This is a genomic window from Candidatus Mancarchaeum acidiphilum, assembly GCF_002214165.1.
Classification (GTDB): domain Archaea; phylum Micrarchaeota; class Micrarchaeia; order Micrarchaeales; family Micrarchaeaceae; genus Mancarchaeum; species Mancarchaeum acidiphilum.
In genome coordinates this window covers 112,570-170,240 of record NZ_CP019964.1, presented here as the reverse complement: position 1 = coordinate 170,240, position 57,671 = coordinate 112,570, and the positions used below count along the sequence as shown (strand labels likewise).

Below are 57,671 nucleotides of genomic sequence, written 5' to 3'. Positions count from 1 at the left end.
AAGGGGAAACCGTAGAAAGGATTTCTTCTTTGCTAAAAGGACTAATTGAAGAGCACCTTTATGCTTTGTTCCATATAGGCTTGTGCCCGTTCAAGAAGCTGGAGTCTATCTCAAAAATGAGGATTTTGGACATCGGTAAAAACATAGACCAGCTTAAGGGAAGCAATTACAAATTCATAGCAATATTCCACTATATATACGTACTTGACCTGCTCCATGCTTACGACTTGGTAACCACAGAAGGCATTCAGCCATTCATGTCTTATATAGATTCGATAAGAAATAAAGAGAAGAAGAATCGGAGCGTGCAAAGCATGCTCAAAAACCATGTATTTTTGAAAGCGGTTGGCATAGCAGAAACAGCACTCAAAAACGGGGAGGAGCACCCGAAGATGAAAGCTCTTGTGCAGCTTATAACTGAAAATCACATAGACAACAAGATAATTATCTTTGCGCAGTACCGCTATACAATATCAAAGATAGTTGAAGTTTTGAACAATGCAGGCTTAAAAGCGATGGCCTTTGTAGGGAAAAAGGAAGGAGTGACACAGGATCAGCAGATGCAAGTTATAAAGGACTTCAGGGATGGGAAGTTCAACATTCTTGTAGCTACTTCTATTGGAGAAGAAGGCCTTGATATACCTAGCGTGGATACGGTGATATTCTACGAGCCAATAACTAGCTCTATAAGGAGCATACAAAGGAAGGGCAGGACAGGAAGATTCAATGTTGGAAACATATACGTGCTGATAACAAAGGATACAAAAGATGAAACATATTTCATGGTTTCAAGTTTCAGGGAGAAAAAGATGTATGATATGATACTTAGGATAAAGAAAAGCCTGGAGAGAATGCCAAAGCCGGCTGCGGCAAAGGCGGGCCAAAAGAGGCTTTTCTAATCTTTAGATTATAATGCTCATTTTAATTGTCGTGTTATAAATCAGCAGGTTAGGAATAAATTTATAACTTTAGCTGCTCAATTATTTATTGGCTTTTAGAAGAGTGGTTGCTTGCACAGATATGTAAAAGGAGCTAGGAGTGAGAGGGAGTTGATAAATTTCTTCTACAAGCTTAATTATTCCGTGATACGGTCCGCAGGAAGCGGAGTTAACTCGCTTAGCCCTGACATAATTGTTATAAAGAATAAGAAAGGGTTTGCATTCGAGTGCAAAGCCTGGGATAGATCGAGCCTGTCTATAGACAAGGATAGGTACAAAAGCCTCATGGATTGGGAAAGCAACACGGGAATGAATACATTTATAGCTTGGAGGATGAACATTAAAGGATGGTACTTCATAAAGCCAGAAGAGATGAATGAAACAGATAAGCATTACACCATAACAATGACGAATGCACTAAAGATAGGAAGGAACTTGAACTCCATAATAATATGATTTTGTCTGCCTCAGTAGCTCAGTAGTAGAGCGTCTGCATGGTAAGCAGAAGGCCGCGGGTGCGATTCCCGTCTGAGGCTGTCTAATTTTTATACACTTTATAATGTTGGTTGTTAGAATTCGGCTCTCAGATCTATATTATGGAAATCATTTCTTCTTTTCTTTTATAAATATCTTGTATAGTATGCCGCTTGCGCCTTGAAATATGCCCCCTATTATCAAAGGTATTGGCAGTGATATATCCATAAGGTACCCGCTTAACCCAGAACTCAACTGGGACATCCTGCTTGATACCCCGTTGAAGCTGGTAGCTGAACCGTAATCCTCTTTGTCTATGCCACGCACATTTAGGGCAGACCTGTTAGGGCTTCCAAAGCCTGCAAATATCGACCTCAATATATACATAAACCCGGCTATTATTACAGTAGGTGACAGAGCCATCGCTATCAGAATGATGCCGCTTGCTGTCCTGGTAATTGAAGAGACATTGAGAACATTGAAGCGGCCAAAGGATTTTGATGCGAGATAAGAACCAAGTGCGGTTGTAATATATGAGATTCCGAATATTATACCTACAGTTGTGGCACCCGTGCTATACATCAGTTCTATCCATAAAGGAAGCAGGGGCACGGAAATCCCTGTTCCGACTCCAGAGACTATATTGATCACCATTATTTTTGATATGTATTTGAAGCTCTCCTTCTTCATTATCTTTGATGTCTTCTTAGGCCTCTTGATTTCCTTGACAAATATTATGCTTATGAAGGATATTAGAAGCAGCAAGTCTGCGAAAAGGAAAAGGTACCTGTAAGCCATCAATGTGCCGACGTATCTTGATATAAACGATTCCGAAGCAAGCATAAATGATCCAAGGATGGAAAAAAGTGATGTGAGCATTGTAAGGATTCCTAATTTCTTGACTCTTATAGATTCGTTTTCATAGTTGCTTGCTATCAATGCGGTTAGGCCTGGTGAAAATAATCCCCTCATTCCACCAGCACCGCCGCTTAATCCTGTTATCACCATGGCGATTATTATAATATCCAAGCTGCTTGAATAGAACAGAAGGAATGCTCCTATTACAGGTAGCAATTCGGCTATCAGCAAGCTGTATTTATAGCCATATCTGTCCCCAAACATTCCAAGTGCCAGCGTTTCAATAACCGTGACAAGCATTATAGCCGCAATTATTATCCCTATAGTTACAAGTTTTAAGTTGAGCAGTTTTAAGTATAAAGGAAAGGCAAGCACCATGAATATTATTCCAGCGCTTCTGCTGGCTCTTGAATACTCAAGAAACTTAAAAGAACTATCTAGATCCATGGAAACCCCTATTTCAAGCTTTAGATATTTTTTATATCATATCTATTAATACTCTTATATTATTGGAAAATTTATAGGACTTTGAATTTAATGCAACGGTCGAGGAATAATTTAAATATATTGAATGGGATAATAATATAGATTCCGATGAGAGAAAGGACTAAAACAGGAATAAAAAATTTTGATGATATTGTAGGGGGTGGTATACCACAGGGCAACCAGGTTGCATTGGCAGGAGGGCCAGGGGCAGGTAAAACTCTTTTTTCATTTGAGTACCTTTACCATAATGCAAAAGCCGGAGAAGTAAGTCTGATGTTCTCGCTGGAAGAAACCTCTGACATGATAGTAGAGAATGCAAAAGCCGCTTTTCCGGAGTTTAAAGACATAGACGACTTGATAAGCCAGAACAAGCTAATTATTTATGGATCTGAAAAAACGGGACAGTATGTACAGAGAGATACCGATGGCGGAAGTTATTCTTTCAATGAATTGGTATCGGGAATAAGCTCTATTGCCAGTTCGTACAAAGCAAGCAATTTGGTAGTTGATTCTATAACGGTAATCAAGCTCATGATAAAGGACAAGCTGACGTATAGGCAGCTGACTATGGACCTTATTAATGGATTGCGCTCACAGAATATAACATCCTTAATGACAATAGAATTGAACACCGCAACAAGAGAGGATATACAGTTCAAACCAGAATTCTTCATGTATGATGGTATAATCTCGCTTTATCTGGAGGGTGGGAGCAACAATAGAGTCCCAATATTGGAGGTTATCAAGATGAGGGGCACGGACCATAGTTTCAGAACGTATCCTTATGAGATAAAAGGTGATGGTATAGCAGTCTTGTCATTGCCTCAGATAAAGGATTGAAAATTGGTGTGAATATAGATAGTGGAGTAGTAAATAGAATAAAAACAGGGGTTAAGGGGTTGGACAATATGGTTGGAGGAGGAATTCCGGAGGGATCGCAGATTCTTTTCTTGGGGTCTCCGGGAGCGGGAAAAACGCTTCTTTCGCTCGAAATATTATACCATAATGCAAAGCTTGAAATTCCGTCCACCTTCATTACCAATGAAGAAAGGAAGGGAGCATTGGTTAATAATATAAAAAATGCCTTTTATTCTTTCGACGATTATGAAGATTATATAAGCAGCAACATGATACAAATAAGCCACAGACCATTAATAGATGCATTCAAGAGCAGGGAGAACTTTGAAAAATTCATAAGCGATTGTGTATCAGATATACAGACCAATAAATCAAAATTAGTGATTTTTGATTCTATAAGCAGCTTAAGGCCTATCATGGAAGACGATAGGACATTTACAAGAGCAATAACCTATATGACCGAAGCTTTGAGGGATATTGGAGTGACCTCAATACTGACATATGAGGTTAATCAGAATGTTAGCAACAGCGATCCTTTAAGCATAGGGCTTTACAGCACATCAATGTTTGATGGAATAATGGTGCTTAGCATGAATCGCAGTGAAGGTGCTACACAGTATTCGATAGAAGTAACTAAGCTTAGGAATTCGGCACATAAATTATCAAGCTTGCCATACCAGATAACAGATTCAGGCTTTGATGTATTGTCAAATTGATGGTTTTTATGGAAGAAGGAAAAAGCTTAATGCAAATACTGAATGATGACATAGGGTTCACCAGGGATCTCATTTCTTTTTTGCTAACTGCGCAGGTTAAAAGAGGGTTAGCAGAAATAAACAGTTATATACCGGCAAACCTTGCAGGCAATGTACTCCCTTACTTTGTAGCTGCAGGGGTACTTGATATAACAGGAAAGGACATAAACAGAAATAATATAGAGCGCCTTTTCAATGCAATTGGAGTCCCAGTAAACAGGGATATCCTAAATGGCATTGCAAGCATAAAGTTCAAGAACCATCTTGTATACGTCATATCAATATTATTTATATTGACAAGCGGTCAAGAGGCAACAATGGACAAGATAATAAACATGGCAATAGCGTTTGATGTCGATCCTGATATAGCGCTTGCGAGAGAATCGGTTGACATATTCAACCAGGTTGGAAAAGAGCATGGATTCCCTGCTATAAAACTTGGTACTGCTTGATTTTGATTTTTGCTTATTCCTTTTACATCAGTGCCAAGAATAGGTAGTAAGGTATCTCGAACAACCCATTTTCTTTCTTTAACCTGTTTGAATTGAATACTACCCGATTCCTTGGGAAATCCATATGGTAAGAGTTATACTTTGCGCTGCCGCTTTTGACCTCTATACCTAAATCCATGCTAGGCAGGAAGAAATCTACCTCTACCCCCTCCTTCAAAGTGTATACTTGACCAAACCTTCGCATCAGCTCAACCCCTACAATGTTTTCGATTAATGGGCCCTGCATCAGGATCTCGGTCCTGTTATAGTTATTGTAAAAATCAGAAAACGCAATATAGGTTATTGGATCGGACAGATATGTTTTTCTTACTAATTTTGTTGGACTGTTATTTTTGATGTCAAATTTTAATACAGGCTTTATTATGCCAAGATCTAATAGCAGTTTATAATAGTACATCACCAACCTCTTTGGCAGCTTAGTATCAGATTCCATTGAATCAAAAGTATATATGCTGCCGCAGGAATTTGTTATGGCAAAAAGTAGTTTCTCTAGATCATAAGCAGGGACTTTAAGGCTTTCGAATTCTTGCATCAATGATTTTCGGTAATTATAGACTGCATCATATAGATCCTCTTTGTTCTTGTAATCCACTATCGAGCTTATAAATCCGCCGGATCTTGAATATGACGAGAACAGGTCCTTAAAAAAGCTCTCGTTGCCTGAATCCCTTATTGCACAAGCCTGCAAGTATATTTTCTCCATATATTTAGGGTTGGATTTTGCTATAATTGGAAGAGATGCTAAATAACCTTTAATATCGTGCTTGCCGAATTTCAATATATAGTCTCTGAAAGTGATAGGGCTTATAGTATAGTGCTTTGCTCCTGTTGAAAGCTTTGTAATATGCCTGTTGCTTGTGCTTGACGGCAGGAACCTTGTTGATATAAATAGTTTCTTTATGCTTTTGGAGTTGTTTATTGTGCTGAATAGTAGTTTTCCTTTATCTAAGGAAAATTTCAGATATGGGTCTATCCCGCTTACAAATACATCCAGCTTGCTAGGGCTTTTCTTTATCTCCCTGAATATACTTATTACGTCAGAATCCCCCAAATTTTCAAAAGGCACATACACCATATTTCTCTTAGATCTTCTGCGGTTTACATACCCATATAGAATTTGCTTTATAATAGATTCGTTATAATCTGTATTTGTTATTATCAGCTTTTGGCCGTTTTTGAGCTCAGGGAGCTTGTACAATTTGCTGTAATAAGCGAGGTATTTGGTTTTTTTGGCATTCCGGTATTTACTGCTCCACCAAGGATTGTAAGCGGACAGTAGATTATCGTTTAATTGTTGCTTCATATGATTACTTGAACCATGATTTTTTATTGGAATCGAGATCCTTGAACTTCTCTATCAGCTCCTTCTGTTCAGAAGTGAGCTTCTTTGGGATATCCACTTTTATCTTTATTATCAAATCTCCGAAGCCGCCTTTATTGAAATGCGGCATCCCTTTGCCCTTTACCAATACCTGCTCACTGTCCTGCGTGCCAGGCTCTACTTCAAATTCAACCTCGCCATCTATACCTTTTGCTTTCTCGACACCACCAGTTATAGCTGTATAGAATGGTACATGAGCTTCCATGTAGATATCATCTCCCCTCCTTACAAATCGCTTGTCTGGAAGTATGTTTATCTCTATATATAAGTCCCCCTGACCGTCCTTTCCATAGTCTCCCATTCCGGAAACCCTAAGCCTGTTGCCCGTGGCGATTCCTCTTGGTACTTCGACATCTATTGTTTCACTTGCATTAAGCCTTCCCGTACCGTTGCACTTTGTGCACTTCTTCTCTGGTATATTTCCAGTTCCCCCGCATGTAGGGCAGATGCTTATAGTCTGCATCATCCCAAATGGTGTTCTTCGTACATTCCTTACCTGCCCAGTTCCTGCACATGTAGGGCATTTTTTAATCTTGTATCCTGGCTCAACCCCTGTTCCTTTGCATTTGTCGCATTCCTTTATATGCGTAATCTTTATTCTTTTTGAAGTTCCATGTACTGCCTCTTCCATTGATATGTTTACCTTTGTAAGCAAGTCTTTCCCTTGATCATCCCTTTGCCTACCGCCTCTGCCACCACCGAATATTGTATCGAAGAAATCATCGCTTTCAGAGAAATTTCCCCCTACATTGAATCCCATATCACGGAATATGTCCTCAAAATTAAAGTTCCTGAATATATCCTCTTGGTTGTATTGCCTGTTAAATCCTTCAGGGCCATATGCATCGTATTGCTTTCTCTTCTCTGGATTGCTCAGCACGGCATAAGCTTCATTTATCTCCTTGAATTTCTCCTCAGCAGATGGATCCTTATTCCTATCTGGATGGTACTTTAGGGCCAGCTGCCTATAAGCGCTCTTGATATCTTCCTGTGATGCATTTTTGCTGACACCTAAAATTGAGTAGTAGTCTTTAGTCATCTTTCTTACACCTGCTATATGGGTTACTTATGTATTACAAAAAAATAAAAATCAAATATTTAAATCAACTTCCTGCTTTAAAGTTTGCATCAGTCGTTCCTTCACTTGAGTTATCAGAAGGATTGCCGCCTTCTCCAGGGTTGCCACCTGAAGGTCCTTGGCTGTTTCCGGAGGCTGCCTGGTAAAGGTGGCTGCTTATGTCTGCCAAAGCGGTTTGGAGTTCATTGGTAGCTGCTTTTATTGCATCATAATCGTCCTTGCTCACCAAATCTTGAAGCTTGCTCTTTAAGTCCTCAAGCTTCTTCTTGTCATCCTCTGACAGCTTGTCCTTCAAATCCTCAACCGTATGCTCTGTTGTATAGATCATTGATTCCGCGTTGTTCTTTATTTCTATCTGCTCCCTTATTTTTTTGTCTTTCTCTTCGTTCTCCTGTGCTTCTTTTATCTTCTTTTCTATGTCATCCTTATTCATCTTGTTCGGAGCGACTATATCTATCGACTGGCTCTTTCCTGATGCTTTGTCCTTTGCAGTTACATGGAGTATACCGTTAGAGTCTATATCAAAAGTTACTTCTATTTGAGGGACACCGCGTTTTGCTGGAGGCAAGCCTGTTAAGGTGAACCTTCCCAAATCTATGTTGTCCTTGAACAGAGGGCGCTCTCCCTGGCACACGTGTATATCTACACTGGTCTGGAAATCATCCGCAGTTGTGAATACTTGTGAGTCCTTTATTGGTATTGTCGTATTCCTCTTTATTATTGGTGTTGCTACTCCTCCTAATGTCTCTATGCTAAGCGTTAGAGGTGTAACATCCAATAGCAGTATGTCTTTGACTTCTCCTGTAAGGACTCCTCCCTGTATTGCTGCACCTAGTGCAACAGCTTCCATGGGATCTACGCCTCTCTCTATCTTTTTGCCAATCAGCTGCTCTACATACCTCTGGGTTATTGGCATCCTTGTTGGCCCTCCTATAAGTATTATCTTGTCTAGCTGCTCTGGCTCTATCTTTGAATCCTCAAGCGCCTGCCTTACCGGTTTTGCGGATCTTTCTATTATTGGCAACACCAAGCTCTCAAGCTTTGCCCTATCTAATTTATATGAGAAGTTTATGGGCTGCCCCGCCTTTTGGGATAGGAAAGGCAAGCTTATATCGGTTGTAAGCACTGTTGAAAGCTCAATTTTCGCTTTCTCTGCTGCTTCTTTTAACCTTTGGATTGCCTGAATGTCCTTTGATACATCAATTCCATACTGCTTATTGATTTCACTTACTAGGAAATCCACTATCGCCTTGTCCATATCTGTTCCGCCCAACTGCGTATCTCCACTGGTTGATTTTACCTCAAATACACCTTTTCCAAATTCCATTATTGTTACATCCAAGGTTCCTCCTCCAAGATCATATACAAGGATTTTCATCTCTTTGTCATTCTTGTCCAAGCCATAGGCCAAGCATGCAGCAGTAGGTTCATTGACCAATCTGACTACATCCAACCCTGCAATTGCCCCTGCATCCTTCGTTGCCTGCCTTTGGTTATCATTGAAATATGCAGGAACTGTTATGACGGCCTTTTTTACTGGTTCGCCTAAAAAGGCTTCTGCGTCCCTTTTTATTTTCTGCAGTATCATTGCAGAAAGCTCCTGTGGCTTATAGTCCTTGTTGTTAATATGGTAAATGAAGTCGGTTCCCATTTTCCTTTTAAACCCGCTTATTGTACCTTCAGGGTTTGCAACCGCTTGCCTTTTTGCAGGCTCTCCAACTAAAATTTGGTTGTCTTTTGTAAACGCAACATAGCTTGGGAAAGCCTTTCCGTATAGGGACGCACCTTCGCTGCTTGGTATTATGGTAGGTCTACCACCTTCTAAAACAGCTGCAGCAGAATTTGAAGTTCCTAAATCTATTCCTATTATTTTTTCGCTCATAGTTTCACCGTTTATAATTAAGTATAATAAATTTCATTCCATATTGTGCTCTTCATTATCAGAAGGGCTTCCTTTACTGTCTTTGTTCTCTTTCTTCTCTCCTTGCCCTTTATCATTCTCTTTTTTTGATATTATTACCGATGCTGGCCTTATCACATTGCCATTGAATTTATATCCTTTGCTTATGACTTGAAGAATGTGGCCATCCGGATCGTTGCTCTCTTTAACCACTGCAATATCATGGAGATAGGGGTCGTACTTGCCTGTTGATTGAATCTCCTCCAGCCCTTCCTTTTTAAGTATATTCATGATATTTTTATACAGCATCTCTATACCTTCTTTTACTTCCTTGTCATTGGATTTTTCAACGGCTTTTAGTGCCAATTCAAATTCATCAATTACGGGAAGCAATTTCTTGACCACATCTAACTTCCCCAAACTGTTTGCATTATTTAAATCAACTTGTACTCTCCTCTTGTAATTGTCAAATTCCGCGGCCATGCGCAACATCCTTTCCTTATATTCCTTAACCTCTTCCGTTCTTGCCTTTAAGTCCTCTTCCACTTCCACTAAGTGGTTGTCTCCTTTGTTACCTTCAGAAGTTTCTTCTGACTTATTTTCTTCGTTTCTAGACTCTTTAACATCTTTATCTTCTTTGGCATTTGACCCTTGAATCCCATTATCCGCTGAATTGACTTTCTCTTTTTTAGAATCCTTCTTGTCATCCATCCTTAACACCACTCACTCGATTTTTACTTTTTTAAACTTTTTATTTTCTGATCTGCTCTTAGATAATCTATCAAATTGTTTAGCTATGTCAAGCATTTTCATCATTTCGCGATTTATATCGTATTCAATCTCCTCTATCACATCGCTCAATTCTTTCCCTCTTAGATAGTACATTCTTCCTCTTTTTACTATCCATCCTGCTTCTATAAGCCTATTAAGATGATATATTATAGTAGTCCTGGCTATTTTGAAATTTTCAGTCAAGTCACTGCTTGATATGCCCTTACCTGCCAATGCCGCATTTATAAACTGCTTTAACAAATCCTTCTCTATGCTGTCGCTGTTCTCTATTTCACTTTCCAGTCCAAATGACTTGCAGAACCAACTTATGAAAGAGTCAGGATCATCCGAATAGGGCTTGTCAACTGACTTTATTATTATAAACTTCATCGCTTATATTAATGCACCAAAATATTTAAATAACTTTCTATATATAATAATTAATTGTTGAAAATGTCAAATAAAAGTTGACATTTAAAACGGGTGAATAAAATGGAAAACAAAAAAGAAGAGAACAGGGTTAAGCTGTATGACCCATTTGATGTATTTTCTGGAATGGACAGGTTTATGCGCTCCGCACTTTGGTCACTGCATCCAGAAAGGTACTTTGATATAGCTGAAAATGGATTCAATATACCAGATGCAGATATAATAGACAAGGGAGACTCGTTGCAGATAAAATTGGACATGCCTGGAGTAGATAAGAAAAATTTGGACCTCAAGGTAAAAAGTGACCGCATAATAGTCAAAGCAGAAAAAAGTGAGAATAAAGAGATTGAAAAAAAGAATTATTACTCCAAGGAAAGGGCTTCAATAGGCTATTACAGGGAAATTTCACTTCCAGAAGAGGTAAAATCCGAAACGGCAAAGGCAAAGTATGAAAATGGCACACTGACAATAAATGTGGATAAGTCTGACAGAGCTAAGGAGAATTCGATAAAGATAGAGTGAGTTTTTAGGATTGTTTTCTTTAATTCTTTTCTTTTAAATGTAATATTTATTATTTTATAGGGTATATTATTACTGATATAATTGAATAGCAAATGTGGCAAGAGCAAATCCCAGATAGCTATAGAGTTTGTAATAGTTTATTCTATAGTCCTCCTAATATTTTTAGTCATATTTGCACTTGTTGCTAACGAAAGGGCTTACTCCTTGCAGGAGCAGGAATATTCTGAACTCCAACTTATAACACAAACCGTAGCCGAGCACATAGATATTGCCTTAGAGTCTGGAAATGGATATTTGTCATCTATTACCCTTCCTAGTACAGGCACATTCGACAACTATAATTTATCGTTGAGTAGCGGAGGCGAAGTAATAGCCACTATGAAGGTAGGGAATGAGAATATAACAGCATTGTCTTATAGCGCTGCAAGAAATATGCAAATCTCTGGTACTCCTGTAGGGTATGACTTTTATCGTGTTCCATCTGCTGGAACAATGGAATTTTACAACAACAATGGCCATATAATAATAAACTCTTATACCGCAGGATATGACTACCTGGCAGAGCATCTTATGACATCAGTGCAAGGATATGGAAAGGTTGCTAATTTCGATGGGAATGCAGACATAAATATACCAAATACCAGTGAGCTGGAATCAAACAGCTTTACCTGGAGCATATGGGTAAACCCCATTTCTTGGGATCCTAATAACGGAGGGTTTTTGGGACAGGCTAATTCTGGAACTGGCGCTCCATATATGATAGAGCAAGGCACTACTACTAATCCCAAGCTCCAGTTCAGCAATGATGGAGGTGGAGGAAGCTCAACGTATGCAGATATTTCATATTTCAAATGGCAGAACGTAGTCGGCACATATAACTATACAAGCGGGGCGATGCATCTTTATGTAAATGGAGTTCTTATCGACAACACAACTAATACTCCAATACCACGCTTATCTGGTCCAATATATATTGGTTATTTCCCTACTGATGGTGCTTATTTCCAAGGCTCAATGGCAAACCTACAAATTTATAACGAAGCAGTAAATTCAAGCTACGTAAAGTATATTTATTCTTCTGGGATGAACGGGGCGCCATCAGATTTCAATAACTTGGTTGGATGGTGGACCCTGAATGGCAATATAAATAATTATCTGGGCAATTATACTTCAACCCCTCAAATTACTTCAAAAGGGCTGACGTTCAGCAATAGCTTCATATTGTCTATGAATGCATCTAATATATTAAACAATCAGCTAAATGGCGTTGACCTTGGATTGGTCACAGGCACGGGAACTTTAGGCTCCCCTCTTAAATTCACGAATTACCTAACCTCAAACTTGATAAGCAACGTCACTGATGTGGTATGGACAAACGGCACCGACAACGTAACGGTAAATGCATTCAACGGCAATCTGTTCTCTGAAGACAACTTGGTTGGATGGTATCCTTTGGATTCGGGATACAGTAATACAATATTTGATTTGAGCGGGATAGGAAATGTCGGCCAGATATCCGGCAATTACACTTGGGAAAATGAATCTGATTACGCAAAGATTTACGTTGCTAATTTCACTCCCTCTTCACCGACATATGTAGAGGTTCCTCCCTCTGATGTCCTGCTTGATATCGCAAGAAATAACTCTTTCACAGTCAGCGCGTGGGTTTATTACAGAGGTCCTTCAACGCAGCCAGAAACTATAATAAATGATATAAATAGGACAGCCAACTCTGGATTTTCACTTTACATAAATAAGACAGGAGATTTGAGCTTGGAGATAGGTAATTATCCAGTATTTTCTAATAAAACCATCAGCATCCCTAAAGACAAATGGACTTTTGTAACCGCTGAGTACAATTTCAATACAGGTTCTGAAAGATTGTTTGAAAATGACCTATTAATAAACAGCAGCACCGCGGCTTTCCTGCCAATTACCCAATATTCTCCATATTACATAGGTTACAATAGCAGCTTTTACCCTGATGGCTTCAATGGCTCTATAGCAAATTTACAACTGTATGCTGATGAGCTCAAAAGTTACCAGGTGGCAGAATTGTATAAAAATGGGATGGCTTCTGCGCCTTTAGGGGGATCCAACTTAATTGCATGGTTCACATTGGACAACACTACAGAAGATTATGGGTATAATACAACAGTTATAGACTCATTTTCCAATGTGAGATTCACAAGTGCCGTGTTTAGCAAGCATATCAATTCAAGACCTTACCTTTTCTTAAATGGAAGTTCGGGTGCAAATAGCGCTAAGATAAATTCCACAATAGGTTATTGGCTTGGCACCAATCATAATTTTACAGTAGTTGCGTGGTTCAACAGCCCTCATAACGGAGGGCCTATTGTAGGGATAAGTGCACCTAATGGCTGGAACATGCCATTCGTAAGCATGAATAGGACAGGATATATATTTGGTTGGGTTTACAATACTGGAAGTATACCTTTTGAAGGTTCATTTAATACAACTTATTTTGCGGCTTTGACTTATAATAGCGGTTCGCCAGGGGTTGGAACCTTTTATATAGACGGAGGTGAAGTTGGAAGCTCCATTGGAGAATACAGTTCATCAGGAGTAGAAGATTATCTGACAACCTCTATACCAGGTACAAGACCTCCTAACACACCGGAGAACTTCACAGGAACTATCTCCGATATACAGATATACAATTCGACCTTGAATGGTACAGAGATAGAACAGCTTTATGAACAGGGGCTTCCGCCTTACAAGAAATATTCGTTGCATGGTTGATAATATGAAAAATGCCAAAGCACAGTTTTGGAGTATCGATGTCATATTTTCGATAGTCATATTTACTGTGGCATTGACCTTGCTGGCTTATACTTGGTATAATATCAACAATCAGCTGGCCCTTTCTTACAGCGATGGATCCACGGTGATGAGTATACAGGCATTTACAATGTCGGGCACCTTAATGACACCAGGTTACCCTATAAATTGGCAAGATGATGTAAATTTATCCGATAATGCAAATTGGAATGAAATATCAATAGGTTTGTTGAAGAATGGATCCGATCAGATAAGCAATAGCAAGCTTTATACCTTCATAGCCATGGCAAATTCAAATTATCAGGCTACAAAGACTTCTTTAGGGGCTTCGTACAATTACTATATAGTAATAAGGGGCAGTGGAATAAATATAAAGATAGGCAGAAACCCTGCACTGTACAATGCTACTAGTGTGGTGAGGCAGACTTCAAGTGCAATGCTGAATAACATGCAGGTATCTGTCATAGTTGAAACCTGGACAAATGGTAATTTGGCGGTTGATTGACTAATAAAAAAGGGTTTATATTTACGCTTGACGCGGTGTTTGCACTTATAGTTGCTGCTGCAGCCATTTCAATACTGCTTTATATTCATTTTATAGCTCCTATATCTTATCAATCCTCTATTTCACAGGTTGAGGATGACCTGCAAGTGCTTACATCTACACCTTTGGGCGGTTACTTAAGTGCACTTGATAACCCATTTTCCGGTTATACGAGGTCGTACAATACTTTCGGGGCAGCTTCTTTTGATGGATACAACAGTTATATATCATCACAGCTATCGGTACCTGCAGCAGAGAATTTGACTTATGTCGCTTGGATTTATCTCAATTATATACCCGATAATAATGCGGGAATTATATCTGCTGTTTCTTCATACAATTACGGATCCATGTCAATTTTCCTAAATGGGAATTGCAATATACAGGTATTAGTCACTAACAATACAGGAAATACTTTTGCCGATGATTCCCCATATTGCTTAAAGCCCCATAGATGGTACCAAGTTGTGGCTACTGAGAATGAATCTATTAGCCAGGATGGCAAAGTTATAGGGGGAAATTACACTTTGTACATAAACGGCGAATGGAACCTCACACAAAAATTTTCTGGGGCTTTGGAAGGAGCTACAGGATTTAACATTGGACTTTTCAGTTATCAGGGTGCCTATTTCCCTGGATATATTTCAAATGTGCAGATTTATGGATCTAGGTTAACACGCACACAAGTTTCGTCTCTTTATGATGAAGGTACAATGGGAATTCCTCTAAGATCATCAAACCTCCTTGAGTGGTATCCATTAAATTCTGAGAGCAATCCCAATGTATTTAAATCTTATAACGTAACCTATTTTAATACCGGAGACATATCAATAGGCAACGTAAATTTGACTGAAAACCAAAGCATGCTTTCGGCGATCGCTGATTTGTACCTCAATGATCAAGCACCTGAGGCAGACATAATCATGGATAATCTATACCATAATGAGGATACGGGAATATACATAAATAGCACCTATGCCCCTGATTTGAAAGTTGCCTATTTTGATGGAACTGCCGGATTTTATGCACCAAATTTCACATATCCTGGGAAAAATTACACAATAAACCAGTGGTTTTATCTCTCGCAGGCAGATGACCCTACTTCAGGTGTTGGGGGAGGCCAAAGCCCTATAGTTGACATTTATAATGGATCTGCCAATGGCGGTATAGGAGGAAGTCAGAATTTGGATTTTGGAGGTACTTGGGCAGGCGGGTCTAGTAATAACTTTGGAATAGGAGAGGACTGGCCGAGCGATTGGGAATTCTGCTCTACCAATGCAGGCACAGTATTCCCCAACAAATGGTATAACGCTGTTGTGTCGGTAGTGAATTACACGAATGTCACAATATACTTAAATGGGGTAGAAGCTAAAAATTGCCTTCTTACTGTACCTATATCCGGAATGGAGTATCCGACATTAGGAATTGGGGATAACCCTCCAGGGGGTAATGAACTCGCCACTGCGGCAATATCCAATGTACAAGTTTATGACAGCGCGGTAAACGCAAACCAAGCTGTTACCTTATATGATGAAGGAATTGCAGGAGAGCCTGTGAGCAGCAGTGTTATTGGATGGTATCCACTGCTTGGTAATTTTAATGATTACTCTGGGATAGGGCATAGCGGTTTTGGCGGAAATGGTGGTTCTTTAAATCCGGACAACGTAAGGTTTATAGAATCGAATTTTACACCTCCCGGCTTTGCTTCATCTGACATAATAAGCCAAGCGTCTTCACCGGAATTGCTAAATGTAAATGGGACAATGAATGTATACAATGTGAGTGTTTTATCATGGGGCTGAATAGATTTAATGGCAAAAACAAGAAAGGCATACTCTTAACTTTGCTAATGATAATAGTGCTAATACTTATGATGGCAGAATTGATTACCTATGTAACACTTAATATAAGCTATGACGACTTGTCCTCTTCTGCTGTAAGCACAGGTTCATCAAGCGCTATGGTTAAAACAATAAGTCCGGCTATTTCTTCCTTCCTTAAATTATCCCTAAAAAATTCGGTTTCCGTGCTTGTTAATTATGAATCGGATCCAAAATTAAGAGGTAATAATTTTGTAATTAATACAAAATCTGATATTATAGATCTGATGGATAACCAAAGCTTGTATGGAATTGATTATAGGAATGCTATAGGGATGGACATTTCAGACTATTTAAATCTACTTGAGTCCAAAGCAAGCGCAGATGGGGTAGACCTTGAAATTGAAAATGGGACCCTGAATGTTTATCAGTCAAATTCAACAGATTTGGAAGCGGAGTATACAGCCGTTGCAATACTAAATAACAGCGGGCTGCTCTCCTATTATCCAATAGTTGCTGTTGCAAATGTCTCCTTGGAAGGGATGCCTGATCTTCACAGTGTGCAGAATGCAAATTTCAACAATCTAGTTATCCCATTGAACTTTACACTTTATACACTTGGAAATTCAAGTTATGCACTTTCCGGATTTACTTATATGTCCCCTACACTGCCAGGAACTTTATATTATTTCACAAAGCCCACATGCCAGAGCATTCCAAGCAGTATCCAGAATGGCAATTACATACTTTTAGCAAATAACGCAAGTGGAATTAATGGAAGCGTATGCGGGATGGCGGGCCTAGTTGCAAATGTAACCAATACAACAGGTATATCAAAGCCCTACCTTGTATACCCTAATAGCACGATAAATTTATTATCTAAGTACAGCAATTCAGGTTCAACAAAGGTAATCCTTGGTCCTAATCCTGCACTTTACAATTATACAGCTTTGAAAAATTATATAGCCGATGGATATTACTTTAAGTCCAATGATAGCGAAGATTATTTACAGGAAGGCGAGTACAACCCAGATACTACTTCGAATTACGGCTTGGTGTCATTTAATTCTTACAGCAGGCAGGTTGCAGAATTTGATGGTGTAAACTCAGATGCAAATATCTCTTCATTCGGTCCAGAATTAGTTTCAAATATAACGATATCTGCATGGATAAATAATAATGGAAAAGGAAACTACTCGCAAAATATAGCAGATGTAAATGGCAAGATAATAAATGAACCTAATGGATTATTTTATATAGGGGTTAAAGGTAAAGACGGTAAAGCAATAGTTGGATGGAGCAATATTGCTAATATATTTAAGTATAATTCATCTGGTGGGGTAATAGCCCCAAATAACTGGTATTTTATTACTGGTGTATGGAATAAGGTTACAGGAAACTTGTCTCTGTATGTTAATGGTAAACTTGTCAATACAACACAGATTGCCTTTCCGCCTCCACTGACCCCATCAATATCAATAAACGAAATAAATATAGCTGGAAAAATGATTGTTGGGAGCGACCAACTTGTAATGAATAATTTCAATGGCTCAATCGCAAATGTGCAGATTTACAATAAATCTCTTTCCCCTGCATCGGTAGAATACTTATATTACCAGGGACTGGATGGAAGGCCCTTGAATGATTATGGGCTGATTGCATGGTATCCTCTTAATGGGAATGCCTTCAATTACTATAATTACTCGTATAATTTAACACAGAGCAATATGGCATACACGAATTATATAAGTTACACAGAATCCAATTGATAGATGTATTGAATGCATTTATATCCGCTAATTTTGCATTATTGCATTGATGGTTATAGATAGGATATTTTCATTTTATCAAAAGTTATACAAAATCCGACTAGCAAGTGCATTAAAAGATACGATAAATAGATATCGGGTAAGTATAATCGTCAATTATTTCGTGATGCAGGTTTATTCACCTTTTTGGGTATGGATCAAGCGCCCAATCCAGTGAATATTCCGCTTATCACAGTACCTACTATATAATACAGGATTATCCCAACTATTATGAATACAGGTACGAACTTAATGCCTTTTATTGCAGAACCCGATTGTATTGTCGACATGATTATGGCTGCAAAACCCGTAATAAATATTATTGATATCAATGAGAACGTGTGATATGTCTGTGGGGATATCTTTGGAGGGCTTGGCTTTAGAAAAGATACCCCTGTAGTTGGCAATCCACCAGGATTGGCTGCCAGTATACCCTTCCATACTGTATCAGTAACAACAATCATCTGGCTTGTAAGGCCATACATGGCGGGAGCTGCTATAAGCCCTGCGAATACTATGAATATGCTGTACATAAGCAGCTGCCCCGAAATCTCTTTCATTGTAAGCTGCTGGTTTTTAAGGTCCTTTGACATCTGTGAAATCAAGTCAGACATTGCACCTCCATACCTATATGCCTCCAATACCATACGAACGGAATGCTTCAATGTAGTTGAATCATAACTGTTTGCAAGCTCGGTAAGGGCAGCATCAAGTGTTTCGCCACCATATATCTTCTTGTTCATCTCCTTGACATCCAGGCTCAACTGCCCAAACTCAGGCCTTGCTGCCATCAGCATTGCCCTATCCAAAGACACACCGCTTCTTAGGTTTGCGGCAGTTATCTGCAGATAGTCAGGCAGGAAATTCTCCATGATTGACTTCCTCTTATCTATAAGGTAGTTCAATATAAAGTATATTACTACCAAGTACACTGCAGGAGCTATGACAACAGATAATATGGCCAATATTATATTTATTTTCATGAAGTACAGCACAAATGGAACTATAACCATAAGCAGTATAGATCCTATTACCATGTATGACAGGAGTTTGTTTACAGTCATTTTGAGCCCTGCAAGGTCTAGCAAGTGCGACAGCTTGTAAGAGATGTTCCTTGAAACCAAACGCTCAAATCTAAACTCCATTGTATCACATTGTAAATATAGGCCTTGAACTCCTTATCATCTGCAAGAAGACCACCTGCAGGAAAATAATACCTACCAATACCCCGTAAAGCAGTTCTGGGGTTACTACTATCAGTGCTATGAATGTTGTCAATATAGTGACAACTGCTATACCCATGCTCGGGAGTATGACTCCGAAAAGCATATAGAACATTGCTATTGCATTCAGCTTTTGCCCATAAGCATGCAGCTGTATTACCCTTTCCCTTGAAAGATCGTCTACTATCTCCTGCAAAGAGTCAACTATATTTGAACCTGCTTTTATGCTCACAGAAGCCTGAATCATGAGCTTCCTGAAAGATGCACTCTTGCTTTCGGATGCTGTATCATCTATTGCTTGTTCTAAGGATTCACCGAACTGAACTTTCTCTACTACATGGGCAAACTCCCTGCTTGCTGCTCCATATCCAGAACTTATAGATACCATTGCATTGAATAATGGCATTCCAGAACGGAGTGATATTATAAGGTCTCTTGATGCAAAAAGGATGTTCCTTTCTATGTCCTTCCCATTTGAAACCTTCTTCTTGCTTGGATAGTTTATGAAGGCCTTAAATGAGAACTGAAAAGCTGCCACTCCTACAACGATACCAACTAAAGCCGCAAATGCAATTACAAGTCCTAGATGCAAGAATAGTATAAACCCGACCACACCTATTGAAACTGCTACAATAACTGATGCAAAAAGCATACGTTTTAGGAAAGATGTAACACTTTCATTTATTCCTTGCTCCTTCAAAGACTGTTCCAGCCCTTTATGCTTTGCAGCTACTCCTTGCAGGTAAAGATCTATGCGGCTCGGCCTCTGGAATGATGCTGTATCCCTGCGCACCCTTCTTCTTGATTCATCTTCAGGAGTGCCTCCAATACCTCCTGCGGGTACCTGGTATGAATTTGATTGCGTGGGGTTCGGCATTTGAGTGGCATTTGTATTAGGATCGTTATTTTGCGCATTGCCTTTGTTGTTATCCTTGTAATACAATATCATCCACCGTTTACCATTTTATCTATAAGGTTAATCCCCTCGCTTATTTTGTCATCTCTTGCGCTTAATAGTGCCTTCTCTGCATCACCAAGCTTTGACATCTTGCTTCCCAAGTCGCTTTTCTCCTTGTCGGAAATCCTCTTTATCCCATATATCTCTTGCATTACTATTATTAAATGGTCATGGTCAAATATGTTATTTCTTAATCCGTCATTTATTCTATTAATTTCGGATATCTGATCAGAGATTGGCAAGCTTGGCAACACCAAATCATCGTAATTTATTTTTTTAACCAAGTCCTTAAGCTTTATACCTTTTGCTGGATTGGCCTGAGCCTCGCTGACAACCTGATTCTGTTGCGCACTAGAACTTATATTCACCACTGGGGTTGCAGTTGTCTCCCTTGTCCTCTGAGTCTGCTCACCTATTATGTATTTGCTGGGTGCAATGGGATTATATAAATTCGTTATCCTGTTATTCCTGAATAATCCATAATCCAATGAGTTTATCATTTTTATTACATCTGCATAGGACATCCTATTTTGATTTGATTCTGGATTATCCACTACCTCTGAAATGTTTATTGTTATTGGGGTTGATTCGGATGTAGGGTTCTGTGATGAACTCCCGTATATATTATTTATGAAGTCCTTGATTTTATCGTAATCCACATCTTCATCCATTATACCAACCTTTATCATTTGAATTTATCTCTTGAAAATTTCGCATTCTCTTTTACTATATCCAAAACCCTTTCTCGGTTATTATAGTAGTTAGCAATTACAAAACCTGCATCGTCTACGTTAGTTATATTATTTGCAGCCATCCAGCTTAATACATCTGATTTCTCCTTTACATCAGAATCTATTTCGCTCTTGGTCATCCCTGTATATAAGTTCAGGGTCTCTTGAAGCCTTGTCATCTCACTTACCTTTGTGAATGTATCTGTCCTTATATTCCATCTGTAAAGCACGTTTGCATCTCCTGTCCTCAATAGTTCACCAAATTCAAGTACTCTTCTTATCCCTTTTGCCCTATGCCTGAATACTGTTATTATAACACCCAAGGCGTTCATTGATATTTTTGGGGTGTTTATAGGAGGATTTGTCATTCTTATAATAGTATCCTGCACATTATCTGCGTGAAGCGTACCGTATACAGAGTGACCTGTGTGTATTGCTTCGAACAAGGTTTGGGCATCTTCAGCCGCTCTTATTTCTCCGACGACTATTATATCAGGTCTTTGCCTCAATGAGTTTATCATCAGATCGTACATGCTGACTGCTCCCTTTCCTTCAGGGTTTGGCTCTCTTGTTATCATAGGTACCCATTGCAAGAAGTTCGGCAGGGCAAGTTCTCGTGTATCTTCTACAGATATAACCCTTCTATTGCTTGGGAAGAATATGCTCATTGCGTTCAAAAAGCTCGTTTTACCACTTGCAGTTCCCCCAGATATCAATACACTTATCTCGTTCTGTATGCAAAGCCAGACCAATGAAGCTAAATTGGCGTCTAGTGATCCGTTCTTTATTAAGGCAGGCATAGTCCAAGGATTTTTCGAGAACTTTCTTATAGTAAGAGTATTTCCCGACTGTGATATTGGGAATAGTGTACCGTTAACTCTTGATCCATCCTCAAGTTCAGCGTCCATGAGAGGGGTAAGGTTATTTATTTCTCTTCCCACCCTCCTTCCTATCTGCTCTGCTTGATTGTATATTGAATCCTCGCTGGTTGGCTTAAGTGAAGTCTTTAACCAGCCAAGCTTTTTATGGAATACCCAGATATTGTAATTTGCGCCATTTACTGTAATTTCTTCTAATGAATCGTCCGATAATGGCACTTCTAATTCTCCTAAACCTAACATCATGTTAAGTATATAAGACAATAAAACCTTTTTGATTCCCTCTTCAATTCTTGGCAGATACCTGTCTATAAGAACTTCTGCTGCGGCAAGGTACCTTTTGTTCAGATCAGATACATAATCTTTATCGTTTATCTTAGATAAATCTACAGGAACCGAAGTAAGAAGGGGACGCCTCATTGAAAGAAGCAGAAGACGGGTTGCCATGCTCACCCCCTTGAAACTGACTCCATATATTGGAACGAACTCCTCAACAGTCTTGTATATTGTTATGTGCGCTTCCAACCCGTTTGCAACTAAATCATACTCTTGAATTGTTTGCTGGGTTGGTGTGGAACCTTCATTACCTTTATTTTCAGAGACCTTGGCATTGTTATCTTCATTTTTAGGGTTTTCGTTAACGGATGGACTTGGGTTTGGCTCTGCCGTAGGCTCAATATTATCCGCACCGCTGGAATCAATACCCCTTAAATCACCGGCATCAATAATTGATTTTGGTTCTAAATCACTCATTAGTATCATCCGAAGTTAACGATTTTGAGAGGGCATCAGATGAAGTTTTTATTTTGTCTGAAAGGTTATTTATTTCACTTTCGGTTTTCTTGCTGTGTTTTTCTATTATCTCAGCATACTTCAAAATATCCTCCCTAGACACATTCTTTTTTATTGATAATGTATCTACCTCTCTTTTTATATCATTAATCTCCTTTCTTAAATCTTTTACTCTCGTTTTTGAATCATTAAGTACAGTAATCAAGTTAAGTATCTGGGAGTTTAGATTGCCTAAATCGCCAAAGTGCTTTGTTATATCATTTAATTTTCCCGATACTTCGTCATAAGCTTTATTGAACTCGTTTGTATACTCATCTATCTTTGCCTTATTTGAATTATATATTTCCTCTACTTTTTTAGAATCTACTTTTCCAGATGTTTTGTTGTAAAGCGACATCATTGTATTATAACTTTTTATTGCAGTATTTAAGTTTGCTTTATCTTTATTTATACTAGTTATGTTCTTACTTATCTCCTGCCTGGCTTTTAATACTTGGTCATTAAGTGATTTGCTGAATGAATTTATTGAGGTTAAGGCATCTTTATAATGGAATTGGAGATCTCTTTTTATATCTTCTATCTCCTTAAGGTTGTCCTTCCTAATATTTTCTAAATCAGCCTTCTTAGACAGTATGTCCCCGAGGGTTTTTGATAATTTTATATTTAGGGTTTTTAGATCATTTTCTAATGGCCCGTTAGACAGCCCATTTATATTAGAAACCAGCTTTTGGTAATCCGCATTTACTTTGGTGTATTCTCCCGACGTGTTTTTGTTCAATCCTTCTACTTTCAGGTTGTATTTATTAAGCTCTGCCAGGGTCTTATTCAGCTTTTTTATTGTTTTCCTTATTTGTGGGTATTCTTTTGAGAATTTGAATTCTGCACTGTTTATATCTGCAGAAGTGGAATTTGCGGAGTTTACCAGTTTTTCAAGTAGTATATATTGGACATCGACATCTCTTTTTAACTGCTCTCGCTTATTGCTTATGATATTGTCGATGTTCTGGGTATTTGCTACATTGCTGAAAGGCTCTATGTACATTTTTCCCAATTCGTAAGATATTTTTACCATATTCGCTGATTCCAATATCTTTGCCCAGTCATCTATAACGGAGGCAGGAGTGTCCAATGATAATGCAAGCGTATTGACATCCATTCTGCCTTTGCTCTGGAGAAGCGCCAGCATCCTGTCGATATTGGTTTTAGCTTCGTTCAGGTTGGGGGCATTGGCATTGTTTGCACTCGGAGATGCTTTGGAGGATTGATTTTCAACCATAACTAAACACATTATAATTTCTCAATTAATGTATTTAAAACTATGTTAATATGCCAAGACGGTTTATAACGGGGAAGTCATATAATTCTTCTGTAAAATAACGAAAAGAATGAAGCCAGCACTATCATTATCGCAACTTCCATAAACATGTCTAGTATGCTTCCGGTAAGTATTAGGTATGAAACTGCCATCAGTATGAATATTATGACCATTGAACTAAAGTAAACCTTTTTATTCCAATTAAGCACCTTCGCCCCGTCTAAAGGCATTATAGGGAGCATATTGAAAAAGGCTAAAAGTATACTTATGAACATTCCTAATGCTGCTATTAAAGTCACGTAGGAATTGTTTATATAAGGTGACATTATGAATATTGCAAAAAACAGTACGAACACGGCAAAGTTCATCAATGGCCCTGCAATTGATACTAAGCCCTCTTCTTTACGTGTAAAATTATTTGTATAGATTACAGTGGCACCGGGAATCCCGAATATGAATCCAAATACCCCCGTAGCTAAGGTAATTAACAAGCCATTGACTGAGTATTGGAAGCTTGCAACTGCACCGAAATGCTTTGCAACCTGGCGGTGCATTAGCTCGTGAAGCACAAACGTCAGTGTCACTATTATAAATATACCTGGAAGATAGATCGCAAAACGTTCTACGAAATTGGGGGATCTGCTGAACAGACCTCCCATTAATGATAAAGTGAATGCTATTGTCAGCACTAAATCGGCAATAACAATCTCTTTTATCTCTTCTTTTACAGGTATATTATATCTATATACCATTTTATTACTCCTTAATACCTTGAACTTTTATTGATAAGCTCTCTCAAATAGAATTTGAGTAGCCCCAACCAGATTCGAACTGGTGTTTACAGGTCCAGAGCCTGCTGTCCTTTTTTGGTTTCGTAAGAAATGTCCACTAGACGATGGGGCTTTATTCAGTTATTTATTTCTTAGAAGAATTTATTAATCTTTTATTTATTATGATAAATTTTACTTCATCTTAAGTTAATATTGCTTTATTGTTTACCCGCTTGCTGACCATTTATCATTTATTAAGGATTACTTGAGGCTTACTGCGCTTTATGCTCATTTTTGTATATCGCTTCTTCGTATGCATTTGCTATTTTCTTGAATTTTTCTTCTGCTTCCTCTCTCCTACCTGAATGGACATCTGGATGGTACTTTAGAGCTAATTTATGGTAAGCCCTCCTTATTTCTTCATAGGATGAATCTCTTTCAATCCCTAATATTGAGTAGGGATCCTGGGATGTGTTTATGCTCTGTGAAGTGCTGTTTGAAGATGACGATGAAGAAGAGGAGTAATTATTTGAGTAATAAGTGTGTGAGTGGTAATCATGGGAGTAACCATTGTTAGAATAATAGCTATCTGATTCGGATCCAGCTGAATTGGAGAACGGGATGATGTTTGTATAAAGCATTACCTGTGTTGTTTGAGCGTTTGGTTCTTGGGAATATTGAGATATCCCGGTATTATTATCGGTTGCCCCCTTTGTGTCATTTGATGGATAAGTAGGTTTATATTTCTGCATTGCATTTGGAGTTGGGGGCGTGCTTGAATCATTATCTGTGGTAATCAGGTCATTGTTTTTATCCTTGTTTATTGACAGCACTGTATGGCTTTTCAGTATATTCTCATCATCTTCGTTCTTTTTCAATAAATTCTCCTTTATATTATACATGTCCATTCTTCCTGCATTTTCATAAGTGGCCTTATTGTAGTTAAATGTGGTGCCATTATCGATATCGCGCTCCCTCCTGTCATTGTAATTCCCTGTCTTGAGTTTGCGGCTTCCTTCCTTGTCGTACTCTGCTTCGGAGCTTACATTGCTGTTCTTTTCTCCTATCCCATATACTATGTCGTGCCATGATCTTTTATCGTTCTTGTACTTCTCTTCCAGATACTTATTCCCGTGTTCCAGTTCGTACTTGCGCAATGATTCTATTTGTTCCTTGTTGGCAAATCCGTAGCTGACACCGCCATCCTCGGTGTGGTTTTCAACTAGGAAAGTCTCCACTCTGTTGCCATTCTTGCGGTACATAGGATTTCCATTGTCATCGGTATTCATCACTCTGATAACATTTGGTGGCTTGTTTGTGTTGATTATTGGAAGTGGGGGTGGGGTGTGGTCCGCCTTAATGGTCTTTACCAAGTCGAAGTAATACTTGTTTGACGTCATTATCCCTGATGGCAGATCCTGCCCGTAAGTTGCCTTGTAATAATTTTTGTAATCGACCGATCCACGTTTATCCTTATACCCTATCTCCATTGCTGCTTGCTTAAACGGATGAAACATATTGTGCTTGATGTCTTCTCTTACCTGCTGACTGAGGGTTTTCGTATCGGGATTATAGTTGCCTCCTACATACATATGATTGATGACATTTGCACTTGTCCCCCCTTTGTCTAGGTCATAGGTTTTGTACAAGTCATATAGTTCCTGGTCTTTCTGGCTAAGTGAACTTTTGACAACATTGCCTGTTGCCACCATATTTATTAGCCCTTTTGCTTTTGAATCGTAGTCTTTTCCGTATAGCTGCGTAAGCATCTTGTCTTGTGTGTTGAGAATAGTATTGGCTGCAGTCCTGTAAAATTCCGCTCCAGTACCCAGGAAGGAGTGCTTTGCAAAAAATGTGGCTTTGCCCATCCTCTTGTTGACCTCGTCAATTTGATCCTGCGTTAGTCCGTTGCTTTTTAATTTGGTTGAAGGAGGTATCTTCTGGTTCTGGGCTTTGTAAAGCTCTTCAAGCCTCTCTTTGTACAGCTTTAGATCTCTCATGCGGGCTTCCTTCCTTCTTTTAAGAACCGCTAATGGCCTTTGCTGCCTTTCCTGCTCCTTCACCTCCTTGTAGTATTCTTTTGACTTGTTCTTTACATAGTCTTTTGCTAACGCCGCCTGAGTTTTATTTGAATTATTCTGCGAAAGTATAAAAGAGGACCCTAAGACTGATGTCGCAAATTTCATTGCTCCTGTTGTATTTGGATATTTAGTGCTTGAGCCTGTCTGGGCCATCTTACTTGGAGTCTTTTTTAAATTGCTAAGGAATTCATTATATTCTTTCGTTGTCTTTTTTAGTTCCTTATTTCCTTCTCTTACAGAACCTCTTTTAGTTCTCCATTTTGGATCATAATTTTTACCCATTGCTTCTTTCATAGCCCTTATCTTTGTATCCTGCTTGGTTAGTTTACGTTTTTTAAGTTTATTAGTAACTAGGCCTCTTGGTACACGCTTTGAGGCATTTGACCTTGGACCTGCAGACCTGTTGTAATTTACGCTTCTTACTCCCTTTCCTGCCCTGCCTCCGCCAGTTCCTTGGGTAACTCCCATTAATGCGTCTAGGCCGAAAAATGCAAATATGCTGAAGCCTCTTGTCATTCCGGCAGCGGCAGCTATAAGTATTATTATTATGATCAAAGGTATGAGTGGCAGTACTGCATTGAAACTGAATACCAACGGAACTATCACGAGCAACTCCAACATATAAGTCATAATTATTTTGTTTCAATTAATATTTATATTTTGCTTACTTGCTTCTCTATAAATTTTGGTTTTGCAGTTGCTTGATTTTTGATTTTTGCGTGGTTCCTTCCAAAAGTAAGATAAGCTGTGTGCCATACTCCTTTAGTTGATGGCCTTACACCTTCTTTGCGCACTAATATATCCCTAACTATAACTTCAAATGTTTCAATTTCATAGAACTTGTAATAGTTAAGCTTGGTAACGAATTTTTTTACCTGCTCGACATTGGGGAGATATCCTACTATGCACCCTCCTGACTTAAGGCACTTGTGGGCTGTCCTTACAGCTTTCTCGGATCCGGGAAAATCCAATGTTACCAAATCAATATCTTTTTCCTTGATACCTTTTGTTATATCCTGCAGTTTAATCTTTAGGTTAGGTACATTCGCGATAACCTTGTTTTTCTCAGCTATCTTTGCAAAATCCTCCCTCAATTCATAGCTTGTTACTTTTTTGCATACTTTAGCCAAGCTTACTGCAAGCCAGCCGCTTCCAGTGCCTGCGTCAACGCATGTGCTGTTTTTGTCTATTCCAGAATACGCTATTATTATCCCTATATCCTTGGGCAATATTACCTGCGGGCCTCTCTTGAGCTTTTTATAAGATGGTGGAATATATATCAAATTAGACAATTAATCGCCTTTTGTCTTTGGAGCCTTTGCCTGTTTGGCCTTGCTCTTGGCAGATGTTGCCCTCTTTTTTGTGCTGCTTTTCTTGCGTGTCTTCGTTTTTTTAGGTTTTTGTGTGGATTTGTCGAGCATTGATTTGGCGGTAACTGCATTTACAGGGTTACTTGATTCCTGCGGTTGCTTGTTTGCCTTTTCGTAATACGCCTTTTTAGTAATGCAGTTCGGATCCAAGTCCATCTCAAAAGATTTCTTTCCTTTGCGGATTACCTTTACAATTGGCGTCTTGCAGTGTTCGCAAACCTTACCTGTTGGAACTATCTTTGCGGATTGTGGCAGAGGATAAGTGACAGTGCAGTTTGGATAGTTTGAGCAGGCAACGAACTGCTTCCCTATATGTGAATGCCTTATGACTAAGTCGCCTCCGCATTTAGGGCATTTTCCTAAGGAATTTACTGATTTGAAGGACGATTTTAATTCATTTCCTATCTGCACCTTGTGCTCGTCAAATACTTTAAGGGCCTCCAAAAGGAGTTTTTTCCCTTCTGATATGACATCATTTTCGGTAATCTTGTTGTCTATTATTTCCTCAAGGTCCTTGTCAAGCTTCCTTGTTGTCTTTTCATCAATTATCATTTCGCAGTTATGCAACAGCGCATTATAAACGGCTAGTCCAAAATCAGTTACCTGAAGCTGCTGGCCTGTTACGTAGTTCCTCTTGAAAAGGGTATCTACTATAGCAGCCCTTGTTGCCTTTGTGCCCAATCCTCTTTTTTCTAATTCTGCAATTATGCCTGCTTTTGTATATCTTTTAGGGGGCTGTGTTTTCAGTTCCGCCATGTTTGGGTTGTCCAGCTTTACAGGCTCGTTTTGCAGGAACTCTGGAAGCTCGACTTCGGAGAGCTTTGCGTATTTGTACGTATCCATCCATCCCTTCTTTGTAATCCTTGCACCTGATGCTTTGTATTTTTCATCTCCGAATGCTGCAGATATATTCGTGTGCATTATAGATGCATTCTCTTCAAAACAGGATAGGAAACGGCGGGTTACCAGATCATAAAGCTGCTGCTCCTGCCTTGATAGTTCTTTTGGAAGAACACCGGTAGGGAATACGGATGGATGGGCTTCGTCCGTTTTTTTGCCTTCGACTGGCTTGAACCTTTTCCTGGACAGCAGGGATTGTGCTATATCCCTGTATTCTGGATTCTTGGCTATCTCTGATATTATTGATGGCAACCCCAAGGTGTAAGGAAGCTTTTGCGATGAAGTCCTTGGGTAAGATATATATGACTTTTCGTATAAGCTTTGTGCTATTGAAAGCGTCACTGAGGGATCAAGATTTAGCACGTGGCTTGCCTCTATCTGCAAGGAGGTCAGATCAAATGGAGGTGGGGGCTGCTTGCTTTCCTCTTTTACATCTATTTTTTCAATCCTTCCTTCATCAAGATGCAATTCGGTATTTTTAAAAGCAAGCTCTGCTATGCTCTTATCAAATATGTTTCCCTTGGAATTCGTAAACTTCACACCTTTTATCTCCCCAGTTATCTTCCAGAATGGCTCTGGCTTGAAATCCTTTATCTCAAGCTCTCTTGTTGATAAGATCGATAGGGTTGGCCCTTGGACCCTTCCTATGCTTAAAGGTTTCTTTAGTGAACCCCACAAGGCTGCAGTTAGGGCCCTGCTGAAGTTTATCCCCCAAAGCCAGTCCAATATGTGCCTTGTCTCACCTGCGTAATAATTGTTTAAATCTAACGGCTCAATGTTTTTGTATGATTCGCGCAAATCCTTGTCAGTCGTAGTAGAGAATTTCATCCTGTGCGCCTTTCCATTCAAACTGGCCAGGTCCTGTTTAGTCACATCCTTTATTATGTTTGTGCCTATTACAGTCCCTTCTGTATCATAATCGCATGCATTTATGAAATAGTCGCAGTTTTCGGAGAGCTTTCTTAAAGTATCTAGGTAACCTTTAGTAAAGGCGGAGTTCTTGCTTACCGCATAAGAAGGCGCCCATTCCACATCAAGCACAGGATAACCATGGGCTGACCCCTTCTGTTTTATTGTGAACAAATGCCCTACCGCAGGAGCGATGAATATCTTTTGCCCTCCTGAATTTATCTCGTAATACCTGTATCTGCCGTTAGACTTTGATTCTGGCCTGGAATCGCCTATAGCTTCAGCTATCCTAGCTGCTACACTTGGCTTCTCTGCTATTATAAGCGTATTTGTCATAAAACTTCCTGGGGTTTATTTTACTGAATTGGTATTTTTGTTAAATTTTAAAAAGTTAATCAATTTAATCGCTTTTTGGATTTTGCTTCTTTCCATTCCTGACTTTTGCAGAAGGTAGCTTTTCTTTCTTAGAAGGTTTTCCCTTCGCAAGCTCTTCCTTATTGCTCTTCTTGTCTATCATCCATGCGTTTACTACTCCTATGATTATCGTTAAAGATATAAAAATATAGAATAGATAATTGCCACCATATATTATAAATACTATTATTGAAATAATAGTCATTAAAACTGTTATGATGGATATAAAAAACTCCCTGCCCAATTCTTCTTGTGACATGTGATTACAATGATTATATATATAATTATATTTTTAACGCTTTTTGCGGCATTGATAGCTTCTTTGTCACAGATTGCATTTAAGACAAGCTTGGGAAAATCTGGTTTGAGTTTATTGATGCTTATTAAAAAGGTCTTCTCAGATAAAATGATACTCCTCGGGCTGCTGGGTTATGCTGTTAGCCTGGTTATTTATCTTTTCGCCTTGGATCGTGCACCTCTTTCGGTTGTCTATCCAATATTTGCAAGCAGCTTCATATTTGTCACCTTATTTTCCAAATTCCTTCTCCATGAGAAGATTAGCTTAATAAGGTACATCGGGATATCTGTCATATTCCTGGGCATATTGATAGTCGCAATATCATATTAGGTAATATTTATGAATAAAAAACTGCTGTATCTTTTAGTCCTTTCATCGTCTGCATTATTAGGCAGCTTTGGGCAGCTTTTCTTTAAGTACTCATTGACGCTTTTGGGTACCGCATTTGACTATGGGTCGTTGATGATGGTTCTTGGCCTTGCGGCTTATGGGCTGTCAACTGTGATATATTTCTATGTACTGAGTAGAGTGCATTTAAGTTGGGCATATAGTGTAAGCGGAATAAGTTATATTGTTGCGGTTATATTGTCAAGATTAGTTCTTTTGGAAAACGTGACTTACCTAAGATGGGCAGGCGTAATCCTTATATTTATAGGAGTGGTGTTAGTAAGTTATACCTGATCTGGACAAAGGCGTAGCTAAACATTATTCAAATTTAAAATTAAATTAAAAATTAGATTATTTGAATTCCAAGGCCACTACTTCTACCCTATTTACCTTTGCTATATGCTCTACGGAAGACTTTATGTCAGACTGAAGCCTGCCTTCCATTATAGACTTTACAACCTCGTCATAGGTCAGGTTGGGAAGAGTTTTGTTTATGTAGTCTGTCATCTCTTTGCGTATCCCGACAATCTTTGTGTGTGGGGATCTTTCCCTTGTAACTACCAAGGACTTAATCACGGTCTTTATGCCGTCCTTTGTAACTCCTTCAACTCTTGAATTTGATATGCTCCTATATCTCCTTACTAAAGACCTTAGGTAGCTGTAAGGCAACCTAAGTTCTGAAAGTTTTGTGTTTAAGTTATCCCCATTTACTTCGTTTACTTTTAACACTGCTGTTGTATACATATGGGATGGATTATTTGTAAGTGAATTAAGGGATATACGTATATTTCTATTCAGTATATTCTTGTCGCTGTTTGCAGGCATTTCTCCTACAACTATGTTCCCCCCAAATACGGCAGGTGCGTAAACGGTAAACCATTTTTTAAATTTCCAGTTATCTTTTTTTTGTAGAGCCATATAATTACACTCTCTTTATAAGTAATTCTGCTTGCTGTGCGTTGTATCTCCAGCCTTCAGGCAATACTCCTTCGTTGATGTAGTATTTTGTAAGCCTCCATATCTTAGATTCTACTCTCTTTAGTCTTATTTTGTTATGCACATCCATGTGATTGTTGGCCATATGTTTGTTCAGCCTTACCGCTTTTTTCATCAGATCCATTAAATCTGGAGGAAGATCAAATTTCATGTTATTGTCCTTAAGTATCTGCATCAGCCTTTTCCCTGTTATCTGCTTTATGTAACCTACGCCTTTTTCTTTCTTCAGCGTTTCACCTATCAATGCAGGAGGCATTCCGTGCTGGGCATAATCCACGATAAGTTTCTCTATTTCCTCCTTGTTCACTTTTAAGCCTTCCGGAAGTTGTCCTTTTTCCATTATTGGCTTAAGGGATCCTGATTTTCCATGTCTTTTTGTATGAAGTTTTGCCATAAAAATTCAACCTTTTGATAATGTTGATTAATTGGTAAGATTTAATTTAACCGTATAAAACTTAACCCTGATTAAACCTTGATTAAAACTAACTGCCCTATAAGTGGGTTTTATGGATGTTACTCCGTTAGTATTTTTATATTTGTTGCATAACTATAAATACCTTTTGTTAAACGGCAGGGAACTGCAAAATGCCCGTGATGCGGACAATGTAATTTGCAAGCCAGCGTGGTTATAAATCCAATGACAGTGAATATTCATTGGATTTTGTTAAAGTTATCTTATCCGCGTTTAGTATTCCCTTGAGGTCTTTTTCCGATACCTTTGCTATCTCATAGTAGGTTTCCGGAACTTCCAGTTTTATGGATTTGACTGGAGCGTTCAATGCAAGCTTCCTCTGCGCTTTCTCCTTCCTTACATCCGTTATTATCTGGTTTACGAATTTGCCCGCATTTATGTAGTCTATATTCACTATGCTGCTCTTGAATATATATCCGTTTATCGTGTAAGTTTCCTCTGGGGCTAACTCCTTGTATTCTGGGAATTTCTTATTGAATACGCTGCTGTCGCTGAATAATGAATTTATTTCCTCCGCCGCATGTGGGATTATTGGAGCGAGCATGACCAGGGAATTCGACATTATATAGTTTAATGTGTAAAGCGCTGCTTTCTTACTAATTGATTCGCCATCCGAGTAAACTCTATACTTTACATCCTCTATGTAGTAGTCACAGAATTCATACCAGTAAAAGTTTACAAGTGCCATGGCTGCCCCATAAAGGTTGAATTCGGAGTAGTATTTATCGGCCTCTTTAACTACCTCGTTGAACCTGTTGATGATCCATATATCAAGCAATTCAAACCCTTTAGGCGGAGGCTCTTCCGGAGGCATTGACTTGTCAATAAGGTTCTTTATGAACATTGCGGAGTTGTATACTTTTAGTATAAAGCTCTTTGAATAGTTAAGCAGGCTGTCAGAGTACTTTTTATCGCTTCCTATATCACCGCTTATTGCTACCCATAGCCTGATAGAATCTATAGAGTATTGCTTGATGGCATCTCTTGGGTTCACGCCGTTTCCAAAACTCTTGTGCATCTCCCTTCCGTCTTTTCCTAGTATCATCCCGTTCAATAATAGATTCTCAAATGGCTTGTTATCGGTCAAAAGCATTGTCCTTAGGGTAGTGTAGAACGCCCATGTCCTTATTATATCAACTCCCTGTATTCTTACACTTACTGGAAAAGCTCTTTTGAAAAGCTCTTTGTTGTCAGGCCATCCTGCTATTATCATAGGGGTTATGGACGAGTCTACCCAAACATCACATACCTTTTCTTCCCCTACCAAGTTGTGCGAACCACACTTTGGGCATGCGTCAATAGGCGGCTTTATTGAACTGGTGTTTATAGGGAGCTTTTCTTTATCTGCAGCCAATATATAATGGCAATCTGAACAGTACCAGAATGGAATTGGGGTGCCGAATACACGGTTTCTTGATATGTTCCAATCCCACTCTATATAATCCGCCCAGTCAAAAAGCTTTTGGATTGTGTTTGCGGGTGTCCATTTTATTTGCTTTGCATATTCCTTTAGCTTACCTGAAAATTCCTTTGTCTTAACAAACCACTGCAGAGATGAGATTATTTCAATTTCGCTTGAACATCTGTCATGTATTTTTACGCTATGCTTCAGGTTATCCTGCTTGCTGAGCAGATTCAAGGTCCTCAGCTCATCGATTATGGCTGACCTAGCCTCCTTTATTGACAATCCTTCATATTTCCCTGCATTGATAAGCCTTCCATCGTCATCTATAGATTTTATCAGCCTTAGATTGTATTTATAATAAAGTTCGGCATCATGCTTGTCTCCAAATGTGCAGACCATTTCTGCTCCAGTACCAAAATCCTTGTCTATGGATTCATCCGAAAACACTTTTACTTTTTGCCCGAATATTGGGACGATGGCCTCCTTTCCTATTAACTTATTATAGCGTTCGTCCGATGGGTTTACCATAATCGCTACACATGCATGCAGAAGTTCAGGCCTTGTTGTCGCTATTATTATAGATTTTTCCTCTTTTGAATCAAATTTAAATTCTATGTAATTAAGTGTTGTGTTTTTCTCCACATCATCGCTTTCTTCCCTTGATATTGATGACTTGCAGTGAGGGCACCATTCCACTGGGTGGTCCGCGAGATATATAAGGCCCTTCTCCTGCATCTCAATTAATGAGAGTTGTATTTTCCTGTGGTAATCATCAGACATAGTTACATATTCATATCTGTCATCAAATGATGCGCCCATCTCAAGCATCTGCTCCTTCATTTTGTTCAAATTTTTGGTTGCGTACTCTACACATTTGTTGTAAAACTCTTCTTTTGAAAGACCTTTGTGATCCTTCTCTACCTGTAGTTCTACAGGAAAACCTTGTGTATCCCAACCCTGTGGGTAAAGCACGTTGTACCCTTTAAATCTCTTATACCTTGCAATTGAATCAATATAGGATATCCAGTAAACTTGACCCATATGCAATTCTCCGGTGGTATTTGGTGGAGGTGTATCGATTATGAAAATAGGCTTTTTGCGATCTGTTTCGTCAAATAAGAACATTTCGTTCTCTTTCCAATAAGTATTCCATTTTTTTTCTGATTCAGGGTCATACACATTATCATCTTGCTACAAATTATTTGTGGAATTTTTTAAATTTTTTGTTTAAAAACCCAGATTAAACATTGCAATTGAATATTTTAATTAAGTTAATTGTTATACTTTAAATCAATAATCAAATTTACACAAGTAAAGTATTTATAATTCAACCCTTCAAGTTAATATTGGAATGATTTAGATGTATAAGCATTTAACTATATTTATAGCTGCGGTTATATTTGCACTCCTCCTTGCGGGAAATGCAAATGCAGGCTACTCCGTAGTACATCTTAATACCACAGTAATTCTTAATACATCGAATACTGCACAAGTGAATGAGGTGCTTACAGTTTATGTAAGCAATTATTCCGTAAAACAATATGAAACAGACAGGGACGCGTTAAACCTTAGCTTAAGCACATGGCAGGGCTTAATTGGGCCAGAACTTACGCAGCACATATTGAATTCGCATTCTGGGGTATATGGATTTAAGTTCCTTCCTGGGCCTCTTGTACCTACAGATTATGGTGGAGGATATGCAAATCTTTATATGACATATTATGTTAAAGGAGTACAATTAAGTGATAGGGTAGCCCCTAGAGTTATACGTTATACGTTTAATGATTCTGTATTTAATTTTGGGCATTCTCTTAGTGGAGAATATTTATACCCAAATACTACACTTACAATAATTCCGCCAAGCGGGGCTAAAATAGTCTCCATTTACCCTCTGCCAGATTCACCTTCCACAGGATTCTCGGACAATTACAAAAACGTGACAGAATTTTCATGGTACGACCAGGAACCACTGTCCAAATTTACTTTCCAATACGATCTTGATACAAGCTTAGGGTTTGAGATCAATGAGTTCCTTTACAATACTTACAACTCTAAATCACTACCTATATATTTAGCTATCGTCATTATAGTTGTGGTGGTTTTGGGTGTCCTATTAGCCCTTAGAAAATTGAGGTAATTGAATTGATAGGCTATGAATACAGAGTTTTATACTTTATAGCTGCACATGAAAAGGCAGAATTCGATGAAATTTTAAACGGGATTGGGATTAATGAAGATTCTTTGCGGTGGGCTATAGAGGACTTAAAGCTCAGAAAGGCCATAACAGGGGATGATGAGGTTAAAGTAACTTATACCTTGACTGATGAAGGGAGATCTTATCTTTCAGAATTTCCAGAAGAGACTCTTGCCAAATATATAAATTCAAAAGGATCGCTAGAGATTAAGAATGTGCCGGGCGACATGAGAATAGGTTTCATATGGGCAAAAAAGAATGGGTGGATAGATATAAATGATGGTGTATTGACTCTTACGGATGCAGGTAAGAACTCTCTTGGAAATGAATTTAATTATCCCCTAAAAGAAGCGCTTAACTTTATCAATGATGGAAAGTTTTCGAGTATTGATGATGAAAGAGCAAAGATTTTGATATCAAGAAAGCTAATTGAAAAGAAGGAGAAAGCATACATAGGAAATATTAAGATAACTGATGAGGGAAATAAACTTTTATCTACAGAAAAAGAGGAAGACCGGATAGGCTCATTGAGCAGGAATCTTATGGTGCATAGAGGATGGGAAGGGAAAGGCTTTGAGCCTTATTCCGTTGATGCAGAAGTTGCACCTTCATATCCTGCTTTAAGGCATCCTATGAATGAGTTTATAAATTATATACGATATAAGATGGTTTCACTTGGATTCAAGGAAACCTCTGGTAGCATAATACAGCCAGCGTTTTGGGTGTTTGACTCGCTCTTCTCGCCTCAAGATCACCCCACAAGGGATATGCAGGACACGTTCTTTCTGTCTTCGCCAGAAAAGATAGATATAGATGACGAGGAACTGATAAACAAAGTAAAGAACATGCACCTTAGCAACTGGAAAGGGAAATGGGATATCAACAATGCGAAGCAGGCAGTCCTTAGGACGCATACAACGGCGGTATCTGCACATAGTATGTACAATTACAGGAATGTCGATTTTACCACTCCTGTAAAGCTATTCACTATAGACAAGGCCTTCAGGAATGAGAGCGTGGACTACAAGCACCTTGCAGAGATGTATCAATTTGATGGTGTTGTAATAGGCAAGGATTTGAGCATGGCAAACCTCATATGGATACTGAAGGAATTTTTCCAATCGCTCGGCCTTGAGATACGCGTACAGCCTTCTTATTTCCCCTTTACTGAACCAAGCTTTGAGGTACATCATTTCGATAATGAGCATAATGATTGGATTGAGATGGGGGGAGCTGGAGTTATAAGAAATGACATAACTGAAGCATTAGGGCTTAAAGGTGCAACAGTATTGGCATGGGGGCTTGGCCTGGACCGCATGATGCTTTCAAGGGCAAAGCTCAATAGCCTATCGGATATCTATAAAAATAATATAGGCTGGCTTAGGACAAGGAAAAAGATAGAGTTTTAATGGTGATTCAATAGCTACAGTCACGTTTTACAATAAGGATGTAGAAAAGTTCATGGACCTGGATGTTTTCAAATCACAGATATCCGAGCTTGGAATGAGCTTGGAGGATTCAAACGATACCAGCACAGTTGTTGATATTACCCCAAATAGGCCAGAACTGCTTTATTTCAATAACTTTATGAGGGAGGTAAGATTACATTTAGGAACTGTAAAACCAAGGTCTTATGATTCGGCTATAGGTGATTTTGAGGGTGACCTTTACATTAGCCCGGAATTCAGATCCCTTCGCCCCTATGGCATTGCATTTGCTGCTAAAAATGTGGACCTGTCTGGAAATGGCCTTGAGTACTTGATAAATTTTACGGAGAAACTTACCGATACTTATGGGAGAAAACGCAAAAAGGTAGCATTAGGCATTCACAACCTGGACAAAATTGTATTCCCTCTGTTTTATAATTTATCTGATGATAAGGAGTTTACCCCATTGAGGTATGGGAAAGCGGCCAGGTTCTCGGAATTCGTAAAAGAGGGCGACAAAGAAGGATATTCCTCCATTTTTGAAAGCATTGAAGGGAGATATCCAATATTGAAGGACAAATCAAAGACGCTGTCGCTTGTGCCGGTAATAAACTCCGATGAAACCTCTGTAGGAACTTCGACACGAAACATCCTTATAGATATTAATGGCAGCGATGAAACTGCAGTGCAGAATACTGCAAGGATTATAGCTTCGTCGTTGATTGATATAGGAGCTTCAATACATCCTGTGAAAGTGCATATGACCCAGAACAAGAGTTCTTTTGTCTCAATAGACCTAAAGGGAAGGAAGGTCGCATTGCATTTTAAGGACTTCAATTCAAGGATAGGATTAGATGAAAAAAGCGAAAGATGCCTGGATTTGATTTCAAGATCGGGTTATCTAGTAAAAAGCAGCAATTCAAGTTCGGCAACAATCGTTATACCCCCTTATAGGACGGATGTATTCGGTAAGATAGATATTGTAGAGGATATGGCTATAGCTTATGGATATAATAACATTACTCCTAAGGAAATCTCTGGGGTATATGGTTATGGAAGCCTAGACACGCTTACAGAATTTAAGAATGATATTTCCGGGCTTTTGGTAGGACTTGGTTATTCTGAGGCATTGAACTTTTACCTCACCAACAGGCAGGTTGAATTTGAATACATGCTTCAGGATGATCCTGGATCCGTTTCGTTGCTTAGCTCCAAGACTTCGACATTTGGCATTGTGCGTACTAAACTGCTGCCTAATCTAATGATGAACCTTAAGACATCCGCTGACCAGCCTATGCCCCAAAAGCTTTTTGAGATAGGTAATGTGTATAGGGTAGAGAAAGGCAAAGTGAGTGAGTATTTGAATATTGCCATTGTAGCAGAGGGGGCGAAGGTAAATTTCAATGATGTAAAAGCGGATTTGGAGGCATTTTGCAATTACCTTGGTTTAAACCTTGAGCTAAAAGAATCGAAAGACCCTGCATTTATAGAGGGCAGGACTGCCGATATATATATAGACGGCATAAAAAAAGGCATTATGGGAGAGATAAATCCTGAGGTATTGCTTAATTTTTCATTGCTGGAGCCGGTATCTGCATTGGAATTGAGAATAAAAAAATTAGATTATTAATTTCTAACTTAATTTCTAATTTAAGAAACAGTAGATAAAATTAGACGGACAAAGAAGAGAAATGTTACTTCTCCTCTTCTTCCCAGTTTATTTCTGGATGCAAAGCTTCGTAGTTCTTCTGGAATTCAAGGAACTTGTTCCAGCTCTTCTCCTTCCCCTCTTCCAGCTTTTTCTGGTATGTTGCCTTGAGCTCCTTCCATTCATCCACTGTATATCCATATGGAGGGTGCTCTCTTATTGATGGAGGGTTGAACGCATAAGAATAGAAGTCCTTTACATAATCAAAATCTACATCTTCCGCATTTTCTGCATTTACATTGACATTTTGGGTTTTCAGGAAATCGACTATTTCTTCTAGGCTTATCTTATCCTTCAGGTTGTCGGCATTTTTTGGGTTGTACATTATTGTTATAGTGTTCTTTATGAAATTTACACGGGCCTTCAATATTGAATCCTTCTCCATCAGCCTGTATTGAAGCCTTGCCGCATGTGGCTGGTCCCTGAATTCGCCTTCTTTTACGACATTTTTGAATGTTACCATCCTAACCATCCTGTAGGGCACACGGAACTTGTTCCCTTCCTCGATAATATACTGCTTGTCAAGGTCTCCTTGTGTAACATCCTTATTTTTCTTAAGGTCCTCCTGATACTCGTTTGTCAAAACAATTTTGGAATGCCTGTCCATTTCAAGTCACCTCACTCTTTCAGGGCTTCGTTTGCAAAACCCTGAACATGCTTGCCACCGTTTACTGGAAGTGCAAAGTAGTCTGTCATTTCTCCATATGCCTTCCTATAAGCCGGGCTTGCCTCTAATTCCTTGATATTCCTCATGTATTTGTCCTTTGCATAGTTCCAGCCAGGATGTGATACTTCCCATTCTTTTGATGGAACGCTGTACTGCTTCTGTATTTTATCTCTGTATACCTCAGGGAATACATTAAATGTACAGAATGGCAGCACTTCACCATCAGGCATTGCATAGTGTATATCGCACTTCTCTACCCTGTGTATATCATAGGTGTATTCGTCCTGGAAATGCATCATCCCCAAGAATATTGATTTCATCTGCAGTTTTCCAAGAGTGCTGAAATCGTGCTTCAGTATCACAGACATCAAAAGCTTTGCAAAGTTTATTGACTTTGGCTGCTTGGACTTGTCTATGAACTTGTTCATCCCAAGAACAGTCTTCATGGCTATTATCCTTCTCTGGGTCTTGCTCTTTCCTTCCATCTCTGCTATTCCTTTTTCCAGATGCTCTACAAGGCCAGCTGCATCCACGAAGCGTGTTATTGGTATTATTTTATTGTCGCTGTCAAGGAATATGTATGTTCCGGCACCACATGCAAAATGTATTGACATATCGTACTTATATTCTCCCGTAAGCGATTCTATGAACTTGTTTATTCCACCTATATAAGGTACTGAGAACCAGTCCTCTTTTGCCACTACTCCATTGGTCTGCTCTTCTATAAGCTTTATTGCGCCAGGTATTGTTATACGCTGCTTCTCTCTTAGCCTTGAAGGCATTCTTCCCACCAATGACACAGGCTGGAAGTTTACTGCTCTTACTACATCGGAGTTGTTCAATGCGAAGTTTATCATAAGCCCAAGCTCCTTCTCGTTTATTGTCCTTATCACAGTAGGTACAAGAACTACGCCTATTCCTGCTTTTCTGCAGGCATCCAATGCCATAGGTGTCTCCCAATGGTTCTTTGGGTTCGCCCTCTTTGTCACACCATCATAGCTCATGTAAAGTGTGCTCACTCCTGCATGCCTTATCTTTACTGCCAGCTCCGGATTTGCGCCTATGTTTATTCCAGTTGTGTTCAGCTGTATCTGATCGAATCCTGCCTTTTTCGCAAGCTCTATTATTTCTATAATATGAGGATGCATGGTTGGCTCTCCACCTGTAATCTGTATTGCGTTTGCAGGTATAGGCTTCTGGCTTCTTAAGTTCAAGAATATCTTATTTATCTCTGCAAGGCTTGGCTCGTATATAGATTCTCCTTCCTTTGCGTAGAAGAAGCAGTACCAGCAGCTTAAGTGGCACCTGTTTGTAACAACAACGTTTGCCAAACCTGTGTGTGATTTGTGCCTCTCGCACATTCCGCAGTCAAATGGGCAGTTAACCCCTTTTGTATCGGTTATTGTATTTGGGTTGTCAAATCCTCTCCCAAAATAGTTGTAACGGCGCATCTTCATGTACATGTCATAGTCCTCCCAGTATTTTTCCATGGTCCATCCATGCTCTGGGCAGTACTTCCTGATCATTACGTTGTCTCCATCTTTGTATATTATTCCATCTATTATAAGCTTGCACTCTGGGCAAACCGTCTTTGTCTTTTCTATAACTGGCATTTTCTCTATTTCTTCCATACTCCTGTGGTAAGGTGCCAAGACTGGATCAACCATCTCCTGTGCTTCCTCGCCTGCATTTACTGTTGGCCTTACGTTATTTATATTGGAAACTATGTTCTGCGAAAACCCCTCTGGTTCCGTCTTTTGTACTTGAAGCGAAGCTTCATCAAGCTTTGCACTCATTATCTTTATGTTGTCAGACATCTTATCTACCATTAAATTTAGTGAATTGCAACATTTTTAAAGGGTGACTTAACAAATCTTTACAAATTTACAAATTATGCACAGTTTCTTTAGATTAATTTTGTGCAATGCGCCGCCTTTTGTAAATCATTGCGGCAACAATAAAAGCAGATAGCAGTGCCATGCTGTATACCGCGTTTACTCCATTGAATGCCAATGAGAAATTGCCTATGTTTATCGTCTGGCTTGAGGAGTATGGAGAGTAAGTGTAATTGTATTCGTAGTAAGATTTGACGTACTCGCTTGGAATATTTCCGTCGAACTCTACCGAATGTGACATTGATGGCTGATTTATGCTTATTGGCTCAGGTCCTGAAGCTCCATAGTACTCAGCTATTATCTTTGCGTCTCCTGTTCCGCATGTATTGAAGCTGTCGTTGAACTGACCATTTGAGCCAACCTTTACTATATTTACCAATCCCTCTTCGCTTGTAAGCATTCCGGTGCCATTTGTAAATATAGGGTTGCAGTACTCTACATTTCCTCTTACATCCGTGCCACTCTTTGGCAATCCATATGCTCCATAGATATTGCATGTGTAATTGGTCTTCTCAAGCAGGCTCTTAGGCTCTGGTGAGCAGGTATTGCTTGAAGTGCTATTGTATTGTGTATTGAATGCAGTAAGATTTGCTTCGGCGACTCCATTGCCTTGCTGAAGCTTGTCCAATGGCTGTGCAAGCCTGCAACCGGACATTGTGGGGTTAACCGTGCATTCGTTTCCGTAAGCCAGGTAAGCGGCGGGATTTGATACTGAACTTGGATCCTGATTATTTACATCAGTTGCATTGTAGAAGTTAATGTTTCTGTTATAATAAATGTATATCAATGAGCCTTTTGGTAGGTATTCTAATGAGTCCACACTTCCGTTTGAGTAAGTTGCTACCCCTGATACAGTTATGTTGGTTTCATTAGAGTTTATAGGGTTAAGGTTCGGCTCCACATTCAATGATATTGATGTTGTGTTTGATATGTCAACGTCAACAGGCATATAGATGGTATTATTGAATACATCCTTAAACGTGTAAATTAGCCTGTTATAACCTCTTAATTTGGTCATTCCAGAGAGGGGCAGTGATATTGTGTCTGTGTACCTGTCGATTTTATATACGTCAAACAGGCTTATTCCTATATTTGATGTTTCGTTCTCAAATACCATAGGCACGTTTGTTTGGTCGGTATAAGAAATTTTCTTAGGTATAACACCTATGATCTGGTACCCGGGATAGTTATTGTTTCCTACGGACTGGTTTATTGTCTCGTTCGTATAATTGAATGCAAGAGATTCATTCAATGGATCCTGCACTATGTAATTGCTTCCTCTTGTTGTATAGTTTACTGCGGCCGACCCAAATAGCCTATTGGTGAACATTTCTAATAGGACATTAGGAGGTATTATAGAGCTGTTGTCATATACTGAACTTGTGTAGTACTCGTTGTTGTATGCATATTCCCCATAAGTTGGCCCCCCTTCTATAGTTGAATTTACATATTCGCTATGTGCAGGTACATCTGCAGCACTGAAGTAAGTATATGTTTTAGAGCTATTGCTTGGCAGGGCGCCGGTGGTTGAACATGCTGTGCCAGAATACTTCACCATTGTGTAATTCTGTGTCAGTGTATAATTTACGTAGTAGGGTATCATTATGTAACCTCCTATATGGCTAGTGAGGTTTATGCTTTTCTCTGACAGGACATATGTTGGCGCGGATATCTTGCTTGCATTTGCGCTGTTGTTCAGCCCATTCCCTGGATTTGTCACATCTGTAGAATTACCCTGGCTTGATTTTGTGGAATTTGGATATATTGATGAGAAGGAAGTTGAGATGCTTAGGAATTTGCCTGGTGATCCTTCGTTTTGTATATATTTGAATGAGCTTGGAACTTCCTCAATTGGAGCATACATTTTATTCAAATTGCTGTCTATGACGCACTGGGTTGGCAAATTGGGCTCTGACTGATTTATGAAGCAGTTCCATGGAGAATTTTCGCCTAACGAAACCTCTGTGTAGTTATTGATGTTCATCTTGAAAGTCAAAAACTCATTATACACAGGTTCTGGGCATTGGTAACTATAAGGAATTGCCTGCCCGTCTCCTGCATCGCTATAATCCGTGCAGAGCTCTAAGACGCTGTCATGTATAAGCAGGTTTATTGTGCCATTAAAGTCCGTTGAAAATCCAAAATCGTGCGGGAACATCCCAGATGGCAATCCATATGCGGATATCTTTGGCCCTATGGGTGGATAGCCATTGGTCTGGCTAAGCTTCATATTGCTTGGAGTATAATTGCAGTCGGCTACGCAGTAAGTTATGTAACCGCTATTTCCGACTGATATATTGGCTGCCAATGGCCATCCATAGGGTGGGTATTCTGTTTCATTGTTTATGCCTGTTATAGGAGTTGGTGCTATTTGGCCGGGGTCCACAACCATGTTGTTGTATGCCGATGGATTTATTGGTACTTGTGTTCCATTGTCATTGTAAGCCTGAAGCATTAGTATGCTTGAGCTATTCCCGTTTATTGTGAAATTCCACAGATCGAGTACATAAAGAAGTCCGCCTGCCTCTCCTAATCCATAAATGTGGTGGTTTGAATCATTGTCATATGCTGCCGGCATTCCTTTGTAGAAAGATGCTATTGTAGAGTTGTCAAAAGGCCCTCCATGTGCTAGGTAGCTTGTTATATTAAACATTGTTGTCGATGTATTATAACTTGTATCTATCTGGTATCCTGCAGGCTTCAAAGAGGATCCTGAATAAAATGGTATGTAACCGTAGGATGAATTTGCAAGATATATGTACTGCCCTCCAGGTGCTACTGCCATCTCTGATGTTGGCTCAAATGATTGGCCACTGGTTATAGGGTCCACTTCTGATTTTGCAGTGCCATTTGAGTAGACAGCGGCCAGTTCAAACTGCCCGGATGCACCCGAATCGAATACATTTACGATGTCGCCCCAGATACTTTTGGGAGCAGTGAATTTTCCAACTACGAATATGTCTCCTGCGTAATCAGTTACCATTGATGTAGGCACAAAATACTGGAACACCTCTTTATTGGTATTGCCATTCAGTGCACCAAACCATGAAGTTGTGTAATTTGATATTGGTATTACATCAGTTATGAAAAGGTTGTGGGCCTGTTCCAATAAGGAATCATTCCAGAAAACAGCCCATGCATTATCCCAACTGCTCAAATTGCTTTCTCTTTCATTCGCTATCTCGCTTGGCTGTATGTTTAGCATGTTGTAATAGCCTTTAGGTATGTAACGCAATTCTGCCAAATCTGTGGTTGTCTTTGAATTGAAATCCAGCCATCCGCTTGTATGTGTATAATTGATTGCATAGATGTAGTCATCTGGCGACTCGCCTATAAATGCGGGGTTAGGGAAACCTGTACCCAAGAAGCTTCCAACTGTACTGCCACCTATTGCTGATATTACACCGCTAAGGAAGCTTGAAAGGTTCGCATTAGATGTCCTCTGCGCTTGAGTTAGGGATAAGGTAAATTGCGTATCTGGATTGTCGAATGTAGAACTACTGCTTGAGTGTATTGAATTGGATGGATACTGGGCCAGAACCAGTTGGTGGCTTGTGCTTGAAGTTGTTTCATTGTATGTTGCAAAGAACCCAGAACCGGTAGTTAAATTGAACGGGTCAAGATGGCCGCTGGGGGTCATATAGTTATAAGGGCTATAAAGGTCAAAAGATAGGTTCATTAGTTCTGATCTTCCACTTACATCACTTGTCGTGGCAGGCATGCTTATATTGTAAAGCAAGTAAGGCAGAACAGTGGCGTTTACATCTGTAAACGGCTGTGTTGCAGGAGTTTCAAAAGTATAATAGGTGTATCCTAAAACACCATCTAATCCTCCTTTTGTGCTGCTTTCTACTGACATAAGGTAATAGCTCCCGGAACTACTGGTGTATAAAAAGAGGTTATGGCTCAAACTTATCCCATCGCTTGTTGTGCGGTATCCTGATGTGTTTAAGTAGAAGTCAGCTTTGTTTGTGACCAAACTATAGCTCCCAGACGGGCATAATGTTGATGATGATGAACCTTGGTAAAGATAATAGGCGCAGCTTACATATGCAAGCCCGCTGCTGAATGCACTTGATTTTGAGACACTTGGAACTTTCCAGTAAAATCCTGAATTGTTGAAGTAAGATTCAACGGTAGGTTTTGGAGTGACATTTCCTGGTATTGGTATGTATGCATTCCTTATATTGTTCAATGTTGCATTCTCTGAGTAATCATATGTTATATTGCAGTCTTCTATTCCTTTATCTCCTGTTTCGTTGTAATAGTATAAGTTAGTTAGTGTATGGGATATTGGCTTTGATATGGAAACCGATGACACATCAGGCAGTTTTATGTCCCAGCTCCATATCCCGGCCTCTGGGGAATCAGGCACTGAATCAAACATATACGACTGGCTGTTATATCCATTGGAAATTATGTATTCGTTTGAGTTTAGATTTGAGAATGGTGAGCTTGCAGGTATGTCTGTATAATTAACCTCTCCTATATATCCCAAATTCCTTATTGTTGGAGTGTCGTTGCTTATGTATATTGATACATTTGCAAATGCAGGAGTTGAATTTGTCCATTCGACAAAGGTTGAAAGACCGACTCCATCCACGGATGGGGTATTGTTTGTTAGGCACTCATCCCCTCCTATATAAGAGTTTTTGTTAGACATAAAATATTCTATCACATCTCCGGGCTGGGGAGCATTTGGACATGTTATAAGCCATCCGGCATCGCTGAAAGAATTCTTAATTGCGTTTGCAGATGACGGCGACTCTGAAGGGGGCTCTGAATCGGTTACTGAGAGGCTGCCCGACAATCCATCGCTGTATTGGGTTGTTGTTACAACAGATTCATTGAAATAGCAATATCCGTCATTCAATGTTGGCAGGCCTGTTCCATTGGGTGCAGGACCTCTGCATATTTTTGGTACATAGGCCATCAATGCCAGTGTCGAGGTATAAACGTTTCCTTTCGTTCCGTCATTGCCATTTCCATATTTATAGCAGTATGTTGAGTCCTGATCTGTCACTGACCCTGCTGTACCCCCATTTACATTGATTCCACTTGTAAGGCTACTACCCTCTCCATTTTTAACGCTGCTCCTTGCTTCTACGATCACCACGCCTCCACCGCCGCCGCTTCCAGATGCTGCATAGTAAACTCCGCTAGTGCCACAGGTAAGTGAATCGGTATTGCCGCCTTCCGCTTCCACATTCCCTATATTGACATCTGAAATACTGTTTGATTCAGCAACCAGCAGTATTTCACCACCAGAACCTCCCCCTCCTTCGCCTTCCGAAATTTGCTTTGCGCAAATACTTGTAAATGGAACGCATTCTTCTGCACCCGTAACGTTATATGGTGTGCCTTCTGCCCCATTTGATTCTATCTTTCCATTATTCAAGAAATTAAGGGCTTTTATTTCTATAAACCCTCCAGCAGCGCCAGAGCCTCCAAATCCCGGTGGTTTACCTCCTGTCAAGGTGCCCCATCCGGTTCCTGCTCCTCCTGCACCGCTGTAGTTGCCGCCATTGCTCAAATTCCCATTTCCACTATGGACATAGTTTGCATGCTTTATAGACGGACCATTACCTCCGGCACCACCTATTGCAGTAGCACCTATATCTATTGCGTCATAAGAGTTATAGTCTACAGCAGTTCCTCCCTCTCCGCCTGCATAACTCTGGTAATCCGCATTTCCATTGTTGCCGTAACCATTGCTGGTGCTATACCCGCTTTCACCTTCGCCGGAGCTTGTTATTACCCCATTATTGGTAAACGTATTTAGCACTGTAATATTTACCCCGCTTAACAAAGTCAAGGTTGCGCCCGAATCAACAGTTAGGTTGTAGTAGCATTGGGAACTGTATAAAGTTTGGCTTCCGGATATGGTTGTTGTTCCGGGGGTTAATTTTACATTTTTAGGGCAAGTAAGTGGCGCAGGACCTACTATTCCACCATAAGCGGAGTATATGTTAATTTTTATAGTCTTCGAGGATTGCACTTCGGGTACTGTCGCAGAATCACTTACCGATACGTTCGCAGTATAGTTGCCTGTGCTTGTAAAATTATAGCTGATGTTGTAGAAGCTGGAACTTGATACAACTGATTTGCTAACATATAGCACTTTTCCTGATGTACTGTTTCTGTATATGCTAAAGCTGTATGTATAAGGAGGATCACCGCCACTTACCCCGCTGGCATTAAACGATATATTTGTATATTCAGGATAAGTTTCAACTCCAAGTATATTATTGCTCGGTAAAACTGTGAAATTAGGCTTGGATAATCCAGGGTAGAACACATTTATGTGTGAAATTTTGGATTCTATTGTCTGGGGGCTGCTTGCAGAATCGGTAACATTTACGAAATATTCAAATGTGGAATTGGATTTTACATTTGAAGTGCTTAAAGTGATTGAGTTTGAAGTATAGCTGCTCATCACTGAGGGGGATCCTGAAGTATTGTTGTACCATTTGTATGAATATGGTGATGTACCACCGCTTACTATTGCATTAAGCGTAATACTTTCACCTGCGTCATAGGAAGCATATTCTGGTTTAATTTCTACACTCATTGGCAAGGTTACTTCAAAATAATTTGAGCCGGAAATTTCAGTAACTGGGGGAGATTCCGAATCGGTTACTGTATAATTGACCTTATATTTGCCTAAAGGATAGTACTCTGAATAGAATGTTACAGAAGAGCTACTGTTAGAAGTTATAATTTTAGTAGAATTTACCTTAACATAAGCATTATCCGACGTATTGTACCAGTAGATATTTGCTATATAGGTATAGTTTGGAAGCCCACCAGATAATTTTTCTGTTATCGTCTCAGATTGGCCATCTTCTATAGAACTTGCACTTACTGAAGGTGTATAGAGCACCAAAGGTATTACCTTGAACACCGCCTCCTCTGTCGTTGGATAGTTTAAAGTAATATAAGTGGAGGTTGCATTCCCTGAATAACTGCTATTTGTCGATCCTATCCATTTTACAAATTCATAATATTTTGCAGGTGTTTCGGATATCAGTACTGATGTTCCATAAGCATATGGATGGATACCTATTGATGGGGTGGTGCTCCCAGTTCCAGTTGGAGAAACCTCCATTGTTAGATTGACTTCATAATTTGCTGTTTCAGATATTGAATTATTGGATTTTATTGTGGCAGATTGTGATGTGCCGCTGTAGCAGTCGTACCCACCGCAAGTCCAATCATAAAATGTGTAGCCGGGATTTGGAGTCTCAGATATTGTAATGGAAGTTCCATAGTTATATGTGTAAGTTCCAACAGAAGGCGAAGTTGTACCTCCTGAAGATGGATTGACATTCATAGTCAACGTTTCTGGAATAAGCTTGAAGTTGGCAGTCTCTGTTATTGCACTGTCCATTGTTACGCTTGATACAGACTTGTTTCCTGTATAACTGCCGCTTCCACTACCTGTCCAGCCCGTAAATTCATATCCGGTTGAAGGAGATTCTGTTATTGTGATAACAGTTCCGTAGTTATAAATGTAGTTTCCAACTGAAGGTGATATACTACCTCCTGAAGATGGGTTCATATTCATAGTCAATGTTTCTGGTATAAGCTTGAAGTTGGCAGTCTCTGTTATGCTATTTTTAAGAGTTACTGTTGGATTGGTTGATGTTCCTGAGTAACAACCATTGCCATTGCAAGTCCAGTCTACAAATTCATAGCCTGTGGCAGGTGTTTCGGATAATGAAACAGTAGTTCCGTAACCATATGTATGTGATCCTACACCTGGTGATGTACTTCCATCATTTGACGGGTTGACATTCATAGTCAATGTTTCTGGTATCAATTTGAAGTGGGCTGTTTCTTCTATGGAACTTCCTAATCCGCTTAAGCTCTTTGATGTTGCAGTCCCGCTGTAGCACCCACTGCCACTGCAAGTCCAGTCTACAAATTCATAGCCGGTTGAAGGAGATTCTGATATATCTACAGAATAGCTTGGACTAACATAATAGAAGTTGCCTGCATACAATTCATATGTATCGCTGGTGCTAGTTGATCCTCCTGGAGATGAAGTTGCTGTCCCGTCATAATTGCTTGATACATTCATCTCCACATAACAGTACCAGTAGCTGATACCACCATAGGATTTGAAGCAACCAGGAGGAGAGAAAGTTGGATCTGCTATTAATTTGGATGTATTTGTACCATTTCTTGGATTGACAACGGTATTTATACTTTCATTCTGAAGGACCAGATTATCTTTGATATTGTAGCTGCTGGACAGATTAGATAGATTAAAGTTATTTGAGGTTATTGCCACAGATGCAGTATGACCAATTTGAATTGAATATGTTATATAAATAATTGAAGAAAACAACACCACTGCAATGATGGTTTTCAATAGTCTGGACTGGCTTAGTGCTGCCATATTGATTATATAAGATTTAGTAATGTACATTATATCAATATTTTCTATTTATGTTATTACTGATTATTCTCTTTAATGTTTATTATATTTAATTCTTTTTACGTTTATTCTTATCAAACGGTATTTGAATATTTGCATGAAATCATAAGGTTGCTTTTGCCTTATCTTATAAAGCTTTTATAATTGCCGCTTTCTATTTTTACGGTCAGTCCTAACTTTTCTAACATCATCTGCATGCCAGGACCTGCACCTCCTGCCATTACTTCATTTACTTTATAGGCTATAATAAACTTGGCAATGCTTGCATGGTGCACTCCCTCCTGCTCCATCTCGTGTGCTTCACCCCACTTTACATCTATCTCCTCGCTGTTTTCAACTTTGCCGTCCTTAATATGAATGATTGCCACTCTTTGAGCTCTCCCCACTCCTGTCAAATTTCCGTCTTCGTCTATAGTAGCCAACACAATTTTATTTTGCAACAAGCCCACCTGATCAAATATTGAATAAGATAAATTAAAAATAGTATTTATTCGTTTAATATTGTAGGAGTAGTGCAATGCGACTGCCGGGATTTGAACCCGAGTTACCGCCTTGGCAAGGCGATGTCCTACCAGGCTAGACTACAATCGCACAATATTATGATAAATTTTATTGGAAAACTATTTAATTATTGTTAGTGGGCTTTAAAATACAGAAAGTTAAAAATTCTAAATCAAGTTCCTATGTACAGCTAATTGGAGGCTTCATTCTTTTCCTCCATACTGCTTGAGGTATTTCTTGACAAGGTCAACTGCTTGCATTATGGACCTGCGGACTTCATCTTCCGTCCTTGCTCCTGTGCAGATAACTTTTCCGTTTTTGAATAGAAGAAGTGCTGACTTTGGATCGCGTATCTTTAATATTGCACCTGGGAACTGCTCTGGCTCGTAATCTATATCATATGAAAGCTTTGCCAATCCATATAAATCAAGGTCGGTATTTAAATCGGCACTTGCTACTATATTAACCACTTTGTAAGTAGGCTTTAGCTCCACATTCTTTTTATGAGGTAAATCAGGTAATATTAAATCAGTTGATTCAATTTTCTTCGGCATATCTCCACCTATTTAAATATTACGGTTTAAAGGCATAAATACATTTTGGTAAATTAGGCTTTTCTAATGAGTGCAATACCCTAAGCGTTTTAAAAGGGAAATCCATGAATTTGTGGTATCAGGAAACACAAATTATAAATATACTTACTACAACAATATTATGCTATTTGATTAGATTAAATAATAAACTTTTAAAGGTAATGATATGACAAAAAGATCTGGAGGACAGTTTCATGGAAAAACAAGAAATCTGGTAAGGCATCACAAATTATCTACACTGTCGATTGCTGATAAGATAAAGACCTTTGAAATAGGAGACAAGGTAGCTATAGTTCCTAAAAGCAATTATAGAGACTCACCACACCCCCGTTATAAAGGCAGGATAGGTGAAGTTATAGAGAAAAGAGGCTCTGCATATGTTGTAAGAGTTAGGATAATGAATGCAACAAGGAAGCTGGTAGTTCCTGTAGTGCATTTAGAAAAAATATGAAGAAGATAATTTATCTTCCGAATTGTTCCGTCCTTTTTACAAAAGGCTTTGTAAATAGGTAGAACCTTTCGTTTCCTTTCAATTCCTCAAGTATCCTTTCAACTATCAGTTTGGATGGATCCTGCAGAAGCTCTATTCTATTGCTTATATCTTCAAAACTTTCAAACTTCTTTACGGTCCTTTCTTTAAGTATCGCTTGAAGGTGCTTTTTGCCTATTCCTGGAAGCAGTTCCAAAGAATGCTGCCTTATATTAAGTGGTTTTGCATTGTTAAAGAAGTCAACATATCTTTGTTCATTCTCTTTTACGAGCTTATCTAATGCCTCAACGAGATTTCCTTTTGCGGTCTGCGTTAATTCATCATAGGAGATTCTAGATTTTATAATTTCTATTTTATCTCTCTCGTTCTTTCCTATGTAAACCTTTTCACCTATAGAAAATGATGTGTTTGGCTTAGGCTTTGCTTCTAATAATGTAAATCTTTCAGTACCAACTAACTGCAATGTTGGATCAGCTCTTGTAGAAAAAGACTTCCCAGTGGGCATGTAGTCAATGACAACTGCATAATCCTCACGTTTTTCTTGAATTTCCATAATTTAACCCCACTTTTTATATCCGTATTTACACGCATTATTACACGCTCTTGAATTCGGAGAGTATTTTATTAATTTGTTCTTCGTCTAAAGTGACACGGTTACTCGCTGCCGCATATTTTATCACTTCTGGGCTTTTTGGATTCAACTCCAATAGTTTGTTTATAAGGTTGTTATTAAGTTCCATAGCCTCCAAATCGCTTTTTATCTTTTTGAATTTTGCTGAGGGAATCTGAAATTTCTCTGCATATTCGAATGTCATCTTTTGTTCGTATGAAAGCTCTGATTCTTCTTTTCGCTTTGATAATATATCGTATACCTCATTCAGCGAAAGTGAACCTTCTTCCTTAAAATCTTCTCCAATCATCTTACCAACTTGACTTAAATATCTAACATAAAATTTAGGTAATTAATAATATATATGTTTCTATTTTTTATATTTAATATTTATTAGAATAATAATTTCTGTGTTATATTTTTAAGTTTTGCTCTATAATTAATTAGTGTGTAACTATGTCTTATTTAAGGATACTATTATTGGCTGTTATCTCATTGTCTTTAATCGGGATGAGCTCTTCTTATGCCGCTTCTGTAACACCTGTTTCAATTAATGCGTCATTGAGCAGTTATTTGTCAACTTATATACCAAATTCCACAATAAAGAGTTCCACATTTGTTTCTTTCGAATTCGATAATGGCAGATATATAATCATGAATGTCACACCTTCTGAACATATTCTGCTGAATGTCACAGACTCTCATTACTCTTTTATACTGAATAATACAACAGCCAAGGCAATAATTACGCCTATTCTTATAGACCTTTATTATCCAAACAGTTCAGTCATAAATTCAATGAAAAATGATATTTCGGAATATGAATCTTATTCAGCACCTGCAATAAACAGCTGCAAGGTCTCTACTGGTTTAAATGAATATACATTTACAGTTGCAAATGGGGGGTATTCCTGTGAGACCGTCCCTAGATGCGCAGCAGACTACGTAGCTACCGGAGGTATGGGAGGGATATTGAGTACTGCCATATTCACATTTTCAGATCAGACTACTGCTTTGAATAATAGTTATACTAATGTTGTCCAATTATTAGACAGCCTTAACCACACAAATTTCAATACCAATATAGATATGGTAAGATCGAACATTTCACAAATATCTGAGCTATCCGCAAAACTTCCCCAGAGTGCACTTTTCCCTCTTCCATCAGACATTCCAAATTCAGAACTTAATCTATGTACACTTTCAGCTACGGCACCTTATTACTGCCTTTCTATGGGCCTTTGCACTTCGACACCTCAATTTAACTTCAGTTACCTTAATAATATAAATTCCACATTGCAGTCCTTGAGCATGCTTCCAGTATCAGGTTCCAATTTGAACTCTTATGTCTCGAATATGACGGAACTTGCAAGTTCCTATGTTGAACCTGTCGTAATTAAGGAGGAAACAGGAAGATTTAACAGCCTGATTAATTCTACAAGTGGGGCTTATAATAAAAGTGTAAATGAATCTGAATTGTTGCTTTCAAAATTCAGTAACTCTTCCCTTAGCAGCTCCTTGTCAACATTAAAAACTGTTTACTCCTATGTATTGGGCCATGGAATAAACCAGAATTTGACTGCAGCAGGAAATGAAATAAATGCAAGCCTTAACAACAATACTTTAGTATACAGTAAAGTCATAAGCACCTATAACCCTGTTTACAACAAATCCATAAATACTACAGGCCTCGTAGTATCAAAAGAGCTTAATTACTTAGACCCTCCACCAAAGCTTGTGAATTTGGCATTGCAGCAGGAGATGCTTGACCAGCAATTCAGCAATAGATTAAATGAAAGCCAACTTATTGCATTAAACGCCAGTATGCAAAGTGTCTACAACCAAACTAGGGTTTATGGATCTTACTTCAACGGTCCAAGCTTTGTGAAATCCTTAGATTCATTTTTCATTGTGCCTTTTGAAAGCGGATATAGCACATCTCTTTCCTCAAAGGAGAGCTCTGCTCCGTATTACGCAATGTTACTGTCATTTATAATTGGCATAATAGTGCTGTTCATAATATATTACTTTACTTACTTCAAGCTAAGCAGGAGCAAGAAGATAAAAGTTAACAAGGTAGTAAGGAACACATGGGCAGCCATATTCATAGTGCTATTCGTAATAGTTCTAATTTACTCTTATGCAACTTATGCGGTCGCGGCGAGTGCAAATAGCTTCCTTCCATTTTATTCGTTTAGTTCAATGCTGAACAATACACATACTGCATATATTGCATTAAATAAATCAGCATTACTAGAATCAGAATGTGCAAATTCGATAAAATCGGATTTTGTAAATAAGACTTTTACTCTTGTTGGATTGAACAAAGGAGCCTGCTCAATTGATGGGGTAAGCTATACGCATTGCTTGAGTTATCTTGCAGGGACAGGTAGCCCAGTAATAGTCCTAAATTCCACGGGTAACTCCATAGTTTATAAAGGATTATACGGTAACATACTTTATGTTAATGGAGCTTCTGCTCAAGGTAACAAGTGTTATGCAGGAAGCGCATTAAACTGAAATTTTATTTGACATGGTGATATATTTTGGCTATTGATGATAAACTAGACAAAGGAGGCAACAATTTTACATCTTCAAACAAAGCTATTTTAGGATCTGTGATAATTGTTGTTGCTGCTATAATAATCAGCATCGCAATAATATCCCTACATACAGGCGCGCAGTCAAACAATTTGGCAGCCTTTGAATCATATTATAAGTCCTCCCCAAATTTGAATATCTATGTAAACGCAACTAATTCAAGCTCTTTTGTTAATACTTTGGGCTGCGCTGATTCGCTTATAGAAGTGATAATAGAGAATAAGACAATACACAAGTCACCCTCCGATATCAACCTATTCATAATGAACAATACGTCATGCATTTATTCCAAAGGTCTTGTGAATGTGGAAAATTATTCGAATGCCAGCATATCTAAATGCCTGTCATATAGCAATTCCTCTCCAACGATAATGATAAATGAGGGCCCGATAAACAAGACTATTGTTTCAGGCAAGAGGATAAGTTATTATGGGACGCCTGCTTTTATTGAGAACTGCGGGATAGCCTATGAGTTATCGGATTTGAATTGAATCCTTTAACCAATTGGGTTTAACTGTGGTTTCTATTTTTTCAATTACGGTTTTTCAATTACGGTATTTCAGCAATGCACCAACGCCATCGAAACCAAGCAGCAGCTCTTTTCCATATTGGCTGTCTGAAGATATAAACAATGTCTCTATCCCATTCTTGTCCGCTATATCTATCAGTTCTTCTATCGCATCCTTTTCGTTGGTCACACTCAACGCGCCGCCACACTCGTGCTGTGTTTCTCTCTGATTGCCTTTCTCAAGCTTGGTGAATTCAACCCCGCAGTTGCTGCATTTGTAGCTTACATTATACAGCTCTGCATCCTCACTTATAAGAAGCTTGGACACATTTGACCTGAAAAGGGCATCCTTTACCTTTTGATAACCATAGACTGCAAGGCCATTATGGGATACTTCATTGAGGAATTTTTCCATTGTGGTCCTCTCGATTATCGCTTGTTGCTGAGAGAGCAGGCTCTTTGCTTTCTCCAATAGCTCGTTGAGCCCGACGGTTTCATCCGTGTATCCTGTGTCGAACACCCCGAGCACTTTTATTTGGTAATTGAGATTCTTTGCCTTGACAAAATTCTCCTTTGATGGCCCTGGCCCTCCGACCACCAATCCTTTTAGCTTGAAGTTCCATTTGAGGAACAGGTCATTAACCGCATCTGCGATTGATTTATAGTAATCGTCTATGCTTTCCCCTATGGCTCTATCATACCTTGCCGCGGATTGCCCTCCCTTGTGCACTTTCTGATGTGCAAACGACTTTATGTTCTTGTCTATTACTATCTCGGTTCCCTTTAGGATAGCCAATGTGGCCTCCCTGCCATCCATTACCAAAAGTGCATAATTGTCGGTCGATTCTGCCATTGCCTCTATGGGTTCAAGAAGGAATGTCGAATCACATCGGTATATGTTTGACTTTAGAGGCTGCGGCACATTCATAGAGTAAAGTTCGATATCAGTCTTTGATTGCACATTTGACACGTTTCCACAGAACACCGCAAGGCCATTTTGGGGCACTTCTCTGTAAACTTTAAGGTACTGTATTATCCTCTCAATCGCATTCTGCACGTTCAGCCTTGTTGTCTTCGATTTTATGTTTGATGCTTGACCGTATTCCGATCGCAGCCTTGCTACCTCATCAGATATAGGGAAGCCAGGAGGAACGTAAATAGATATCAATTCTGTTCCCGATCCTCTTATTGACTTTAGTATTTTAAGCTCCTTTTTTAAATCATATGCATCTTTCATAAAAATCACTTTTTGTAATGGAATTAAAATAAAAATAAAGAATAGCAGTATTATTCTCTAAAACTAGATATTTAAATATGTGCTAATGCTTTGCTATCCTATCCTTTCCAAAATATGGGACTAATACATCGGGTATTGTTATGCTTCCATCGTCATTGGAGTAGTTTTCTATTATTGCAACAAGCGTCCTTGTCGTTGCAATCGCGGTAGAATTCAGTGTATGCACATATTTCCTCTCTCCGCCTTCATCATACTTGATATCAAGCCTTAAGCTCTGCCAATCTGTGCAGTTGGAGCACGATACGACTTCCCTGTACTTTCCCTGGCTTGGCATATATGCCTCTATGTCATTCTTCTTCGCTGCTACCGTCCCTATATCCCCTGTGCATATGTCTACAACATGGTATGGTATGCCCAGCTTCTGGTATAGGCTCTCGGAATTGCCAAGCAGCTCATCATAATGTTTCCAGGAATCCTCTTCCCTGGAGAATATGAACTGCTCAACCTTGTAGAACTGGTGCACCCTGAATATACCTTTTGTGTCCTTTCCATGCGATCCCGCCTCCCTTCTGAAGCACGGGCTTATCCCTGCGTATTTCAAGGGGAGCTCCTTGGAGGAGAACACCTCGCCAGCGTGCATCGATGCTATTGGGTGTTCGGACGTGGATATCAAGAACATTTCTTCGGTAATCCTTTCAAGGCTCTTGTCATCGCTTGCTTCCCTTGGGTCGGCTATCTTGTACAGTGCATCCTCAAAGTCTCCGAGCGCCGTCACGCCCGTGTAGTAATCCCTTTTAATCATGAAAGGAGGGGATATTATTGTGAATCCTTTTTTCACAAGCTCGTCCAGTGCAAACCTTATAAGAGATTGTTCAAGCAGGACGAGTTCATTTTTTAAGTAATAGAATCTGGATCCCGAGACCTTTGCCGCACGCTCTATATCAAGAAGCCCTAAGCCGTTA

At 39.1% G+C, this 57,671-nt stretch carries 46 protein-coding genes and 3 tRNA genes (2 of these 49 only partly in view); 19 read left to right on the top strand and 30 right to left on the bottom strand.

The window, feature by feature from the left end; genetic code table 11:
* The 3 genes from Mia14_RS00930 to Mia14_RS00920 form a co-directional block, all read left to right on the top strand.
* Positions 1-899, top strand: partial view of a helicase-related protein gene (locus tag Mia14_RS00930; RefSeq protein WP_088819691.1) — the 3' portion only. Its footprint begins 661 nt before the window's first position; 899 of the gene's 1,560 nt are visible here — the last part of the coding sequence; the start codon falls outside the window, past its left edge; the stop codon is at positions 897-899.
* A 111-nt stretch (positions 900-1,010) separates the two neighbouring features.
* The gene (gene hjc, locus Mia14_RS00925; RefSeq protein ID WP_088819690.1) at positions 1,011-1,394 is read left to right on the top strand and encodes a Holliday junction resolvase Hjc; all 384 of its coding nucleotides are present in this window, start codon (positions 1,011-1,013) and stop codon (positions 1,392-1,394) included.
* Positions 1,395-1,402: 8 nt separating this feature from the next.
* A tRNA-Thr gene (locus tag Mia14_RS00920) sits at positions 1,403-1,474 on the top strand.
* Positions 1,475-1,541: 67 nt separating this feature from the next.
* On the opposite strand, the gene Mia14_RS00915 is transcribed toward Mia14_RS00920, so the two are convergent.
* Positions 1,542-2,717, bottom strand: coding sequence for an MFS transporter (locus Mia14_RS00915; RefSeq protein WP_088819689.1), 1,176 nt, complete (start codon positions 2,715-2,717; stop codon positions 1,542-1,544).
* Positions 2,718-2,864: 147 nt separating this feature from the next.
* Between Mia14_RS00915 and Mia14_RS00910 the strand changes: the two genes are divergently transcribed.
* The 3 genes from Mia14_RS00910 to Mia14_RS00900 are packed head-to-tail and all read left to right on the top strand — an operon-like array spanning position 2,865 to position 4,821.
* Entirely contained in the window at positions 2,865-3,596 is a 732-nt protein-coding gene (locus Mia14_RS00910; RefSeq protein WP_088819688.1) for an ATPase domain-containing protein, read from the top strand.
* Positions 3,593-4,330, top strand: coding sequence for a DUF7125 family protein (locus Mia14_RS00905; RefSeq protein WP_088819687.1), 738 nt, complete (start codon positions 3,593-3,595; stop codon positions 4,328-4,330). Before Mia14_RS00910 ends, Mia14_RS00905 begins: the two co-directional genes overlap by 4 nt.
* 8 nt (positions 4,331-4,338) lie before the next feature.
* The gene (locus Mia14_RS00900) at positions 4,339-4,821 is read left to right on the top strand and encodes a hypothetical protein (RefSeq protein ID WP_088819686.1); all 483 of its coding nucleotides are present in this window, start codon (positions 4,339-4,341) and stop codon (positions 4,819-4,821) included.
* 22 nt (positions 4,822-4,843) lie between these two features.
* Here the strand turns inward: Mia14_RS00900 and Mia14_RS00895 are convergent, their stop codons facing one another.
* From Mia14_RS00895 to Mia14_RS00875, 5 genes are all read right to left on the bottom strand, one after another.
* On the bottom strand, positions 4,844-6,184 hold the full coding sequence (locus tag Mia14_RS00895; RefSeq protein ID WP_088819685.1) for a DUF4143 domain-containing protein: 1,341 nt from the start codon (positions 6,182-6,184) through the stop codon (positions 4,844-4,846).
* A 4-nt stretch (positions 6,185-6,188) separates the two neighbouring features.
* Complete coding sequence (gene dnaJ, locus Mia14_RS00890; protein ID WP_088819684.1) at positions 6,189-7,301, bottom strand: molecular chaperone DnaJ; 1,113 nt, start codon at positions 7,299-7,301, stop codon at positions 6,189-6,191.
* A 64-nt stretch (positions 7,302-7,365) separates the two neighbouring features.
* Positions 7,366-9,222 carry a molecular chaperone DnaK gene (gene dnaK, locus Mia14_RS00885; RefSeq protein WP_088819683.1) on the bottom strand — a complete coding sequence of 619 codons (1,857 nt, stop codon included), beginning with the start codon at positions 9,220-9,222 and terminating at the stop codon, positions 7,366-7,368.
* A 33-nt stretch (positions 9,223-9,255) separates the two neighbouring features.
* Complete coding sequence (locus Mia14_RS00880) at positions 9,256-9,951, bottom strand: nucleotide exchange factor GrpE (protein WP_088819682.1); 696 nt, start codon at positions 9,949-9,951, stop codon at positions 9,256-9,258.
* A 12-nt stretch (positions 9,952-9,963) separates the two neighbouring features.
* Entirely contained in the window at positions 9,964-10,401 is a 438-nt protein-coding gene (locus Mia14_RS00875) for a winged helix-turn-helix domain-containing protein (RefSeq protein WP_088819681.1), read from the bottom strand.
* 102 nt (positions 10,402-10,503) lie between these two features.
* Here Mia14_RS00875 and Mia14_RS00870 point away from each other — a divergent pair, with 102 nt between their 5' ends.
* The 5 genes from Mia14_RS00870 to Mia14_RS00850 all read left to right on the top strand — a co-directional run bounded on the left by Mia14_RS00870 (position 10,504) and on the right by Mia14_RS00850 (position 17,897).
* Positions 10,504-10,962: an Hsp20/alpha crystallin family protein gene (locus Mia14_RS00870; RefSeq protein WP_088819680.1), complete on the top strand. Its 459-nt coding sequence runs from the start codon at positions 10,504-10,506 to the stop codon at positions 10,960-10,962.
* A gap of 81 nt (positions 10,963-11,043) precedes the next feature.
* Positions 11,044-13,725: a LamG domain-containing protein gene (locus tag Mia14_RS00865; protein ID WP_088819679.1), complete on the top strand. Its 2,682-nt coding sequence runs from the start codon at positions 11,044-11,046 to the stop codon at positions 13,723-13,725.
* Positions 13,726-13,729: 4 nt separating this feature from the next.
* On the top strand, positions 13,730-14,269 hold the full coding sequence (locus Mia14_RS00860; RefSeq protein ID WP_088819678.1) for a hypothetical protein: 540 nt from the start codon (positions 13,730-13,732) through the stop codon (positions 14,267-14,269).
* On the top strand, positions 14,266-16,110 hold the full coding sequence (locus Mia14_RS00855) for a LamG-like jellyroll fold domain-containing protein (RefSeq protein ID WP_088819677.1): 1,845 nt from the start codon (positions 14,266-14,268) through the stop codon (positions 16,108-16,110). Before Mia14_RS00860 ends, Mia14_RS00855 begins: the two co-directional genes overlap by 4 nt.
* Positions 16,101-17,897, top strand: coding sequence for a LamG domain-containing protein (locus tag Mia14_RS00850; protein WP_088819676.1), 1,797 nt, complete (start codon positions 16,101-16,103; stop codon positions 17,895-17,897). Before Mia14_RS00855 ends, Mia14_RS00850 begins: the two co-directional genes overlap by 10 nt.
* A gap of 197 nt (positions 17,898-18,094) precedes the next feature.
* Here the strand turns inward: Mia14_RS00850 and Mia14_RS00845 are convergent, their stop codons facing one another.
* The 11 genes from Mia14_RS00845 to Mia14_RS00800 form a co-directional block, all read right to left on the bottom strand.
* A complete protein-coding gene (locus Mia14_RS00845) occupies positions 18,095-19,081 on the bottom strand; it encodes a type II secretion system F family protein (protein WP_088819675.1) in 987 nt (328 codons plus the stop codon).
* A gap of 4 nt (positions 19,082-19,085) precedes the next feature.
* Entirely contained in the window at positions 19,086-20,102 is a 1,017-nt protein-coding gene (locus Mia14_RS00840) for a type II secretion system F family protein (RefSeq protein WP_157891413.1), read from the bottom strand.
* 2 nt (positions 20,103-20,104) lie between these two features.
* Positions 20,105-20,788: a hypothetical protein gene (locus Mia14_RS00835; RefSeq protein WP_124216865.1), complete on the bottom strand. Its 684-nt coding sequence runs from the start codon at positions 20,786-20,788 to the stop codon at positions 20,105-20,107.
* A 14-nt stretch (positions 20,789-20,802) separates the two neighbouring features.
* Positions 20,803-22,479, bottom strand: a complete 1,677-nt coding sequence (locus Mia14_RS00830) for a type II/IV secretion system ATPase subunit (protein ID WP_157891412.1) — start codon at positions 22,477-22,479, stop codon at positions 20,803-20,805.
* Positions 22,472-23,794 carry a hypothetical protein gene (locus Mia14_RS00825; RefSeq protein WP_088819671.1) on the bottom strand — a complete coding sequence of 441 codons (1,323 nt, stop codon included), beginning with the start codon at positions 23,792-23,794 and terminating at the stop codon, positions 22,472-22,474. Before Mia14_RS00825 ends, Mia14_RS00830 begins: the two co-directional genes overlap by 8 nt.
* A 77-nt stretch (positions 23,795-23,871) precedes the next feature.
* A complete protein-coding gene (locus Mia14_RS00820) occupies positions 23,872-24,585 on the bottom strand; it encodes a site-2 protease family protein (RefSeq protein WP_088819670.1) in 714 nt (237 codons plus the stop codon).
* A 59-nt stretch (positions 24,586-24,644) separates the two neighbouring features.
* A tRNA-Gln gene (locus tag Mia14_RS05115) sits at positions 24,645-24,736 on the bottom strand.
* 139 nt (positions 24,737-24,875) lie between these two features.
* Entirely contained in the window at positions 24,876-27,305 is a 2,430-nt protein-coding gene (locus Mia14_RS05185) for a J domain-containing protein (RefSeq protein WP_232780223.1), read from the bottom strand.
* A 32-nt stretch (positions 27,306-27,337) separates the two neighbouring features.
* Entirely contained in the window at positions 27,338-27,976 is a 639-nt protein-coding gene (locus tag Mia14_RS00810; protein ID WP_088819669.1) for a tRNA (adenine-N1)-methyltransferase, read from the bottom strand.
* On the bottom strand, positions 27,977-30,199 hold the full coding sequence (topA, locus tag Mia14_RS00805) for a DNA topoisomerase I (protein ID WP_088819668.1): 2,223 nt from the start codon (positions 30,197-30,199) through the stop codon (positions 27,977-27,979).
* 64 nt (positions 30,200-30,263) lie between these two features.
* Positions 30,264-30,536 (bottom strand): hypothetical protein, encoded by a 273-nt coding sequence (locus Mia14_RS00800; protein ID WP_088819667.1) that lies wholly within the window; start codon positions 30,534-30,536, stop codon positions 30,264-30,266.
* Between the two features lie 9 nt (positions 30,537-30,545).
* Here Mia14_RS00800 and Mia14_RS00795 point away from each other — a divergent pair, with 9 nt between their 5' ends.
* Both Mia14_RS00795 and Mia14_RS00790 read left to right on the top strand, forming a co-directional pair.
* Positions 30,546-30,905, top strand: a complete 360-nt coding sequence (locus Mia14_RS00795) for an EamA family transporter (RefSeq protein ID WP_088819666.1) — start codon at positions 30,546-30,548, stop codon at positions 30,903-30,905.
* A 9-nt stretch (positions 30,906-30,914) separates the two neighbouring features.
* Positions 30,915-31,256 carry a DMT family transporter gene (locus Mia14_RS00790; RefSeq protein WP_088819665.1) on the top strand — a complete coding sequence of 114 codons (342 nt, stop codon included), beginning with the start codon at positions 30,915-30,917 and terminating at the stop codon, positions 31,254-31,256.
* A 57-nt stretch (positions 31,257-31,313) separates the two neighbouring features.
* Here the strand turns inward: Mia14_RS00790 and Mia14_RS00785 are convergent, their stop codons facing one another.
* From Mia14_RS00785 to Mia14_RS00775, 3 genes are all read right to left on the bottom strand, one after another.
* The gene (locus tag Mia14_RS00785) at positions 31,314-31,880 is read right to left on the bottom strand and encodes an eS1 family ribosomal protein (RefSeq protein WP_088819664.1); all 567 of its coding nucleotides are present in this window, start codon (positions 31,878-31,880) and stop codon (positions 31,314-31,316) included.
* Positions 31,881-31,884: 4 nt separating this feature from the next.
* Positions 31,885-32,352, bottom strand: a complete 468-nt coding sequence (locus Mia14_RS00780; protein WP_088819663.1) for a 30S ribosomal protein S15 — start codon at positions 32,350-32,352, stop codon at positions 31,885-31,887.
* 232 nt (positions 32,353-32,584) lie between these two features.
* Positions 32,585-35,014 (bottom strand): valine--tRNA ligase, encoded by a 2,430-nt coding sequence (locus Mia14_RS00775; RefSeq protein WP_088819662.1) that lies wholly within the window; start codon positions 35,012-35,014, stop codon positions 32,585-32,587.
* Positions 35,015-35,195: 181 nt separating this feature from the next.
* Here Mia14_RS00775 and Mia14_RS00770 point away from each other — a divergent pair, with 181 nt between their 5' ends.
* The 3 genes from Mia14_RS00770 to pheT are packed head-to-tail and all read left to right on the top strand — an operon-like array spanning position 35,196 to position 39,086.
* Complete coding sequence (locus tag Mia14_RS00770) at positions 35,196-35,972, top strand: hypothetical protein (protein ID WP_088819661.1); 777 nt, start codon at positions 35,196-35,198, stop codon at positions 35,970-35,972.
* 5 nt (positions 35,973-35,977) lie between these two features.
* Entirely contained in the window at positions 35,978-37,438 is a 1,461-nt protein-coding gene (gene pheS, locus Mia14_RS00765; protein ID WP_157891411.1) for a phenylalanine--tRNA ligase subunit alpha, read from the top strand.
* Positions 37,439-37,448: 10 nt separating this feature from the next.
* Entirely contained in the window at positions 37,449-39,086 is a 1,638-nt protein-coding gene (gene pheT, locus Mia14_RS00760; RefSeq protein ID WP_269799410.1) for a phenylalanine--tRNA ligase subunit beta, read from the top strand.
* Positions 39,087-39,150: 64 nt separating this feature from the next.
* Here pheT and Mia14_RS00755 read toward each other — a convergent pair whose 3' ends face one another.
* From Mia14_RS00755 to Mia14_RS00730, 6 genes are all read right to left on the bottom strand, one after another.
* Positions 39,151-39,771 (bottom strand): hypothetical protein, encoded by a 621-nt coding sequence (locus Mia14_RS00755; protein ID WP_088819658.1) that lies wholly within the window; start codon positions 39,769-39,771, stop codon positions 39,151-39,153.
* A gap of 11 nt (positions 39,772-39,782) precedes the next feature.
* Entirely contained in the window at positions 39,783-41,660 is a 1,878-nt protein-coding gene (tes, locus tag Mia14_RS00750; protein WP_088819657.1) for a tetraether lipid synthase Tes, read from the bottom strand.
* Between the two features lie 82 nt (positions 41,661-41,742).
* Positions 41,743-50,160, bottom strand: a complete 8,418-nt coding sequence (locus Mia14_RS00745) for an InlB B-repeat-containing protein (protein ID WP_124216864.1) — start codon at positions 50,158-50,160, stop codon at positions 41,743-41,745.
* Positions 50,161-50,291: 131 nt separating this feature from the next.
* Entirely contained in the window at positions 50,292-50,609 is a 318-nt protein-coding gene (locus Mia14_RS00740) for a NifB/NifX family molybdenum-iron cluster-binding protein (protein WP_088819655.1), read from the bottom strand.
* A gap of 78 nt (positions 50,610-50,687) precedes the next feature.
* A tRNA-Gly gene (locus Mia14_RS00735) sits at positions 50,688-50,760 on the bottom strand.
* A gap of 113 nt (positions 50,761-50,873) precedes the next feature.
* The gene (locus Mia14_RS00730) at positions 50,874-51,224 is read right to left on the bottom strand and encodes a TBP family protein (protein WP_088819654.1); all 351 of its coding nucleotides are present in this window, start codon (positions 51,222-51,224) and stop codon (positions 50,874-50,876) included.
* Between the two features lie 205 nt (positions 51,225-51,429).
* Between Mia14_RS00730 and Mia14_RS00725 the strand changes: the two genes are divergently transcribed.
* Positions 51,430-51,714: a 50S ribosomal protein L21e gene (locus tag Mia14_RS00725; RefSeq protein WP_088819653.1), complete on the top strand. Its 285-nt coding sequence runs from the start codon at positions 51,430-51,432 to the stop codon at positions 51,712-51,714.
* Positions 51,715-51,724: 10 nt separating this feature from the next.
* Here Mia14_RS00725 and Mia14_RS00720 read toward each other — a convergent pair whose 3' ends face one another.
* Positions 51,725-52,306: a DUF655 domain-containing protein gene (locus Mia14_RS00720; RefSeq protein ID WP_088819652.1), complete on the bottom strand. Its 582-nt coding sequence runs from the start codon at positions 52,304-52,306 to the stop codon at positions 51,725-51,727.
* Between the two features lie 40 nt (positions 52,307-52,346).
* Complete coding sequence (locus Mia14_RS00715) at positions 52,347-52,673, bottom strand: hypothetical protein (protein WP_088819651.1); 327 nt, start codon at positions 52,671-52,673, stop codon at positions 52,347-52,349.
* A gap of 146 nt (positions 52,674-52,819) precedes the next feature.
* On the opposite strand from Mia14_RS00715, the gene Mia14_RS00710 reads away from it, so the two are divergent.
* Positions 52,820-54,883: a hypothetical protein gene (locus tag Mia14_RS00710; protein ID WP_088819650.1), complete on the top strand. Its 2,064-nt coding sequence runs from the start codon at positions 52,820-52,822 to the stop codon at positions 54,881-54,883.
* A 26-nt stretch (positions 54,884-54,909) separates the two neighbouring features.
* Positions 54,910-55,455, top strand: coding sequence for a hypothetical protein (locus Mia14_RS00705; RefSeq protein WP_088819649.1), 546 nt, complete (start codon positions 54,910-54,912; stop codon positions 55,453-55,455).
* 54 nt (positions 55,456-55,509) lie between these two features.
* Here the strand turns inward: Mia14_RS00705 and prf1 are convergent, their stop codons facing one another.
* Together prf1 and serS are read right to left on the bottom strand one after the other, a co-directional pair.
* Positions 55,510-56,709, bottom strand: a complete 1,200-nt coding sequence (gene prf1 / locus Mia14_RS00700) for a peptide chain release factor aRF-1 (RefSeq protein ID WP_088819648.1) — start codon at positions 56,707-56,709, stop codon at positions 55,510-55,512.
* A gap of 82 nt (positions 56,710-56,791) precedes the next feature.
* On the bottom strand, positions 56,792-57,671 hold the 3' portion of the coding sequence (gene serS, locus Mia14_RS00695; protein ID WP_088819647.1) for a serine--tRNA ligase. It continues 422 nt past the right edge of the window; only the last 880 of its 1,302 coding nucleotides appear in the window; its start codon lies beyond the right edge, outside the window; its stop codon occupies positions 56,792-56,794.

Excerpts from the sequence above, each read along its gene's own strand:
- Mia14_RS00915 (WP_088819689.1), bottom strand. The coding sequence starts at position 2,717 with ATGGATCTAGATAGTTCTTTTAAGTTTCTTGAGTATTCAAGAGCCAGC.
- Mia14_RS00910 (WP_088819688.1), top strand. The coding sequence starts at position 2,865 with ATGAGAGAAAGGACTAAAACAGGAATAAAAAATTTTGATGATATTGTA.
- Mia14_RS00900 (WP_088819686.1), top strand. The coding sequence starts at position 4,339 with ATGGAAGAAGGAAAAAGCTTAATGCAAATACTGAATGATGACATAGGG.
- Mia14_RS00895 (WP_088819685.1), bottom strand. The coding sequence starts at position 6,184 with ATGAAGCAACAATTAAACGATAATCTACTGTCCGCTTACAATCCTTGG.
- dnaJ (WP_088819684.1), bottom strand. The coding sequence starts at position 7,301 with ATGACTAAAGACTACTACTCAATTTTAGGTGTCAGCAAAAATGCATCA.
- dnaK (WP_088819683.1), bottom strand. The coding sequence starts at position 9,222 with ATGAGCGAAAAAATAATAGGAATAGATTTAGGAACTTCAAATTCTGCT.
- Mia14_RS00880 (WP_088819682.1), bottom strand. The coding sequence starts at position 9,951 with ATGGATGACAAGAAGGATTCTAAAAAAGAGAAAGTCAATTCAGCGGAT.
- Mia14_RS00875 (WP_088819681.1), bottom strand. The coding sequence starts at position 10,401 with ATGAAGTTTATAATAATAAAGTCAGTTGACAAGCCCTATTCGGATGAT.
- Mia14_RS00870 (WP_088819680.1), top strand. The coding sequence starts at position 10,504 with ATGGAAAACAAAAAAGAAGAGAACAGGGTTAAGCTGTATGACCCATTT.
- Mia14_RS00860 (WP_088819678.1), top strand. The coding sequence starts at position 13,730 with ATGAAAAATGCCAAAGCACAGTTTTGGAGTATCGATGTCATATTTTCG.
- Mia14_RS00850 (WP_088819676.1), top strand. The coding sequence starts at position 16,101 with ATGGGGCTGAATAGATTTAATGGCAAAAACAAGAAAGGCATACTCTTA.
- Mia14_RS00845 (WP_088819675.1), bottom strand. The coding sequence starts at position 19,081 with ATGGAGTTTAGATTTGAGCGTTTGGTTTCAAGGAACATCTCTTACAAG.
- Mia14_RS00835 (WP_124216865.1), bottom strand. The coding sequence starts at position 20,788 with ATGGATGAAGATGTGGATTACGATAAAATCAAGGACTTCATAAATAAT.
- Mia14_RS00830 (WP_157891412.1), bottom strand. The coding sequence starts at position 22,479 with ATGAGTGATTTAGAACCAAAATCAATTATTGATGCCGGTGATTTAAGG.
- Mia14_RS00825 (WP_088819671.1), bottom strand. The coding sequence starts at position 23,794 with ATGGTTGAAAATCAATCCTCCAAAGCATCTCCGAGTGCAAACAATGCC.
- Mia14_RS00820 (WP_088819670.1), bottom strand. The coding sequence starts at position 24,585 with ATGGTATATAGATATAATATACCTGTAAAAGAAGAGATAAAAGAGATT.
- Mia14_RS05185 (WP_232780223.1), bottom strand. The coding sequence starts at position 27,305 with ATGTTGGAGTTGCTCGTGATAGTTCCGTTGGTATTCAGTTTCAATGCA.
- topA (WP_088819668.1), bottom strand. The coding sequence starts at position 30,199 with ATGACAAATACGCTTATAATAGCAGAGAAGCCAAGTGTAGCAGCTAGG.
- Mia14_RS00800 (WP_088819667.1), bottom strand. The coding sequence starts at position 30,536 with ATGTCACAAGAAGAATTGGGCAGGGAGTTTTTTATATCCATCATAACA.
- Mia14_RS00795 (WP_088819666.1), top strand. The coding sequence starts at position 30,546 with ATGATTATATATATAATTATATTTTTAACGCTTTTTGCGGCATTGATA.
- Mia14_RS00790 (WP_088819665.1), top strand. The coding sequence starts at position 30,915 with ATGAATAAAAAACTGCTGTATCTTTTAGTCCTTTCATCGTCTGCATTA.
- Mia14_RS00785 (WP_088819664.1), bottom strand. The coding sequence starts at position 31,880 with ATGGCTCTACAAAAAAAAGATAACTGGAAATTTAAAAAATGGTTTACC.
- Mia14_RS00780 (WP_088819663.1), bottom strand. The coding sequence starts at position 32,352 with ATGGCAAAACTTCATACAAAAAGACATGGAAAATCAGGATCCCTTAAG.
- Mia14_RS00770 (WP_088819661.1), top strand. The coding sequence starts at position 35,196 with ATGTATAAGCATTTAACTATATTTATAGCTGCGGTTATATTTGCACTC.
- Mia14_RS00755 (WP_088819658.1), bottom strand. The coding sequence starts at position 39,771 with ATGGACAGGCATTCCAAAATTGTTTTGACAAACGAGTATCAGGAGGAC.
- tes (WP_088819657.1), bottom strand. The coding sequence starts at position 41,660 with ATGGTAGATAAGATGTCTGACAACATAAAGATAATGAGTGCAAAGCTT.
- Mia14_RS00745 (WP_124216864.1), bottom strand. The coding sequence starts at position 50,160 with ATGTACATTACTAAATCTTATATAATCAATATGGCAGCACTAAGCCAG.
- Mia14_RS00730 (WP_088819654.1), bottom strand. The coding sequence starts at position 51,224 with ATGCCGAAGAAAATTGAATCAACTGATTTAATATTACCTGATTTACCT.
- Mia14_RS00725 (WP_088819653.1), top strand. The coding sequence starts at position 51,430 with ATGACAAAAAGATCTGGAGGACAGTTTCATGGAAAAACAAGAAATCTG.
- Mia14_RS00720 (WP_088819652.1), bottom strand. The coding sequence starts at position 52,306 with ATGGAAATTCAAGAAAAACGTGAGGATTATGCAGTTGTCATTGACTAC.
- Mia14_RS00715 (WP_088819651.1), bottom strand. The coding sequence starts at position 52,673 with ATGATTGGAGAAGATTTTAAGGAAGAAGGTTCACTTTCGCTGAATGAG.
- Mia14_RS00710 (WP_088819650.1), top strand. The coding sequence starts at position 52,820 with ATGTCTTATTTAAGGATACTATTATTGGCTGTTATCTCATTGTCTTTA.
- prf1 (WP_088819648.1), bottom strand. The coding sequence starts at position 56,709 with ATGAAAGATGCATATGATTTAAAAAAGGAGCTTAAAATACTAAAGTCA.